Below are 57,054 nucleotides of genomic sequence, written 5' to 3'. Positions count from 1 at the left end.
GCCCGACATGCGCCGAAAGCGTCGCGCGCCGTCCGAAAAGCGCGGCCAACGCGGTCGCGCCGAGCGTGACGATCACCTTCGCGCCGACGTCATGCAGTTCCTGTTCGAGCCAGTACGAACAGGCTTCGACCTCCTGCTGCGCGGGCGTCTTGTGCAGACGGCGCTTGCCGCGCGGCTCCCATTTGAAGTGCTTCACCGCATTGGTCAGATAGACGTGCTCGCGCACGACGCCGGCACGCTGCATCGCGTCCTGAAGCAGCTGCCCGGCCGGTCCGACGAACGGCTCGCCCTTCAGATCCTCCTGATCGCCGGGCTGTTCGCCGAGCAGCATGATGCGCGCATCGGACGGACCGGCGCCGTGCACTGCCTGCGTCGCGTTGCGCCACAGATCGCAGCGGCGGCAAGTATCGAGCGATGTGGGCGCGTCCCGCTCCGGCTGCGCTGCGAGCGCATCGACCTGAACCGCCTTGCCGCCGAGCGCGCCGACGTTTTGCGCCTGCGCGACGCGTCGCGCGCCGCCGCGCGCATCGCTGACGAGCTTCGGGATCAGTGCGCCTTCCGGCAGCCCTTTCCAGAAACGCACCGGCATATGCTGTTCGAGCGCGGATTCGTTCAGTCGCGCCGGATTGAAGATGCTGCGGTAGTAGGTCATCCAGAGCGCTTCGGCGGCATCCGGCAAGACCGCCGCATGATCCGACGCCAGCGCGCGGCCGCGCTCCAGTTGCAGGCGCTCGCCATCGAACATCGCGGCGCCGTCGGGCGTTGCGATGAGCCACGTCGAGCGTCCCATGCGCGCGGCGAAATGCTCCGCGCCCCACGCGAGCACGTCGTGATCCGGCTCGTACCACGCGACGAATTCCGGCGCGCCGAGCGACGCGTCGCGCTGCCGGAAGCGCACATACGCGATCATGTCGTGCTGCGCGCGGCGCACCGCCTTCGCCATCTTGTAGAGGCGCGCGCCGTCTTCATCGGCGGGCGATGCCACCGAGCGGTCGCCCTGCGCCCAGCGCCACAGCACGCGATATAAAAAGCTCCAGCGGCGCGCGTCGCGAAAATGCGCGGCGTCTTTCAGCAGCGATGCGAGTTCGCGCGACACGCGGATAGGCGGCGCATCCGCTGCCTTCGTCGCGTTCGCCGATCGCGCCGACTCGTTGAACAACGCCGGCTCCGCCTGAGCCGTACGCCAGTCGATCGATTCGGGCGGGAGCTTTTGCGCGAGCGCATCGAGCGCGGCGACGCGCCAGGCGTCGAATTCGTCGTCGATGGCGATGACGTGCATCAGATCAGCGAGAGCTGCACCGGGCCGGTCGCGAGCGCGCGCCGCAGACTGTCCGAAGGCGCTTCGTCGAGCGGCGGCCGGTAATCCGCCGTGACGACGAACGGCTTCACCTTGTCCATGCCGCAGCGCAGCCGCACGAGATCGTGATAGCGCACGCGCCGCTCGCGCCGCAACTCCACGATGCGCTTCGCGTTGCGCATGCCGATGCCCGGCACGCGCGCGATCATGCGCGCGGGCGCGGCGTTCAGATCGACGGGAAAGCGCTCGCGATGCGCAAGCGCCCACGCGAGTTTCGGATCGACATCGAGCGGAAGGTTGCCGGCATCGCCGAGCAGTTCGGCGGCGGCGAAACCGTAGCCGCGCATCAGAAAATCCGCCTGATACAGCCGATGCTCGCGCAAGAGCGGCGGCGCTTTCGACGGCACGCCCGAGGGGCTGTCAGGAATCGGGCTGAACGCCGAGTAATACACGCGCTTTAGCTGATAAGAGCCGTACAGCGTTTCGGCGGTGCCGAGGATCGTGCGGTCGTCGGTTTCATCGGCGCCGACGATCATCTGCGTGCTCTGCCCCGCCGGCGCGAACTTCGGCGCGCGCGGCTCCGCTTCCGATTCCTCGCGCGCGACGCGGATGTTGCCCATCGCCAGCTTGATCGTGCGGCCGCTCTTTTCCGGCGCGAGCCGCTCGAGGCTGATTTCCGTCGGCAATTCGATGTTCACGCTCAGACGGTCGGCATAGCGTCCCGCTTGCGCGATGAGTTCTGGATCGGCATCGGGAATCGTCTTCAGATGGATGTAGCCGCGAAATCCGTGCTGCTCACGCAGCAATTTCGCGACGAGAACGAGCTGCTCCATCGTGTAGTTCGACGAACGAATCACTCCGGAACTGAGAAACAACCCGTCGATGTAATTGCGACGGTAGAAATCCAGCGTGAGCGTAACGACTTCTTCCGGCGTGAAGCGCGCACGCGGCACGTTACTGGACCGGCGATTGATGCAGTACCGGCAGTCGTACAGACAAAAGTTCGTCAGCAAAATCTTGAGCAGCGAGACGCAGCGCCCGTCGGGCGTGAAGCTGTGGCAGATGCCGGAGCCGGTGCTCGCGCCGAGGCCATCGATGCCGCGCGACTCGCGTTTGGGCGCGCCGCCGCTCGCACACGACGCGTCATATTTGGCGGCGTCGGCGAGAATTTCGAGCTTTTCGGAGAGATCCATCTTGATTATGGTACTGTATGTTTATACAGTACCTCACGAGAGGCGCGGAGTCAAAGGTAATCACGGCATCGCACGCTTCGCGCCTGCCCTCGCAATCTCTTTCGGAGCCTTTCATGCGATTCGACTACAAGACGTTTCACATCGACTGCACCGCCCATCACGACGAAGACGGCAGCTACTACGCGCACGCACGCATCACGCGTCCGGCGGACGAGCGCACCGCGCATGCGGAAGTATTCGAATCGGGCGAGCTGGATGCGTTCGCGAGCGAGTCGGATGCGGTCCATTGCGCGCGGGCGTGGGCCATCGAGTGGTGTGACGAGGCGACCGCATGACAATTCGATTTCTTCCCGCGGCACGGTGATTGCGCAATGTAATCGGCGACGCCGCAGCTTTGCGCAAGGCGGCGCGCATCGAGATCGTTGATCAACGGGAGGAAACCATGAAGAACGCCAAGAGAAGTTTGATTGTGTCGGCCATGATTCTGGGCTTGTCGGGCGCGGCATTCGCGCAAGGCGCGGGCGGCGGTGCCGGCGGCGGCGGCGCGGGTGGCGCAGGCGCGGGTGGCGGCACGGCGGGCGGCAACGGGGCCGGTCAGGGCGGCACCGGAATGGGCACGCCGAACAGCAACGGTGTAACCGGCTCGACGTCGGGCGCATCGGGCTCGAACACGATGGATTCGTCCAAGGGCAGCAGCAAGATGCACAAGAAGGGCAGCTCGGGATCGAACATGTCGGGCGGCACCTCCGGCAAGTCGGAATAAACGTATTGAGTTTCCACGTTTCGGCGCGCCCGGACTTTCGCAAGTCCGGGCGCGTTTTTCGTGCTTCTTCTTTAAACCCGCACGCCTATCCCCACCAAGGTATCCCTGCCAGATAGGGATTTCTCGCGCCTTCCCATCGCCGTAAGGTAATCCCCGAGCGCCATTCGTCGCGCCCGGTGCGTCGTCATTTGTCGCGTCGGACGAAGCGAGCCCGCGCTCGATCCATTCATCCGTCCATCGGCAAAGCGGCAAGGAGTCCGAGACTCGCGTTCCCGGCTGCTTGTGCATTCGTTTCAAGGAGCTGGAACATGAAGGCAAAGATCAACCCGAAATTTCTCGCGATGATGGCAGCATGCGCGGTCGTGTCAGGAATCGGTGTCGCGCACGCGCAAGGCATGCCCGCCGATGCGCAGCAACTCGTCCAGACGATGCGCCCGATGTACATGTCGCAGGCCATGCCCGATGAATCTCAGACGCAAACCGCCGCGACGCCGCAACAAGCCTCCGGCGGCGACTCCGCGTACGGCGGCATGAAGCCCGCCTCCGCGAGCGGACATCGCGATAGCGACTGCAGCCCGGCGAACTGCAACGTTTTCTTCGGTCAGTAGGCGCGACGCCTTATTCCGTGTGAGTCGTCCAGGCGAATGTCGCGCTGACCGACTCGCCCGGTTCCAGCACCGCGCCGCCCTTCGCGGCGCGGTCGACATCGAGATTGACCCAGTCCGCCACGTTGCTCACCGGTTCAACGCAGAGCAAATCGGGATGCGACTTCGGTGCATACACCACCAGGGCATCGAACGGCGCTTGCGCGCTGAGCGTGACCGCGCGGCGTTCGTCGGGCCACGCGATCGTCGCCGTGCGCGACCAACCGGCGAAGTTGTTGTCGAGATCGAAGGCATCGGCGGACATGCCTTCTTGCGACGCCATCGCATCGACGCACGGATGCGCGCCCGCATGCGTGGGCAGCAGATCGGGCGTGCTGTGCCACATCGACGCGACGCGTGCGTGAACGCGCGTATTGCGCGTGCGCGGATAGTACGGGTGATGTCCCATGCCGAACGGCATCGGCCGATCGGACAGGTTGCGCGCGGAGAGCGTCACGCTTAGCGTGTGGTCATCGAGCGCGATGTCCTGCGTCGCCTCGTATGCGAACGGCCAGTGACGCGCGGCATCGCGCGAGGGTTCGTGCAAAAATTGCAGACGCGCGCGGGCGTCCGACACATCGCCGACACGCCACGGCAAGCGCCACGCGTTGCCGTGCAGCGCGTGCGCAAAGGCGTTGCCGTCGCCGGAAAGATCGATGAGCGCACCGTCGAACACGAAGCGCGCATCGCGGATGCGATTGCAGTACGGCAGGAGCGGAAAGCTCGCCATGCCGAGCGGATCGCGTGCGGCCAGCGCGGCGGGCGTCGCGGGACGCAACCAGTCGATCGTACGTCCGTCGCGCGTTTCGTCGAAGGCCGCGATCGATCCGCCCACGTGCGGCGCAAGCAGCACGCGCCGCGCGCCATGACGCAGTTCGACGAGCGGATCGGACGGCGCGGCGCTCAATATGCAAACTGCCGATAGCTTTCGTCGAAGGTGCGCGCCGTCGTTTCCACCTGAGGATTGAAGCGCAGCAGCCGCCGCGCGCGCGGAGGCAACGCGGCGAAGACGTCGCGCGGCACGTCGATATGCACCTCGGGCCGGAAATACCACGCGCGGCTGTAGCCGATCACGACCATCGGACGCGGCTCGCCGATGAGATTCGGCGTACCGCGATGCAGGCCGCGCACATCGCGAATCATCACGTCGCCGACTTTCATCGGCACGCGCTCGGCGGGGAAGCGCCCTGCTTCGAGACCGGCCAGCGCCTCATCGCGCGACATGCGATGCGTGCCACGCGTCGTTTCGAGCGGACCGTTGCGGTCATCGACATCGACGAGCGGGAAATTCACCGCTAGCTGAAACGAAGGCGTTTCCGGCGCATCGTCGAAGAGCGGCGGCGTATCGCGATGCCAGTCCTGGAACTCGGAGCCGAGCACCGGGGTGTCGGTGGCGAGCTGGCACATCACCGGATCGCGCCCGGCCACGCGTTCGACGATCCCGACGATGTCTTCATCGCAAAAGACCGACGGGTCCGCGAACTCGCCTTCGAACGGCAGCGTGACGTAATAGCGGCCCGGTCCGCGATTGCCGCTCGCCGACGCCTCGCGCGCTGCATCGACGTGCGGTTGCAGAAGCGGCGCGAACGCATCGCGCCATGCGTCGATCGTCGCGCGCGGGAAATGATCGCGCAGCAGGACGAAGCCGTCTCGTTCGAACGCTTCGGCGAGCGCGTCTCGCGCGCTCTCGTCGTACTTGCCCATGCACTTTCTCCTCGTTGCGAGTGCGAAAACAGAATCGCATGCGTGTAATCCGCTCGTCAATATTATTAGTAATAACCAGTGAAAACCCTGAGCAGAAATGACCAATAAAAACGTGCTTTCCGCGTCGTTCATCACTAATATTAGTGGCAAGTTTCTCCGGCCCGCGAGACAGGTTTCGCGCAGAGTTCAGCCGCCCGGCGCGGCACGCACAATGAAAAAATCCACGCAACGCCGCCCGACGATGACCGACATCGCGAAGCTCACCGGAGTCTCGCAATCGACGGTCTCGCTCGTGCTGAACAACGCAAGCGGCGCGAAGTTCTCCGACACCACGCGCGACAAGGTGCTGCGCGCCGCGCAAGATCTCGGCTATCGCATGACGCAGCGCGAACCGGTCGCCGCGCTCGATAGCCAGCGCGAGCGCAATCTGATCGTCTATCTCGCCGACGAAATTTCGACGAGCCCGCATCCGGTCGTGAGCATCGACGGCGCGCGGGACGCGGCCTTCGCCAACGGGCGCATGCTGGCCGTCTATTCGACGCACGGCAATGCGGAGATCGAGGCGCGCGTGCTCGACGCGACGCTCGGCAATCCGAACGTGCTCGGCGTGATCTACGCGACGGTCTATACCCGCCGCGTCACGCTGCCGGCCGTGCTCGCCAAGGTGCCGACCGTGCTGCTCAACTGCTACACGAGCGATGCGAGCGTGTCTTCGGTGGTGCCGGCGGAAGTCGCGGGCGGGCACACCGCGACGGATCATCTGCTGGCCGCGGGGCACAAGCGCATTGGCTATATCAACGGCGAGCCGTGGCAGGACGCGGCGCGCGATCGTCTGAAGGGCTATCGGACCGCGCTCGCCACAGCCGATCTGCCGTTCGCGCCGGAACTGGTGCGCGAAGGCGACTGGAGTCCCGACACCGGCTTCGAACAGACGCTTTCGCTCATGCGCGAGCCGAATCCGCCGACCGCGATCTTTTGCGCGAACGACCTGATGGCGCTCGGCGCGATCGAGGCGTTGAAGCAACTCGGACTGCGCGTGCCCGACGATGTATCCGTGCTCGGCTACGACGATCAGGAAATCGCGCGGCATACGCATCCGCCGCTTTCGACCGTCGTGCTGCCGAACTATGAGCTAGGGCGCTGGGCGGTCGAGACGCTGCTGCAGGAAGAAGAGAACCGGGCCGCGGGCGCGCCCGTTCGGCGTCGCACCGTGAAGCTGGACGGACCGCTGATCGAGCGCGGCTCCGTCGCGGAAAACACCGAGGCGAAACAGTTGGCCATTAATAATATTAGCGATTGATCGTTAATGAAATGCGCTGAAGCAATCGCCGCATTCGCACGGAACGCAGTACGCAGTTTCACTCTCGCAGCAGGCAGACCGGGCAACACCAAGCATCGGCGTCATTAGAAAAAGCCTAACCATTCAATGGAGGAAGACATGCTGTCATTAGATAAGAAATCGCGCCTGGGCCTGCGCCCGCTCGCTGCCGCACTGACCGCCCTGACCGCACTCACGCTCGCGGCCGGCTTCACCGCCGCCCACGCCGCCGACGACGGCCTGCCGAAGATCCCGAACAAGAAGCCGTTGAAGGTCGGCTTTGCGCAGACCGAGAGCAATAATCCGTGGCGTCTCGCGGAGACGAAGAGCTTCAAGGACATCGCGGCGAAATGCGGCTGGCAGATGGTCATGACCGACGCCAACAGTTCCGCGGCGAAGCAGGTCTCGGACATCCAGAGCATGATCGCGCAGCACGTCGATCTGCTCGTCTTCCCGCCGCGCGAGGAAAAGCCGCTCGTGCCGGTCGTGATGCAGGCGAAGAAAGCCGGCATTCCCGTGATTCTGGTCGACCGCAACATCGATCAGTCGATGGCGAAGGCGGGCAAGGACTACATCACGTTCATCGGCTCGGACTTCATCGATCAGGGTCAGCGCGCCGCCGACTGGCTCGTGAAGGCGACCAACGGCAAGGCGACCATCATCGAGCTGGAAGGCTCGACGGGCGCGTCCGCCGCGAACGATCGCAAGAAAGGCTTCGACGATGTCATCGCGAAGAATCCCGGCATGAAGATCGTTGCGTCGCAAAGCGGCGACTTCGCGCGCGACAAGGGCCGTCAGGTGATGGAGACGCTCTTGCAGGCGCATCCCGACGTGACCGCGGTCTACGCGCACAACGACGAAATGGCGCTCGGCGCGATCGCGGCGATCAAGGCGGCGGGCAAGCAGCCGGGCAAGGATATCGTTCTCGTGACGATCGACGGCACCAAGGGCGGCCTCGAAGCGATCAAGGCGGGCGAGCTCGGTGCGAGCGTGCAATCCAGCCCGTTCTTCGGACCGCTCGCATGCGACGTCGCGCAGAAGTACGCGAAGGGCGAAACGGTGCCGCCGTGGGTGAAGGTCTCGGATCGCTTCTACGACAAGAGCAACGTCGACGCAAGCATGCAGTACGGGTACTGAGCGAAGTGTGTGTGTGACTTGCGGGCGTCTGATCGGAGGCGCTCGCTTTTTCATTTCGACGGATATCACGCATGGCTCAGACTCCCCTTCTCGACATGCAGGACATCGATATCGCGTTCGGCGGCGTCGCTGCGTTGAAGCGCGCGCGCCTGACCGTCGCAGCGGGCGAAGTGCACGCGCTCATCGGCCAGAACGGCGCGGGCAAGTCCACGCTCATCAAGATTCTCACGGGCGCGTATCGCAAGAGCGCGGGCACGATTCGCTTCGATGGCCGCGAAGTCGATTTCCGCACGCCGAAGGAAGCGCGCGAAGCGAGCATCAGCACGATCTATCAGGAGATCAATCTCGTGCCTTTCCGCTCCGTCGCGGAAAACATCTTTCTCGGGCGCGAGCCGCGCCGTTTCGGTCTCATCGACTGGAAGATAGTGCAACGGCGTGCGAGCGAATTGCTCGAATCGTTCGGATTGCGTATCGATGTAAAGAAGCCCGTGCGCGACTATTCCACCGCGATTCAGCAGATGGTCGCGCTCGCGCGCGCGGTGTCGTCGGATGCGAAGATGGTCATCATGGATGAATCGACGTCCTCGCTCGACGAGCGCGAAGTCGAGCTGCTCTTCACCGTCGTGCGCCGCTTGCGCGACGACGGGCGCGCGGTCATCTTCGTCTCGCATCGGCTCGATGAACTCTATGCGTTGTGCGATCGCGTCACGGTGATGCGCGACGGCCAGACCGTCGCCGAAAACACGATGCAGCAGATGGACAAGCTGAAGCTCGTCACGACGATGCTCGGCCGCACGCTCGCCGCCGTCGTGCATGAAGACAGCGCGGTGAAGGAAGCGAATCTCGCGAAGCGCGGTCCGGTCGCGCTCGCGGCGCAAGGGCTCGCGGCGGGCGCGAAGGTCACGGACGTATCGCTCGATGTTCACGCGGGCGAAGCGGTCGGCCTCGCGGGCCTGCTCGGCTCGGGCCGCACGGAAACGATGCGCCTGCTCTTCGGCGCGGATCGCCCGGCGAAAGGAACGCTCGATATAAACGGCGAGCCAGCATCGTTCAAATCGCCGAAAGATGCGATCGCGCGCGGCGTCGCGTATCTGACGGAAGATCGCAAGGCCGAAGGCATCGTGCCGGAGCTTTCCGTGCGCGACAACCTCACGCTCGTCTGCCTGCCTGCGCTGACGAAACGCGGCGTCGTCGATGTCGCGAAGCAGCGCGAGATCGTCGATGGCTTCATCGAATCGCTCGGCATCAAGCTACGCTCGCCCGATCAGCCGATACGCGAACTTTCCGGCGGCAATCAGCAGAAGGTGCTGCTCGCGCGCTGGCTCGCGACGCACCCTCGCCTCTTGCTGCTCGACGAGCCCACGCGCGGCATCGACGTGGGCGCGAAAGCCGACGTCGCGAAGATCGTGCGCGAATTGCGCGATGCCGGCATGGCGGTGCTGCTGTCCGCATCGGAACTGGAAGAACTCACGGCAGTGGCGGATCGCGCAGTCGTGATCCGCGACGGCGAAACGGTCGCGCAACTAGACGGCGCGCAGATGAACGAGGCGTCGATCATGGATGCGATCGCGTATGGCGCGGGCGCGGAGTCGACGCTCGCCGAGGCGGTAGAGGAAGCGAAACATGATCGATGATACGCAACGGGCCGCGCCGATCGTGCAGGCATCGGCAAAGAAGAAGCGTGGCGTGGCGATTCAGCGCGAAGTCGCCGTGCTGCTCGCGATGATCGTCTTCAATCTGATCTTCACGCAGCACTTCGTTTCGCTGCAGACGTTCAACGTGAATCTCACGCAAGTGGTGACGATCGTGATCGTCGGCATCGGCATGACGCTCGTCGTCGCGACGGGCGGCATCGACCTGTCCGTGGGCGCGTCGATGGCGATAGCCGGTGCGCTCGCGCCGATGCTCTTCATGAACATCGACGGGCCGCTCGGCATCGTGCTTGCGTTCACGCTGCCGATCGTCGCCGCCGCGTTATGCGGCGTCTTCAACGGCTTTCTCGTGACGCGACTGAACGTGCAGCCGATCGTCGCGACGCTCGTGCTCTTCATCGCGGGCCGCGGCATCGCGCAAGTCGTCACCGATGGGAGCCTTCAGGCGTTCACGAATCCCGCGTTTCAATGGATCGCGCTCGGCAAGATCGCGGGCGTGCCGTTCCAGATTCTCCTGATGCTCGTGCTCGTCGCACTCTTTACGTGGATCGTGCGCAAGACGCTGTTCGGCAAGTTCCTGCTCGTGACGGGCGGCAATGAGGACGCCGCGTATCTCTCGGGCATTCCGACCGCGCGCGTGAAGATGATCGCGTACACCGTATGCGCGGCGCTCGCCGGGCTAGCCGGGCTGATTTCGATCTCGGTGAATTCGTCGTCGGATGCGAATGTCGTCGGTCTCGGCGTGGAGCTCGATGCGATCGCGGCGGTCGCGGTCGGCGGCACCGCGTTGACGGGCGGCAAGGCGTATATCACGGGCACGCTGATCGGCGCGCTCATCATCCAGTTGCTGCGTTATACGCTGCTCGCGCACGGCATTCCGGATGCCGCCGCGCTGGTGCTGAAGGCCGCGATCATCATCGTCGCGGTGTACGTGCAACGCAAGCGAGGTTGAACGTCGACATGAAAAAGAACTTGCCGATTCTCATCGCGCTCGCGGCGCTGCTCGTGCTCGGCGTCATGCGTTACGAACATTTCGCGGACGCGTACAACATCACGTCGTTCTGGCGATACAACTCGATGTTCCTGCTGATCTCGATCGGCATGGCGTTCGTCATCATCACGGGCGGCATCGATCTGTCCGTCGGCGCGGTGGCCGCGCTCGCGAGCGTGGTGTCGGCGCTGGCGAGCCCGCATGGCGGGCTGGCCGCGGTGCTTTCCGGCTCGCTCGCAGGCCTCGCGGTGGGCGTGCTCAACGGGCTCGTCATCACGCATATGCGGATCCTGCCGTTCATCGTCACGCTCGCGACGAGTCTCGGCGCGCATGGGCTTGCGTTGCTGCTCGGGCATAACGACGCGGTCGGCATTTCATCGGATTCGAACTTCGCCGCATTCGGTCAGGGCGATCTGTTCGGCTTGCCGATACCGGGCATCGTGTCGGCGCTGACCGCGTTTGCCGGATGGATCGCGCTGCGCAGTTCGCGCTTCGGGCGGCATGCGCTCGCCATCGGCGGAAGTGAGGAAGCGTCGCGGCTGATGGGCTTGAACGTGGACCGCACGCTCGTCATGGTGTATGCGCTGAGCGGCTTGCTTGCGGGCATCGCCGGTGCGATTCTGGCCGCGCAGTTCGGCGCCGGACAGCCGAATGAAGGCGTCGGATGGGAGCTGTTCGCGATTTCCGCGGTCGTCCTCGGTGGCACGCGACTGACCGGCGGCGATGGGTCCATCGCGATGACCGTCGCGGGCGTCGCGTTGCTCGGGCTCGTGTTCAATCTGCTCAACTTCGAGAACGGGCTCGGGTTCATTTCGCTTTCCGCCTACTGGCAGTCCGTGATTCGCGGTGCGTTTCTACTGCTCGTGATCTTGCTGCAGGCGCGGGTTTTGAGTGGGAACAATAAGGTGAAAGTGGCGCACTGAGGTTTGCTTTCTCTACGGTGGATTTCGCCGGATCCCGTTTTGCTTTCGGCTTATTAGCGTTGCCCCTGTGCTAATAGTCCAACGCGAAAACGGGATCCGGCGAAAAAAACATCAAGCATGCCGATGCTCGGGCAACACGTCATGCGCCATATCGTCCCGCTGCGTCCCGGCACCAGCACCAGTCCCGGCCCCAGGAATCCCCCGCCCGCGCAGCGAACACCCGACCGTCTCGGTAACGAACACCAACGCAACCGCGCCAACCGCACAAGCCCCCATCATGTAATACGCCGGCACCAGCGTGCTACCTGTGCGTCCGATCAGCCAATCGGTGACCATCGGCGCGGTGCCGCCGAAGATCGACGTCGACACGTTATAGGCGATCGCCATCCCCGCATACCGCGCCTGCGTCGGGAACATCGCGGGAAACATCGCGGATATGCTCGCGAGTTGCGGCACATACAGCAGCCCCAGCACCGCAAGCCCGATCAGCGCGCCGGCAATGCCATGGGTCATCAGCGAGAACATCGGCACGGCCGCGACGAAGATGCCGACGAGCGAAAGCCACCACACCTTCTTGCGTCCGATACGATCCGACAGCGCGCCCGCGAACGGCAGCAGCACCATCATCGACAGCATGCCGATGAGCGGCAGCAGCAGCGAGAGGTTGTCGCTCATGCCGAGCTCCTTCTTCATGAACGTCGGCATATAGGCGAGCAGCACGTAGTTCACGACGTTGAGCGCCACGACGAGCCCGCCGAGCTGCAAGAGCGGCTTCCAGTAGCTCGCGAACAGTTCGCCCAACGACACACCCGCCTGATGCTCTCGCTCCGCCGCTTCGGCGCATTCGCGAAACACCGGCGTGTCCTCCATCTTCGAGCGCAGATACAGTCCGATGAGACCGAGCGGCGCCGCGACGAGAAACGGCAGGCGCCATCCCCACGCGTGCATCGCGTCGTTGCCGAGCAGCACCGAGCAGCCGAGCATCAGGAACGCGCCGAGCGAAAAGCCCGCGAGCGTGCCGAATTCGAGAAAGCTGCCGCAAAAGCCGCGCTTGTGATCGGGCGCGTATTCGGCCATGAACGTGGCCGCGCCACCATACTCGCCGCCCGTCGAGAAGCCCTGGATCATGCGCAACGCGACGAGCGCCACGGGCGCCCATATGCCGATGCTTCCATATGAAGGCAGCAAGCCGACGAGCAGCGTCGCCATCGACATGATGACGATGGTCAGCGCGAGCACATGCTTGCGGCCGAGACGATCGCCGAGCGGTCCCCAGAAGAGGCCGCCGAGCGGACGCACGAGAAACGAAATCGCGAACGTGGCGAGGGCGAAGAGCGTGGCTTGCGCGGTGCTGCCGGGAAAGAGCGCGGCCGAAATGTAGGTCAGGCCGTAGCTGTAGATGCCGTAGTCGAACCACTCGGTCGCATTGCCTATTGCCGAGGCGGCCATGGCGCGTCGAATCGGCGCGCGCGAGGGCGTCTCATCGGGCGCCGCGTGTTGACCCTGCCTCGTGGATGGTTGCACGTCACTCATAGTCGTCTTCCGGATGCGTCATGGACCCGGTGCTGCGCTCGAGTTCGCGCGCCATGCACCGCCTTGAGATCAAGATACAGACGCATGCCGCTTGCCTGGCATGTCCTAGGACGATGACGGCGCTGGGGTTTTCCCGAGCGCGCGGGCCATTCTTGCCGATCGTCTGTGGACTCGCCGGGGCTTCTTACCGCGCGGCTCGCAGCCTCGACGCGCTCACGGGGATGAGACGTTCCGCCTGCGTCGAAAGCGCATGTCATAGGACAATGCGCGAGCGCGGATCATGGCTCGGGATTGGCGAGATCCGCGGCGACGATGCGGTGGCCGAGCGCTTCGGCCGCCCGCCGCGCGTCCTCGCTCGATTCGAACGGGCCGATGGTCTCGCAGCCATCGAACGGATAGAGCACGCGCTTGTCGCGCTTTCTCACGACCTTCAACGTGCCGATGTGCAGGCCCGTCGCATTCACCACATACGACGCGTAGATATCGAAGTCTTCGTGCGCGCCTGCGCCTGATGTCGAGGGGGCTTTAGGCATCGGTCTGGACATGGTTTCGCTTGATGTGATGCTGGCGCCTGACGGTCACGCGCACGTTATCGATTTGAGCGACACGTCCAGCAAATCCCGTGCCGCACTGTCCCGAACGCCTTGCAGGACGGGGCTGACGCGCGTGCGGCCATTGCAAGAAAATGGGTTTTCCGTGCGAGAATCCGGTATCGTTCGCACCCGCGTCCGGAAGCGCACATGAACGATTCGAACCCTACGACGGGCAGCGTCCCTGACAAACCTGCATCGCCCCATCGAGAGGCCGGGCGAGGAGATCAAGCGTCGATGAAAGCCGAAAACCTGATCGCGGATACGAGGATGAACGGGCTCGACCCGAGCTTCCTCCTGGGCGGCGGCGAAATGGGCGCGCTCATCCGCGGTTTCGACTGGACGCAGACCGCGCTCGGCTCGCCCGAAAACTGGCCGCAAAGTCTCAAGACGGCCATCCGCATCATGCTGACGTCGCGCCAGCCGATCTGGGTCGGCTGGGGGTCGGACCTGCTTTTCTTCTACAACGACGCGTACAAGTCGATCATCGGCGGCAAGCATCCGCATGCGCTCGGCCAGCCGACCTCGGTCGTGTGGCGCGAAATCTGGAACGATATCGGCCCGCTGCTCGACACGGCGCTCGCGGGCATCGAAGGGACATTCGTCGAACAGAAGCTCCTCATCATGGAGCGCAACGGCTTTCCCGAGGAAACGTATTACACGTTCTCCTATAGCCCGATTCCCGATGACCGCGGCGGCGCGGGCGGCATCATCTGCGCGAACAGCGACGACACGCAGCGCGTCCTCGGCGAACGTCAACTTAACGTGCTGCGCGAGCTGGCCGCATCGGCGGCGGATGCGCGCTCGTGGCGCGAGGCATGCGAACTGTCGATGAACGCGCTCGCAGGCGCATCGCGCGACATGCCCTTCGCGCTGCTCTACATCGCCGAGCCGGGCGGCGACATGGCGACGCTCGCCGGCGCGTGCGGCATCGCGCCGGGCCATGCGGCCGCGCCCGCAACGCTGCATGCGTCGCACGCGGAGCTGTGGCCGTTTCAAAGCGTGCTGCGCGACGGCCAGGCGCGCGTGGTGACGAACCTCGAACGCCTCGTCGATGCGCCGTTGCCGACCGGCGCGTGGAACGTCGCGCCTTCGAGCGCGGTGCTCGCGCCCATCGCGCCTTCGGGCGAGACGGGCCGCGCGGGCGTGCTGATCGCGGCGTTGAACCCCTACCGGCTTTTCGACGACGCCTATCGCGCGTTCATGAATCTGGTCGCGGGCCAGATCGGCGCGGCGATCGGCTATGCGCACGCGTACGAGGAAGAGCGCCGCCGCGCCGAAGCGCTCGCCGAAATCGACCGCGCGAAAACCACGTTCTTCTCCAACATCAGCCACGAGTTCAGGACACCGCTCACGCTGATGCTCGGTCCGCTCGAAGAACTTCTGGCCAGTCCCGGACGCGTAGGCCGCGAGGATTTGCGGCTCGTCGAGATCATGCATCGCAATGGCCTGCGGCTCCTGAAGCTCGTCAACGCGCTGCTGGATTTCTCGCGCATCGAGGCCGGGCGCATCGAGATGCATCGTCAGCCGACCGATATCGCCGTATTCACCGCCGAGCTCGCGTCGCTGTTTCGCTCGGCGATCGAAACGGCCGGCCTGCGCCTCGAGATCGATATCGCGCAGGCGCCGGTGATCGCGGACATCGACCGCGACATGTGGGAAAAGATCGTGATGAACCTGCTGTCGAACGCGTTCAAGTTCACGTTCGATGGCGCCATCCGCATCTCGCTGCACGCGAACGCCGATCGCAGCATCGAAATGAGCGTGCGCGATACCGGCATCGGCATTCCCGAAGACGAGCTCACGCGCGTGTTCGAGCGCTTCCATCGCGTGACGGGCGCGGCGGGCCGCTCGGTGGAAGGCAGCGGCATCGGCCTTGCGATGGTGCACGAGCTCGTCAAGCTGCACGGCGGCATGATCCGCGTGCAAAGCACGCTCGGCGAAGGCGCGTGCTTCACCGTCACGCTGCCCTCGTCGCGCGAATCGGCGTTCGATGCGCAAGCCGCGCCCCATGCCGAAGCGAGCATCCGCGCGCGCTCGTATGTCGATGCCGCCATGCGCTGGATGCCGGACGGAGAGCCGCCGGTCGTCGAAAGCGAGGAAGACGCGCCGCTCGGCGCGGACGCGGCCGACGACCCGGCGCTCGCCAATGCGTTGCCGGGCCGCGTGCTGATCGTCGACGACAACGCCGATCTGCGCGACTACATGCGCCGCATGCTGATCGCGGCGGGCCACGACGTGAACGTCGCCGCCGACGGCGAAGCCGCGCTCGCGATCGCGCGCGACGTGCGACCGGAAGTCATCGTCTCCGACGTGATGATGCCGCGCCTCGACGGCTTCGCGCTCGTGCGCGCGCTGCGCGAAGACGAAGCGCTGCGCGAAACGCCTGTCGTGCTGCTCTCGGCGCGCGCGGGCGAGGAAGCGCGCGTCGACGGCCTCGAAGCGGGCGCGGACGACTATCTGACCAAGCCCTTTTCCGCACGCGAACTGCTCGCGCGCGTGGCGAGCAATCTGCGGCTCGCGCGGCTGCGTCGCGCGACCGAACAGAAGCTGCGCGACGAATCGCGCACGCTGGAGATTCTCAATCGCGTCGGCACGGCGGTCGCGGGCGAACTCGATCTGAGCCGCGCGGTGCAGGTCGTCGTCGATGCCGCGACGGAGCTGACCGGCGCCGCCTTCGGCTCGTTCTTCTACAACGTGCTCGACGACAAGGGCGGCAGCTACACGCTCTACACCCTGTCGGGCGTGCCGAAGGATACGTTCGCCAAATTTCCGATGCCGCGCAACACGGCCGTATTCGGTCCGACGTTCGCGGGCGAAGGCATCGTGCGCTCGGACGACATCACGAAAGATCCGCGCTATGGACACAACGCGCCGCATCACGGCATGCCGAAGGGCCATCTCGCCGTGTGCAGCTATCTCGCCGCGCCGGTCCTCTCGCGCACGGGCGAAGTGCTCGGCGGGCTGTTCTTCGGGCATCCCGAGCCGGGCGTCTTCACGGAGCGCTCGGAGCGCATTCTGACGGGCATCGCGTCGCAAGCGGCGATCGCCATCGACAATGCACGGCTCTTTCAGGCCGCGCAGGACGAGATCGCCCAGCGCACGAAGGCGCAGGACGCGCTGCGCGATCTGAACGAAACGCTGGAACGCCGCGTCGCGGATGCCGTCGCGGATCGCGATCGTTTGTGGGAGTTGAGCGAAGATCTGTTCTTCGTCGCGAGCTTCGAGGGCGCGCTGCTGCGCGTGAGTCCTTCATGGACGACGGTGCTCGGCTTCGACTCGCAGCGCCTGCATTCGCACACGGTGATGGACCTCCTTCATCCCGACGACGCGCCCGCCGCCGCCGAGGAACTCGGCAAGCTGCGCGCGAACGGCTTGCCGGTGCGCTACGAATGCCGGATGAACCGTTCGGACGGCGGCTGGCGCTGGATCGCGTGGACCGTATCGCTCGATCCGGCCACGCGGCGCATTCATGGCGTGGGCCGCGACGTCACATCCGACCGCGAAACCGCCGACGCGCTGCGCCACGCCGAAGAAGCGCTGCGCATGGCGCAAAAGATGGAAGCCATCGGCAAGCTGACGGGCGGCGTCGCGCACGACTTCAACAATCTGCTGCAGGTGATCGGCGGCAATCTGCAATTGCTCGCGAAAGACGTCGCCGGACAGGACAAGCCCGAGCAGCGCGTGCGAAGCGCGCTCGCGGGCGTCGCGCGCGGCGCGAATCTCGCGTCGCAATTGCTCGCGTTCGGCCGACGCCAGCCGCTCGCGCCGAAGGTCGTGAATCTGGGCCGCTTCGTGCGCGGCCTCGACGACATGTTCCGCCGTGCGCTCGGCGATGGCATCGAGATCGAAACCATCGTGTCGGGCGGATTGTGGAATACGCTCGTCGATCCATTCCAGGTCGAGAACGCGCTGCTCAATCTCGCGATCAACGCACGCGACGCGATGAACGGTCACGGCAAGCTCACGATCGAAGCCGGCAATGCATCGCTCGACGAAACCTACGCGATGCGCAACGCCGACGTCGCGCCCGGCCAGTACGTGATGGTCGCCGTGACCGACACCGGTTCGGGCATGTCGCCCGAAGTGCAGGAACGCGCGTTCGAACCGTTCTTCACGACCAAGCGCGAAGGACAAGGCACGGGCCTCGGCCTTTCGATGGTGTACGGCTTCGTCAAGCAGTCCGGCGGCCACGTGAAGGTGTACAGCGAGCAAGGGCACGGTACGACGGTGCGTATCTATCTGCCGCGCGCGCGCGAGGAAGAGGATATCGAAACGACCATCGATGCCGGTCCGGCCAAGGGCGGCAGCGAGACCATTCTCGTCGTCGAGGACGATGAGGAAGTGCGCGCGACCGTCGTCGAGATGCTCGCGGATCTCGGCTATCGCGTATTGCGGGCAAAGGACGCGCAGAGCGCGCTGGCGATCGTCGAAAGCGGCGTGCCCGTCGATCTGCTCTTCACCGATGTCGTGATGCCCGGCCCGCTGCGCAGCAACGAAATGGCGCGCAAGGCGCGTGAACGCGTGCCGGGTATCGCGGTGCTGTTCACGTCGGGCTATACGGACAACGCGATCGTGCATGCGGGGCGGCTCGACGAAGGCATCGATCTGCTGAGCAAGCCTTATACGCATGAGGCTTTGGCGCGCAAGGTGCGGCAGGTTCTGGGACAACGCATGAGGGCATCGGCGGGCGCGCCTGCCAGCGCCGATGTCAGCGTGCCGAGCGTCGCGCAAAACGATGCGCTCTCGCGAATGCGCGTGCTGTTCGTCGAAGACAACGAACTCGTGCGCGATAGCACCGCCGAATTGCTGCGCACCTTCGGGCTGGATCTGACGGAAGCGGGCAGCGTCGATGAAGCGCTGGCGCTCATGCGCGAGCATCGCTTCGAATTGCTGCTGACGGATGTGGATCTTGCCGGGCAGTCCGGCGTGGAACTGGCTATCGCGGCGTGCCGCAAAACGCCGGGACTGGGCGTCGTGTTCGTGACGGGCTACGACCTCGCGCTCAGCGAGGACGAGCGTCGCGCATTGCCGAAGTCGATTCAGTTGAAGAAGCCATTCGATCCGCTGGCGTTGCTCAATGCGCTGAATGCGGCGGTGGCGCGGTAGGGGCTTGTCACATCACGCGATCATCGAACTCCGATGCATCGCCCGTCGTCGCCGTGAATGCGGCGAACGGAAACGCTTCCCTTGCCGCGCCCACGGTTTTTGTCATCACCCCGCGCGGCGTTTTCTCACTGCTTGAGCGAGCAGTTCGAGCACAGGTTCGCTTTGCGTCCAGCCAAGGCATGCATCGGTGATCGATACGCCGTGCTTGAGCGGCACGCCCGGCTTCTGATCCTGACGGCCCTCTTCCAGATGACTCTCGATCATCACGCCGGTAATGCGCCGTTCGCCCGCCTCCAGTTGCCGCGCGATGTCCTGCGCGACATCGACCTGACGCAGATGCGACTTGTTCGAGTTGGCGTGCGAGCAATCGATCATCACCTGTTCGCGCTGGCCGAGCTTGGAGAGCGCGCCGCACGCCGCCGCGACGCTTTCGGCGTCGTAGTTCGGCCCCTTCTTGCCGCCGCGCAGAATGACGTGGCAGTCGTCGTTTCCGCGCGTCTCGAAGATCGCCGCCATGCCCATCTTTGTCATGCCCATGAACGCGTGGCTCGCGCGCGCCGCGACGATTGCGTCGGCGGCAACCTGCACGCCGCCATCGGTGCCGTTCTTGAAGCCGATTGGACAAGAAAGCCCCGACGCAAGCTGACGATGACTCTGGCTCTCCGTCGTGCGCGCGCCGATCGCGCCCCACGCGATGAGATCGGCGATGTATTGCGGGCTGAGCAGATCGAGGAACTCGGTGGCGGTAGGCAGACCGAGGCCGCTGATGTCGAGAAGCAGTTCGCGCGCGCGGCGCAGTCCTTCGTTGATGCGGAAGCTGCCATCGAGACGCGGATCGTTGATATAGCCCTTCCAGCCTACCGTCGTGCGCGGCTTTTCGAAGTACACGCGCATCACGATGAAGAGATCGTTACGCAGTTCGTACGCCACTTTCTTCAGACGCTCTGCGTATTCCATCGCCTGATCGTGATCGTGGATGGAACACGGACCGATGACGACGACGAGCCTGTCATCGCGGCCATGCAGAATATTCGCGATGGCCGCGCGGCTTTCCTCGACGAGGGTCTGCACGCCGGGCGTGACCGGCAGTTCATCGAGCAGCAACGCGGGCGAGATCAGCGGACGCACCGCGCCGATGCGCGTATCGTCGATGCGGGTCGTGTCTTGCGTGGAGTCGGCCACGCCTGCCTCCTGATCGCGGGAGGGATTGTCGATGCGGGTCAAGATAGGCTCCGTGATGCGTAATTGATGCAAAATTCAGGGACTTCATGCGGCGATTCCGCGATATAACCGGCTCGCGGCGCAAACATCCATTATCGCACCTGGAACAGCCTGTTCGCCCGATCGTGCGTATGATGAAGCGATACGACACGCCCGAACTCGATCAAAGGGAGCAGACCATGCGCATCGAAACATCATTTCTATTCGACCTCGACGGCACGCTCGTCGACAGCGTCTATCAACATGTGCTCGCGTGGAAAGAAGCGCTCGACGCCGAGGGCATCGAGTTGTCGGTGTGGCGCATTCACCGCAAGATCGGCATGAGCGGCGGACTCTTCACCAATCAGTTACTGCGCGAGACGCACGGCGAGATCAGCGCGGATCGCGTCGAGCGGCTGCGGCAGTTGCATGCGGAGGCGTACAAGCGGCTGCGCGCGCAGGTGTGTCCGCTGCCCGGCGCGCGCGAATTGCTGCAAGCGTTGACGAACGCCGGCACGCGCTGGGCCATCGCGACGAGCGGGCGCATGGAAACCGCGCAGGTCAATCTCGAGGCATTGGGCGTCGATCCGTCGAAGCAAGTGGTCGTTACGCGCGACATGGTGAAGTACGCAAAGCCCGATCCGGATCTGTTCCTCGCCGCCGCCGAGCGTCTGAACGTGCCGATCGAGCATACGGTCGTCGTCGGCGACAGCATCTGGGACATGCTGGCCGCGCGCCGTTGCCGCTCGCTCGGCGTCGGCTTGCTATCGGGCGGTTATGGCAGCGATGAACTCGAGCGCTCCGGCGCGTTGCGCGTGTATGAAGATCCAGCGGACTTACTGCTGCATCTCGATGAAGTCGCGGCGCGGCCATGAGATGATCTCGCGCATGACGACCTCTTCTTCCATCGACGTTCGCCCCTGGGGCGACGCGAATCTCTACACGTTGCGCAATGCATCGGGCATGTCTGTCGATATCAGCGACCTCGGCGCGACGCTCGTTTCATGGCTCGCGCCCGATCGCGATGGACATCTCGCCAATGTCCTGCTCGGTCACGACATGCCCGACGATTACCGCAACGGCAGCGCGTTCATGGGCGCGATCATCGGGCGCTGGGCGAATCGCATCCGCGATGCGCGCTTCGTGCTCGATGGCATCGCGCATCAGGCGGAGCGCAACGAAGGCGCGAATCTTCTGCATGGCGGCTCGGCGGGTTTTCATCGGCAGATGTGGCGTGTGCAGGCGGCGAACGGCGCGCTCGTCATGACGCTGCAATCGCCTGCGGGCGCTTCTGGCTTTCCCGGCAATGTGGATGTGACCGTGCGCTATGCGCTCGATGACGACGGCACGTTATCGATCGATTACGAAGCTCGCACCGATGCGCCGACGCCCATCAACCTGACCAATCACGCGTACTTCAATTTGAACGACGGCGCGAGCATTCGCGACCACGAGATATCGATTGCATCGGATACGTACTTCGCAATCGATGCGACCTCGATTCCAATCGCGGGCGAAAGCGTCGGGGACAGCGCGTTCGATTTGCGCGCGCCTGCATCGATCGGTACGCGTCTCGATGCGGTTCATCCGCAACTCGCGATCGCGGGCGGCTTCGATCATTGCTACGTGTTGAGCGACCAAGCGAACGAACCGCGCACGGTCGCTGTGCTGTTCGATCCATCGAGCGGACGCGAACTGAGCGTGTCGACCGATGCGCGCGGCTTGCAGTTCTACTCGGGGAATTATCTGGAAGATGTGCCCGCGCGCGGCGGTTCGCGTTATCGCAAGCAGGCGGGCTTGTGTCTCGAAGCGGGCGGCTTTCCCAACGAGATCAACATGCACGACAGCGAGCGCGCTGTCTTGCGGCCCGGCGACGTGTATCGTCAGCGCACGCGCTATACATTGCGCGTGCGCTGAAGCGTCATCAGAAGATGTTGCGCAAGCCGATCGACACGCCGGTCTGATTCGAGCGGCCCGGCAGTTCGACATCCGCCGCGCCCGTCACCTTGTTGAAGTCCACGGTGCCGTAGACTTCCGTGCGCTTCGACAGCGCGTACTCCGCCAGCGCGACGCCCGTATAGCGATTGCCGCTGCCCGTCGCGCCGCCGCCGATGGCCGCGTTCTTCATGTGGTCGTAGTAGAACGCGCCCGTGAGCAACAGCGCCGGCGTGACCTGATAGGTGACGCCCGCGAACGGGCCATCGTCGCGACGGCCCGAGCCTTTCAGAATATCCGTGCCCGATACGAGGCCACGCTGTTGCAGGATGCTGTCGACGAAGCCGGTGTCATCGGTCGAATGCAGATAGCCGACATAGAGCTTCGCCGCGCCGATCGCATAGACCGCGTTCGCGTTCCAGATCTTCTGCTTGTTCGCGGCGTTGTCGCTGTTCTGCTGATAGCCGCCGCCGATGGACAGCGGGCCCATCGCATACGACGCCGTGAAGCCGTACATGTTGCCCGCGCCCATATGACCCGGAACCTGGCCCGAGAAGCCGCCCGCGCCCGTCGACGTATAGTTCGTGCCGAACGAGTACATCGCGCCGATCGTGAGGCCCGCGAACGTGCCGTTGTACTTGACGGCGTTATCCGCATAGAGACCCGCGCCCAACGCAACCGGCAACCATGCGTTCTCGAAGTAATTGCCGACCGTGAGCGGATCGTAGACGTCACCGAGCATGTCGAAGAGCGGCGTCTTCTGACGGCCGAGCGTCAGCGTGCCATATGGATTCGACAGGCCGACGAAAGCCGCGCGATTGAATGCGCGAGCGCTGTCGGAGTATTGGCCGTTTTCCAGTTCCACGCCGCTTTCCAGCTGGAAGATCGCTTTCAGGCCGCCACCGAGATCTTCGACGCCTCTGAAGCCGATGCGGCTATTGGTAATGGCGCCGTTCGTCATGAACAGCTTGCCGTCGTTGTTGGCGTTGGCGTTCGTGAGGTAACGCACGCTGACATCGGCGACGCCGTACAGCGTGACCGAGCTTTGCGCGAATGCGGATTGACACGCGAGCGCGACGACCGACGCGCCGATGCCCGCGATGGCACGCGATGTGAATGTCTTCATGATGTATTGGGAGCGCGTATTCGTTAGCCGTTTTTCATGGCTTCGACGCGTCGCCTTTCAGATAACTGTCTTGGCTGAAGCAGCTTGGCGCGACGCATCGAAAGCTCGCGGTTTTTTAACACATCAAATGACGCGATGCCCATTCGGTGCAATACGTGTGGCGTTTTAGGCAACAAGGCGCGCGTGTTTAGTTGCGCGCGCTACGCTTCAAACTTTCGCCTGCGCAATTTGCGCTGCCTCCGACGGCACCGCTTCGAGAAAGCCTCGTCCCATGTCCTTCTCGAAGCGCGACGGACTGCCCTCCCACACGATGCGCGCATGTTCGAGCACATACACGCGGTCCGCATGGGGCAACGCGAACGTCACGTTCTGTTCGCCCAGCAGCACGGTGATCGGCGTGGTCTTCTGCAGCCGTTCCATCGCCTTCGACAGTTGCTCGAGAATCACCGGCGCGAGGCCGAGCGTCGGCTCATCGAGGATGAGGAGCTTCGGCTGCATCATCAGCGCGCGTGCGATCGCGAGCATCTGCTGCTCGCCGCCCGATAACGTGCGCGCGGTCTGCGCCTGACGCGATTCGAGTATCGGAAAGAGTTCGAAGAGCCACTTGAGCTGATCGGCGCGCATCTTGTCGGAAAGATGATAGCCGCCGAGATCGAGATTCTCGCGCACGGTCATGTCGCCGAACAGCTCGCGCGTCTCCGGGCACTGCACGATGCCGCCACGCGCGATCGCCGCGCCGCTCATGGCTTTCAAATCGCGCGAGCCGTAGCGAATGGTTCCGTGATACGCCACGAGTCCGGAAATCGCATTGAAGAGCGTCGTCTTGCCCGCGCCGTTCAATCCGACGACCGACACGAATTCGCCTTCGCGCACATGCATGTCCACGCTATCGAGCGCGCGCGCCTTGCCGTACAACACGCCGACGCTCTCGACCTGAAGAATCGACGGCTTGTTGCTCACGACTTCCGCGCCACGCTCGCGTGCCTCGATCTTGCCGCCGAGATAGACGCGCCGCACGGTCTCGTTCTGCATCACTTCTTCGGCGGTGCCTTCCGCGACGTACTCGCCGAGATACATCGCAAGCACGCGATCCGCGAGCGCCGCGAGACTCTTCACGTTGTGATCGACGAGCAGCACCGCGCGCCCTTCCGCGCGAAAGCCGCGAATCAGTTCGGAGAACGCTTCCGATTCGGCGGCGGTGAGACCCGCGAAAGGCTCGTCGACGAGCACGACACGCGGATCGCGCGCGATCGCCTTCGCCATCTCCATGCGACGCAGATCGGCGAAGGGCAGCGTCGCCGGATGACGATGCATCACCTTGCCGAGTCCGACGCGCTCCGCGATCTCGCGTGCGCGGCGATTCACATGCGGATCGGCGGCGAGCTTCACGAGCGAATCGGGCAATAGCGCGAGCTTGATGTGTTCGAGCACTGTCTGCCGATGCAGCGGCCGCGAATGCTGGAACACGATGCCCACGCCCGCGCGCGCGATTCGATGCGGCAGCCATCCGGCTATCTCGACGCCATCGACCTTGATCGATCCCGCGTTGGGCCGCTCGATGCCCATGATGAGCTTCATCACCGTCGACTTGCCGGAACCGTTCGGACCGATGAGGCCGAGTATCTCGCCGGGCTCGATATCGAAGCCGATGTCCTTCACCGCGACGAGACCGCCGAAGCGCTTCGTGAGGCCGCGCACCGAAAGCAAAGGTGTATCGCTCATTCGCGCTCCCTCACACGCAGGATGTTGCCGAGCAATCCATCGGGAAAGAACAGGATGACCGCGAGCGCGACAGCCGCGACCACGAACGTATTGATCTGCCCGAGCGGACGCAGGAATTCGCCCGCGACGATGAGAAAGATCGAGCCGAGCACCGCGCCGAGTATCGTGCGCCGGCCGCCGAGCACAGCCGCGATGATGATCTGCACGCCGATGCCGATATCGACCACCGTGCTCACCGACGCCGTGCCCTGATAGAACACGAGCATCGCGCCCGCGACGCCTGAGAACACCGCGCTGATGCAGAACGCCGCGAGCTTGTGCTTCACGACGTTGAAGCCGAGCGCCTGCGCGCCGACGGTATCCTGCCCGCTCGCCTGCAGAATGAGACCGATGGCCGAGCGCGACAAGCCGAACAGAATGATCGCGCAGACGATGAGGAACGCGAGCGCGATCCAGTAGTTGTGGCTCGCATCGACGGACATCACGTCGGGCACCATCATGCCGATCTCGCCGCCGGTGACGCCCGCGAAGATCACGATCGCGTTCTGCAGCAGCAACACCGCGACGAGCGTGACGAGACCGAAGTACGGTCCGCGCAATCGCAATGCGGGCACGGCGAGCAGCAGGCCGCCGACGAGCGCGACGAGGCCGCCGGCCATCACGCATACCGGTATCGGCGCGGCGGCGTGCGCGTTCAGTATCGCGGCGGAATACGCTCCGAGCCCGATCAGGAACGTCGGTCCGAAATTGACTTCGCCCGCGAAGCCGAAGAGCAAGTCCCACGACATCGCGAAGACGCCGAAGTAATACGCGACCGTCAGCACGCCGAGGATATACCCGGTGAGCCACCACGGCAGCGTCGCGGCGACGATCGCGAGCAGGACCGCCGCCCAGATCAAGCGCGAACGAACGATGTCTTTCATGATTAGCGCCGTCCGAGAAAGCCTTGCGGCCGCACATATACGACGAGCACGAGCAGCAGCAGCGCGGGCAATGGCCGCAGCGTCGGCGAGATGAGGTACGCCGTGACGGTCTCCAGATAACCCACGACATACGCGGCCATCAACGAGCCCGACACGCTGCCCAGGCCGCCGAGCACGACGATGGAAAACGCGCTCGCCGTGAGCTGTCCGGTGTTGTTCGTGCTCACGCCAAGGAACGATGCGAGCAGCACGCCCGCGATGCCCGCGAGCACACCGTAGATGGTCCACGCGAGCAGATAGATATTCGACAGCTCGAAGCCGAGCAGCGTGAGACCGCGCGGATTCATCGACGCCGCGAGCAGCGCCTTGCCCGCCTTCGTGCGATTCACGAAGAGCCACAGCAATCCGATCACGACCCAGCACACGACCGCGATCATGATCTCGTTATAGGGCACGCGCACGCCCGCGACGCTCGCGACGCCGGGAATCAGCGGACGCATCGTGATGGGGTTATCGGAGAAGAGATACGCCATGCCCTGCTGGATCATGATGCCCCAGAGCAGCGTGCCCGTGAGCACGAAGATCTCTTTCTCTTCACGCGGGATCGCAGTCGAGCGTTGAATGGGCCGCACCACCATGAAATAGGTGACGTATGCGGCAATCATCCCGCAGACCACGCCGAGCGGCGTGCCGAGATAGGTGCCCAATCCGGCTTCGCCCGCGAGCGCCCAGCCGAGCAGCGCGGATACCAGCATCACGCCGCCATGCGCGAGATTGAGCACGCCGGATACGCCGAATATCAGCGTGAAGCCGATCGCGCCGAGCGCGTAGAGCGAGCTGATCGCGAAGCCATCGATGAGTATTTGCAGTGGCAACATAGCGGCCCTTTATGTCTTCCATGTCGATGCCAACGTGGAACCGGTCCCCGCAACATGCGCCGCAAGGCGCGCGCTATCGGCAGCGCACGCGCGTCGCGACGACGCAAACGCGCTTAGTTCGCGGCTGCCTGCACCTTCACGAAGGCCGGAAACTTGACCTTTGCGTTCGCCACCGACTTCGGCCATATCGCCACTTGCTTGCCGTTCTGCCATTGCAGGTTGATGCCGGTGATATAGCCTTCGCCGTACTTCAACGCGTGCGTGAACTGATCGTTCTTGCCGTAGAACTGCCAGCGTCCGATGGTGCCGACATAGTCGGTCTTTTCGAGCGCATCGACCATCTTGTCGGGATCGGTCGAGCCTTGATTGCGATGAATCGCATCCGCGATGATGTACACGAGGTCATAGCTCGTGAAGCCGTCATACGCGGGCGATACGCCGGCAAAGTGCTTCTGATACGACTCGACGAAGGGCACGGTCTTCGGCGTCAACGCGACGCCCGGCGCCGCCGCCGATGCGGTGATCACACCTTCGGTCGCGCCGTTGGTGTCCTTCCAGAAGCTCGTGGTCGTCGCTTGCGAGCTTTGCCCCGACATCGGAATCGGCACTTGCTGATCGTGCCACTGGACGGTCGGCTGCACGCCGACATGGCTGATGCCCGTCGTGATCGTGTCCGGATGCTTCGCTTCGATCTGGTTGAAGATCGGCGTGAAGTCCGACGTGTCCGGATTGAAGCGGATGTGATCCAGCACCTTGAGGCCCGCTTTCGGCAGGCACTCGAGGTAGCGCTCGTCGAGCGGCTTGGTCCACGCGGCGTCCTCGCTCATCACGACGGTCGTCTTCATCTTGAACTCGCCGACAAGCACGTCATGCGAGAAATCGCAGATCGATTGCGCGATGAACGCCGAGGTCATCCAGCCGTGGAAGGTGTACTTGTAGTGATCGTAGTCGTCATGCACGCGCTTCGAGATTTCGTTGCTCGCCGCGCCCGGCGTGATGAAAGGCATCTTTAGGCGCGCGGACCATGGCTCCATCGCGAGCGCGACTTCGCTGATGTAGCTGCCGATGATCGCGACTACCTTGTCCTGACTCGCGGCGCGCTGAAAGGCACGCACGCCGTCCGATGCCGACGAGTGATCGTCATACGCGATGATCTGGATTTGCCGGCCATCGACACCGCCCTTCGCGTTGATCTCCTCCGCTGCGAGTTGCGCAGCCTTGCTGATCGAAGCGCCCGCCACCGCGGACTCTTCGCTGATGACGCCGATCTTGATCGGCTCCCCTGCCGCGTGCGCCGTGACCGTGAGACTCAAGGCCGCCATCGCCGTACCCGTTGCAATGACGGTACTCATTCCCCGCCACGTCTTGCGCTTTGACATCATCAGTCTCCTCTGTGTATTCGATCGTGGAGCGACGCCAGCCAGACACATGACACATGCAGCAATTAAGGATTTGCCGACAAACAGTAGCACTCGCCTTTCGAGCACTGAATCAGTAATAACGATAAAGACGATCATGCGAAAAGATCATCAATGCCGCGTCATTCTTTCAAACAGCTTGCGCGATGAACTCGCGCAGCCATCGATGCGCAGGATCGCGATGCACGCGTTCATGCCAGTACATCGACATCTCGTAGCCGGGCACGTCGACGGGCGGCGCGACGATGCGCAACTCCGGCCAGCGCTTCGCGAGCCTCGCCGGTTGCATCGAAACCAGATCGGTCGTCGCGAGCACGGAGCGCACGAAGAGGAAGTGCGGCACCGACAGCGCGACGTGCCGCTTCATGCCGAACGTTGCGAGCGTGTCATCCGTCGGGCCGAAGAATCCGCCGCCATCGGGCGACACGATCACATGCTCCAGTGCGCAGAACTGCGCGAGCGTCGGACGCCGCTTCAATCGCGGATGATCCTTGCGTCCCACGAGCACATAGCTTTCCGTGAAGAGCGCTTGCTGATGAAAATTGGCCATCTCGGGCGATGTGATGTGAAACGCGAGATCGATCTCGCCGTTCTCCGCCTGCTTCGCAAGACGCGGCGGCAACATCTCCAGCACGGCGATCCGCGTGTGCGGCGCGGCGGCGCGCAAGCCGCTCAACGCAGGCAGCAGCACGGTCGATTCGCTGTAGTCAGTGGCGGCGATGCGCCATGTGTTGTCGGCGATGGCGGGATCGAACGCGGCTTCCGGCGACACCGCGCGTTCGAGCGATGCCAGCGCTTCGCGCAACGGCTCGCGCAGACTTTCCGCTCGCGCTGTCGGGCGCATGCCACGCGGGCCGGGCAACAGCAGAGGATCGCCGAAGATGTCGCGCAGCTTCGACAGATGCACGCTCACGGAAGGTTGCGAAAAATGAAGGCGCTCGGCTGCACGCGTGACGTTCTGTTCGGCAAGCAAAACGTCGAGCGTGAGAAGCAAGTTCAGATCGAGCCTTCTCAAGGTATTAGTCATGGCAATTCCTGCAATTTCAGATATTCATTTCCAATATACCCGAGAGGCTCTTAAGCTGGTCTCCATTCCAGAAACGAAGTGGAGAAAGCCTCATGAATGTGCTGATCGTGTATGCCCATCCGGAACGCCGCTCGCTGAACGGCGCCATCAATGATTTCACCGTCGAGCGTTTGCGCGCGAACGGCCATAGCGTGCAAGTCTCCGACCTGTATGCAATGAACTGGAAGGCGCCGCTCGATGCGAACGACGTGCGCGACCGCAAGGCCGATACGCCGTTTCACGCGAGCCTCGATTCGAAGCACGCGTTCGAAAACGGCCTGCAAAGCCGCGACATCGAGCTGGAGCAGGACAAGCTGCGCTGGGCCGACGCGCTGATCCTGCAATTTCCGATGTGGTGGTTCTCGATGCCCGCGATCATGAAGGGCTGGGTCGAGCGCGTTTATGCGTACGGCTTCGGCTACGGCGTCGGCGAGCATTCGGACACGCATTGGGGCGACCGCTACGGCGAAGGTCTGATGGCGGGCAAGCGCGCGATGATCGTCGTCACGACGGGCGGTTGGGAATCGCATTACAGTCCGCGCGGCATCAACGGACCCATCGACGATATTCTCTTTCACATCCAGCACGGCATGCTTTTTTATCCAGGCTTCGATGTGCTGCCGCCGTTCGTTCTCTATGAAACGCATCGCATGGATGAAGCGCGCCTGCAAGCCACATACGATGCCCTCGGCCGGCGTCTCGACCGTCTCTGGGACGATGCGCCCATTGCATTCCGCAAGCAGAATCACGGCGACTACGCGATTCCTCAGCTCACGCTGCGCGACGAACTCGCAGCCGGAAAGACCGGTTTCGCGGCGCACATCGACTGAGGCAAAACGCGAAACACAGCTAAGATGGATCCTTCGACAAGTACGGAGGAAGACATCGAATGCTGACGATCTGGGGCCGGGCCAACTCGGTCAATGTGCAGAAAGTGCTGTGGTGCTGCGATGAACTGGGGCTCGCGTACGAGCGCATCGACGCGGGCCTGCAATTCGGGCGCAACAACGAGCCCGACTATCTCGCGATGAACCCGATGGGCCGCGTGCCCACGCTCGTCGACGGCGACTTCGTGCTGTGGGAGTCGAACTCGGTCATTCGCTATCTCGCGATGCAATACGGCGGCGCCAGCCCGCTCTATCCCGCCGAGCCGAAAGTGCGCGCGAGCGCGGACCGCTGGCTCGACTGGACGCTTTCGACCCTGCAGCCCGCCGAACGTCCGGTTTTCTGGGGCTATATCCGCACGAGCGCCGCGGATCGCGATGCGCAGCAACTCGCCGCCGCCGCGAGCGAGGTGGAAAAGCTCTGGCGCGTTATCGATGCGCATCTGAAGGGCCGCGACTATCTCGAAGGCAACACGTTCACGCTCGCCGATCTCGTCGTCGCCGCGTATGCGCGCCGCTGGTTCGGCATCGCGGAGCTGGTTCGCCCCGCGCTTCCCGAACTCGAACGCTGGTATGTGGGCATCACGCAGCGTCCGGGCTTCGCGCGTCACGTCTCGCCTGCATTGACCTGAACGGGACGGATTGCCATGACCATCGAACTGCATACCTGGAACACGCCCAACGGACGCAAGATCAGCGTCGCGCTGGAGGAAATGCAACTGCCGTACACCGTGAAAACGGTGAACATCACGAAGGGCGAGCAGCATACGCCTGAGTTTCTGCGCATCAGCCCGAACAATCGCATTCCGGCGATCGTCGATCCGGACGGACCCGACGGCCAGCCGATCAGCGTGTTCGAGTCCGGCGCGATCCTGCTCTATCTCGGCGAGAAGACGGGCAAGTTTCTGCCCGCGAGTTTGCGCGATCGCGTGCCCGTGCTCGAATGGCTGATGTGGCAGATGGGCGGCTTCGGCCCGATGCCAGGACAGGTGCATCACTTCCGCATGGTCGAAGCGGAAAGCGACCGGCGTTATGGTTTGAAGCGCTATTCCGACGAAACGCGCCGCCTGTACGGCGTGCTCGACAAGCGCCTCGCGCAAGTGGAATGCGTCGCGGGCGATATGTCCGTCGCCGATTTCGCGATTCTCGGCTGGGCGTGGCGGCATGAACGTCATCAGGTTTCGCTCGATGATTACCCTAACGTCAAGCGCTGGTACGAGGCGCTTCTCGCGCGCCCGGGCGTGAAGCGGGGCTTCGAAGTCAAGCTCGACGATCTCGGCTGATCAGGGCAAACCATGAGTCGGAGCGTCAGGCTAACGTAAGTTGCGCGCGTGATAACGATCTTCTAAGAAACGTGAGCGACACTGACGCCATCCGATAAATTCGCGCCCGAGGAGACAATCATGACCGCCAGCATGTACGACGATGGCCTTCCCAAAACTGCCGCCAACTACGCGGCGCTGACGCCACTCATGTTCATCGAGCGCGCGGCGTCCGTGTATCCGACGCTTCCCGCTATCGTGCACGGCGATGTCCGGCGCAACTGGGCCGACACCTACGCGCGCACGCGGCGGCTCGCATCGGCGCTGGCGGCACGCGGCATCGGCCTCGGCGATACCGTCGCCGCGATGCTGACGAACACGCCCGAAATGGTCGAAGCGCACTTCGGCGTGCCGATGACGGGCGCCGTGCTCAACACGCTCAACACGCGGCTCGACGCCGCCACGCTCGCGTTCATGCTCACGCACGGCGAAGCGAAGGCGGTGCTCGTCGATCGCGAGTTCTCGGACGTGATGCGCCGCGCGCTGAAAGACGTGCCGCAGGACGTGCTGGTCATCGATGTCGACGATCCGCGGTACGCGGGCGCGGGCGAGCGCATCGGCGAAATCGAATACGAAGCGCTGCTCGCGAGCGGCGATCCCGCATACGAATGGTCGCCGCCATCCGACGAGTGGAACGCAATCTGTCTGAATTACACGTCGGGCACGACAGGCAATCCGAAGGGCGTCGTGTATCACCATCGCGGCGCGTATACGAATGCGGTGAGCAATATCCTCGAATGGGACATGCCGAAGCATGCCGTGTACTTGTGGACGCTGCCCATGTTCCATTGCAACGGCTGGTGCTTTCCGTGGACCGTCGCCGCGCGCGCGGGCGTGAACGTGTGCCTGCGCCGCGTCGATGCGAAGACCATCTTCGATCTGATTCGCAGCGAGCGCGTCACGCATTATTGCGGCGCGCCGATCGTGCAGAACCTGCTCGTCAACGCGCCCGACGACATGAAGACCGGCTTCGATCAGAAAGTCCATGCGATGGTCGCGGGCGCCGCGCCGCCCGCCGCGATGATCGAAGGCATGGAGCGCATGGGCTTCGAACTGACGCATGTGTACGGGCTCACGGAAGTTTATGGCCCGGCCACGGTCTGCCCGCAGCAGGCCGAATGGAGCGCGCTCGATATCGGCGAGCGCGCGCGATTGAATGCGCGGCAAGGCGTGCGCTATCACTTGCAGGATGCGGTCACGGTGCGCGATCCGATATCGATGGAACTCGTGCCTTCCGATGGCGAGACCATCGGCGAGATCATGTTCCGCGGCAACATCGCGATGAAGGGTTATCTGAAGAACGCGGCCGCGACCGAAGAAGCGTTTCGCGGCGGCTGGTTCCATACCGGCGATCTCGCCGTCGCGTATCCGGACGGCTATGTACGCATCAAGGATCGCAGCAAGGACATCATCATCTCGGGCGGCGAGAACATATCGAGCATCGAAGTGGAGGACGTGCTGTACCGGCATCCGGCGGTGCTTGCCGTCGCGGTCGTCGCGAAGCCCGATACGCGCTGGGGCGAGACGCCCTGCGCTTTCGTCGAATTGAAAAGCGGCGCGCACGCGAGCGCGGAAGAGTTGATCGCGCATTGCAAGAAGCATCTCGCCGGCTTCAAGGTGCCGCGCGCGATCGAGTTCTGCGAACTGCCGAAGACATCGACGGGAAAGATCCAGAAGTTCGAGTTGCGCAAGCGCGCGGGGTCCGTCACCGCGATCGACGTCTGATGGAGACCACGACAATGAGCGAACTCGTTCTGATCGAACGCGATGCGTATGACATCAAGGGTGCCGTCAGGCTCACGCTGAATCGGCCCGATGCGTTCAATGCCTTATCTGAATCGATGCTCGAAGCGCTCGAACGCGCATTGAAGGACATCGCCGAATCAGATGCGCGCGTGGTCGTGCTCGCAGGAGAAGGCCGCGCGTTTTGCGCCGGGCACGATCTCAAAGAGATGCGTGCGGAGCCCGCGCTCGATTATTATCGCGAGCTTTTCGCGCACTGCTCGCGCATCATGCTGACGATCCAGCGCATGCCGCAGCCCGTTATCGCGCGCGTGCAAGGCATCGCGACGGCGGCGGGTTGTCAGCTCGTCGCGATGTGCGATCTCGCGGTCGCATCGAGCGAAGCGCGTTTCGCGGTATCGGGCGTGAATCTCGGGCTCTTTTGCGCGACGCCGAGCGTGGCGCTGTCTCGCAACGTATCGCGCAAGGCCGCGTTCGAAATGCTCGTCACCGGCGAGTTCATCGATGCGGCCACCGCGCGCGAACGCGGCCTCGTGAATCGCGTCGCATCGCCTGGCGAACTCGACGATACCGTGCGCACGCTCGCTGCGACCATCGCCGCCAAGCCGCGCGAAGCGGTCGCGGCGGGCAAGGGCTTGTTCTATCGGCAACTCGAAACCGGCATCGAAGCGGCATACGCGCTCGCATCGGAAACGATGGCCTGCAACATGATGCACGACGCCACGCTCGAAGGCACGCAAGCCTTCATCGAAAAGCGCGCGCCGCGCTGGAAATGACGCTCAGCTCACGTGCTCGACCGGATGCCTGTCGAGCCACGCGTTCTCTTCGTCGCTATACAGACGCGAGCGCGTAAGAAAGCGCAAACCGCTCGGGCGTTCCAGCGAAAACATGCCGCCATTGCCCGGCACGGCATCGATGATGAGCTGCGTATGCTGCCAGTACTCGTACTGCGATTCGGTCATGTAGAACGGCACGCCGCCGATCGCGCCGAGTTTCACGTCCGAGCCGCCGACCATGAATTCGCTGACTGGAAAGCACATCGGCGCGCTGCCGTCGCAGCATCCGCCGGATTGATGAAACAGCACCTCGCCATGCTCGGCCTTGAGCCTTTCGATCAAGTCGATGGCGGCGGGCGTCGCGGTCACGCGCTGCACTTCCTGTTCGCTCATGATGTCCCCGTCGGTTTGATCGGCCGCCGCGGGAAGCAGCGGCGGCCTCACCCGCTTTAGAAGAAGCCGAGCGGCTTGTCGCTATAGCTGACGAGCATGTTCTTCGTCTGCTGATAGTGGTCGAGCATCATCTTGTGATTCTCACGGCCGATGCCCGATTGCTTGTAACCGCCGAACGCCGCGTGCGCCGGATACGCGTGATAACAGTTGGTCCACACGCGTCCCGCCTGAATCGCGCGGCCGAAGCGATACGCCCGCGTGCCGTCGCGCGTCCACACGCCCGCGCCGAGACCGTACAGCGTGTCGTTCGCGATCTCGAGCGCTTCTTCCTCGGTCTTGAACGTCGTCACCGAAAGCACCGGCCCGAAGATTTCCTCCTGGAAGATACGCATCTTGTTGTGGCCTTTGAAGACCGTCGGCTTGACGTAATAGCCGTTCTTCAGTTCGCCGTCGAAGGTGTTGCGCTCGCCGCCGGAGAGGCACTGCGCGCCTTCCTGCTTGCCGAGATCGATGTACGACAGGATCTTCTCCAGTTGCTCCTGCGAAGCCTGCGCGCCGATCATCGTCTTCGTATCGAGCGGATGGCCCTGCGCGATCGCTGCGACGCGCTTGAGCGCACGTTCCATGAAGCGCTCGTAAATCGATTCCTGCACGAGCGCGCGCGACGGGCACGTACACACTTCGCCCTGATTCAGCGCGAACATCGTGAAGCCTTCGAGCGCCTTGTCGAAGAAGCTGTCGTCGGCGTTGAGCACGTCTTCGAAGAAGATGTTCGGGCTCTTGCCGCCCAGTTCCAGCGTCACCGGAATGAGGTTCTGGCTCGCGTACTGCATGATGAGTCGGCCCGTCGTGGTCTCGCCGGTGAAAGCGATCTTCGCGATGCGCTTGTTCGATGCGAGGGGCTTGCCCGCTTCCAGACCGAAGCCGTTGACGACATTGAGCACGCCCGGCGGCAAGATGTCTTCGATGATTTCGAGCAGCACGAGAATCGACGCGGGCGTCTGCTCGGCCGGCTTCAGCACGACGCAGTTGCCGGCCGCGAGCGCGGGCGCGAGCTTCCACACGGCCATCAGGATCGGGAAATTCCACGGAATGATTTGCCCGACGACGCCAAGCGGCTCGTGGAAGTGATACGCGACCGTATCGTGATCGATCTCCGAAATGCCGCCTTCCTGCGAACGCGCGGCGCTCGCGAAATAGCGGAAGTGATCGATCGCGAGCGGAATGTCCGCGGCCATCGTCTCGCGCAGCGGCTTGCCGTTATCGATCGATTCGGCCAGCGCGAGACGCGACAGGTTCTGCTCCATGCGATCGGCGAGCTTCAGCAGCAGATTCGCGCGATCGGTGACGGAGGTTCTGCCCCACGACGTCTTCGCTGCGTGCGCGGCGTCGAGCGCGGCTTCGATGTCGGCTTCGCGCGAACGCGGAATCGACGTGAACGGCTCGCCGGTGATCGGCGAGATGTTGTCGAAATACTCACCGCCCGCCGGCGGCACCCACTTGCCACCGATGAAGTTGCCGTACTGCTTCTTGTACGGATATTCGGTGCTCAGGAACTGCATCTCCGCGTGATTCATTTCTATGTGCTCCTCGCATGTCGACGTGAACGGGCCGGCACTGCCGATGTCCGGCGCCGGTCGCTTCTGTTTGCGAGTTCCATGCCATCGCGCGCGGCACGATGCGACGCCCGCGCGAGCCGCATCGTCATGCGGTTTCGCGGCACATCGTCAGGGTTTGTACGAGGGCGATGGGACCTGTTCACATTCAGAACACCTGCCCCGCTCTGTAGCGATGCGGTACAGCGACATCGACGGACGTCATCGCCTCCGCAATGCGCGCGGAGCGTGGCGCAAACCACAGACACGCTGCGGGCAAACGCTTATGGCACGAGTGTTCATATTGCAAAGGGCATCGCAGTTGTCTATGGTCATGCCCAACCGTGGCAAAGCGTCGCATCTATATGTGGTTCCATCGCATGTGAGCGGCGCGAAATGGCCTTGCGAGCGCGCGATGCGGACCGTATCGCCGAGCGCATGACCACGGCGGGCTGCTGTCCGGCGACCCCGGACGGCACGTCAAAGTAAACGATGTGCGCGCACGTGCATGCATGACGCGCCACGGAGACCACAATGAACAGCACAATCAATCAAGGGGCCGCCCACGGCCCGACAAACTTCTTTTCCAAGGAGGCGACCATCGCCCGGCCCGGATTCTCGCGCTGGATGGTGCCGCCCGCCGCGCTGGCTGTTCATCTGTGCATCGGGCAGGCATATGCGTTCTCGGTGTTCAATGCGCCGCTCACGAAGGTTATCGGTATCACGAAGTCCGCGCCGGATGACTGGTCGCTGACCACGCTCGGCTGGATTTTCTCGCTCGCGATCGTGTTTCTGGGCTTGTCGGCGGCATTCGCGGGCAAGTGGCTGGAAAAAGTCGGCCCGCGCCGCACGATGTTCACCGCGGCCTGCTGCTTCGGCGGCGGCTTTCTCGTCTCGGCGCTCGGCGTCTATCTGCATCAGATCTGGCTGCTGTATCTCGGCTATGGCGTGATCGGCGGCATCGGGCTCGGGCTCGGCTATGTGTCGCCGGTTTCGACGCTGATACGCTGGTTTCCGGACCGTCGCGGCATGGCGACCGGCATGGCGATCATGGGCTTCGGCGGCGGCGCGATGATCGCGGCGCCCGGCTCCGTCGCGCTGATGAACCACTTCAAGAGCGCGACGAGCTCGGGCGTTGCCGAGACGTTCCTCGTGCTCGGCGTGCTCTATTTCATCTCGATGACGATCGGCGCGCTCGCGATCCGCATCCCGCCGGCGGACTGGAAGCCGGCTGGCTGGACGCCGCCCGCGACGTCCAACAAGATGATCACGAAGAACCACGTGCATATCGATCAGGCGCTGAAGACGCCGCAGTTCTATCTGTTGTGGCTCGTGCTGTTCCTGAACGTGACGGCCGGCATCGGCGTGCTCGGCCAGGCGTCGGTGATGATTCAGGAAAGCTTCAAGGCGTCGATCACGGCGGGCGCGGCGGCGGGCTTCGTCGGGCTGCTGTCGCTCTTCAACATGGGCGGGCGATTCGCGTGGGCGTCGGCGTCGGACTGGATCGGCCGCAAGAATACGTACTTCGTGTTCTTCACGCTCGGCGCGGTGCTGTATTTCCTTGTGCCGCAATTCGCGGGCTCCGGCAATATCGCGCTTTTCGTGTTGGCGTACGGCATCATCCTGTCGATGTACGGCGGCGGCTTCGCGACGATTCCCGCGTATCTCGCCGACATGTTCGGCACGGCTTTCGTCGGCGGCATTCACGGCCGGCTTCTCACCGCGTGGGCGGCGGCGGGCGTCGCGGGTCCGGTGCTCGTCAACTACGTGCGCGCGTTCCAGGTTTCGCACGGCGTCGTGGGCGCAGAGGCGTACACGATGACGCTGCATATCATGGCGGCGCTGCTGGTGATCGGCTTCGTCTGCAATCTGCTCGTCTCGCGCGTGCATGAGAAGCATCACATGAACACGTCGGCGCAGACCGCAATCTAGGAATCAACGAGGAGATCCGCGATGAATGACCGCATCGAAACTCAGCAAGTGCATCCGTCGAACAAGGGGTTGCTCCTGGTGTTCTGGGCCTACGTGCTGATTCCGCTCGCATGGGGCGTGACCAATACGCTCTCGCAGGCCGTCAAGCTGTTCCAGTAATTCTGTAGGTGAAGTCCACGCGCGCCGGATGGCCGATGTTTGAATCGGCTCACGGCGCGCGTTTTGTTTCTTGACGTCAATGCTATTCGGCTTCGCCGAGATGAGCGGGCAAATCCATCTGCTGATGGCGCACGCGCACGATCTGAATCGATACGCAACGCTTCACCGAGCGGACTTGCGCTTGCGAGCGATGAAGGCATCGAAATCCAGCGGCTTGGCGGGGCCGGAGCGCTCGCCGGCTTCGAGCGCCGAGCGCAACGCATCGAGCTTTGCTTCCTGTCGCCAGTGACGGGACGTCGTGCACCGATGCTTCCGGGATGCTCAGTGCCCGCGATCCTCCACCTTGTTCAAGCTGCGGCGCGCGAGGACGCTCATGAAAAGCGTGCCGCACACAAGCGCTGCCATATAAACGCCGGCCATCATCCAGTCGAGTTCACTCACGGTTGTTCTCCTTCGAATTGATCCGCGGCCGGGGCGCCGCAGGGGTGATCCACACGATTGCAACTACGTTCTGGCCTGATTTACGGCACGCGCCCGCAAAGGTTTAGCGCGATGCAATGAACGACGTTGGCGGCGCGATGACCGAGGAAACCGACCGCTCGTTCGATTCGCCAACGTGGGCGTATCGTTCGACTAGCGCCCGAGAGCGCGCGACGACATCCCACATACGAACAACCGGTCCACGACAATGAACACGTCCCGCCGCAACTTCATGGTTGTCAGCATCGGCGCGGGCACGGCGCTATGGCTCTCGCGAGCACGCGCCGATGCGCCGCACTTAAGCGAATCCGATCCGGCGGCGGTCGCCGTCGGCTATAAGGAGAACGCCGCGAAAGTGGACAAAGCGAAGTACCCGAACTTCGCGGCCGATCAAACCTGCGCGAACTGCTCGCTGTATCAGGGCAAAGCGAGCGATGCCTGGGGCGGTTGCACGCTCTTCGGCGACAAGCTGGTAGCCGGAAAAGGATGGTGCTCGTCGTGGACGAACATGTGACGCGGCTTCAGCGCACCGAATAGCCGACGAAACGCCAGACCTTGTCCGAGTCGAGAATGAAGGTCACCATTTCTCGCGACGACTGACTCGCCTGGCCGAACTGAGTGTCGAAGAGAATGTTGATGTACGCGCCCGCGGGCATGTTGCCCGTGCCGTCATAACGGTAGTGCTTGACGCCCATCGGCATGCGCAGTCCCGGCGCGCCGAGCGGCGAACGGTCGCGCGCGACCTTCTTCATGAAGTCGTCGCGGGAAATGATCTGCTTTGCGATGGGCGAGGCTTGGTCCCACACGTCGCCCGCCCGGTTTTGATCGATCAACGCGATGATCTGCGACGCAACCTGCGCGATGTCCTGATCCTGTTTGTCGAGCGCGGCCTGCTGCTCCTTCGTGAGCGAACGAGTCGTCGAAGATTGAGTTTCCTGAGCGTGGCACGCAATGCTGCTCGATATCAGCAGGAACGCAGCCAGCGAAAAACGGATGCTTGCTTTCATGATTCGGACGACGTGAGGTTCTTTGGCGCCGATTGTATCGCCGCCCACGCTGCCTACGGCAAGAAATACTTATTTTCAGAATTTGGCAGTTCCGGCGTCCGTTGCCGGGCAAGCACACGCCTTGCTGCCGGAATAGCGAACGTCAACATCCGACGCTACCGTCGAGGTTCAACATGCGACTCGTCGACTGGAACATCCAATGGGGACGCGGCGTGGATGGCCGCGTCGATCTCGCGCGCATCGTCGCCGAGGCGAAAGCCCTGCACGACTTCGACGTCCTCTGTCTGCAGGAAGTGACGCGCGGCTTTCACGAAAGCGAGCAGGCCGGCGGACTCAAAGGCGGCCCCGGCGCCGACCAGTTCGCCGAGCTCGAAGCGCTGATTCCCGGCGCGACGGTCATCGACGGAATCGGCTCCGATCTTCCGCCGGTCGGTGCGGGCATCGCGCGCCGTCAGTTCGGCAACGCGATCGTGAGCCGTCTGCCGGTGCGCCAGGTGTTGCGCCATTCGCTGCCGTGGCCTGCCGATCCCGCGAAGCCGTCGATGCTTCGCGTCGCGCTCGAAGCCGTCATCGAGACCGACGTCGGACCGTTGCGCATCGTCAGCACGCATCTCGAGTTCTATTCGGAGAAGCAACGTCTCGCGCAAGTCGCGCGTCTGCGCGAGCTTCACGCCGAAGCGTGCGCGCACGAGCGTCAGCCCGCGAAGGCCGAGAGTCAGGCGAGCCCGTTCGCCGATACCGCGCGGCCCGTGTCCGCCATCGTCTGCGGCGACTTCAACAGCGCGTTCGATGGATCGGCGTATCGCGCGATGCTCGAACCGATTGCCGATGCGCCCGCGTTCGTCGATGCATGGACTTGCGCGCATCCGAACGAGCCGCGCGCGGCCACCGTCGGCCTGTACGATCGCGACCAGTGGCCCGATGGCCCGTTCGCATGCGACTTCATCTTCGTGAGCGAAGACCTGAAGGCGCGCATCGCCGGATGCGAAGCGGATCAGACGAGCCGTTCATCGGATCATCAGCCGATGTGGCTCGAACTGCATTAAGCGCCCTCTTCGCGCGACAACCCGTATAGCGCCTGCAACACGGCAGCGCGCGCCTGACCCGCGATCATGCCGCGCCAGATATCGTCGTCGATGTAGAAGGCCGCGCGAATCTGGCGGCGAATGCCGGCTTTCAATGCGTCGGGCGCATCGGGATGATGACGCACCCAGACGTCCGCGCGCAGCATGTCGAGCATGTCGGTGAGCGGCACCGTTCCGTACTCGATCGCGATCGATGCGATCGCCGCATGGGCGCACGTCTGCCGCAACGTATCGAGCAACGGACCGGCTACATCGGCCGCGATCGACGTACCATCCGACGGACTCGTCACGTCCGCGCCCCACCAGCGCCGCGCACGCGCGACATCGCCGACGCATATCTTCGCGCCGAAGCCGCTCGGCCCGAGTCCCGTATGAAAATCGATCCAGCCGATCGCCGTGCACGTCTCGCCGTATTCCGCGAGCAGATTGCGCATGGTGCGCGTGCTCCACGCCGTTTCCGCGCCGCCATAGAACATGCCTTGCGCATGCGTGTACTGACCGGTTGTGACCGCTTGCTGATAAGCCCATTGTCCATGCCTGCCGATATACGCGCGAATCGCCGCGATATTCGCTTCGTCGGGCGGCCAGCTCGTGGGGATCAGCAAGTCGTGCAGTTCCGCGTAGCCGGGATTCTGCGGCAACGGCGCATCGAAATTCACGCTGTTGCGATTCAGATCGACATTGCCCTCCGTCGTGCGGCTCAGATAGGAAAAGCCATACGGATTGATCGCATGAACGAGCAGCATTGCGACGTCGAGCTTGTCCATCAACGCCGGGAATACTTCGTCGCGCATCAACGCGATCTGCGCGCCCGAGCCGCAAAAGCCTTCGACGCCGTGCGTGCCGGACGTGAGCACGAACAGGCGCTTTGCATCTTTGGGACCGATGCGAACGACATCGGTTGCGAGCGTCTCGCCTTCCAGACCATCGAAGCCTTCGAGCACGCGCGTATCGACAGCGAGTTTTCGCGCGGCGGCGGTATCGAGAAATCTCTGGCGCGCTTCGCGATACGTCGATGAAAACATGTCGCCTCCTCAGACGCGTGCGAGAAACTTCTCGACGAGCCGCACCCAATACGTCGAGCCTAGCGTGAGTACATCGTCGTTGAAATCGTAGCTGCTGTTATGCAGCATGCAGGGTCCGATTCCGTGACCGTGATCGCGATGCGCGCCCAGTCCATTGCCGATATACGCATAGCAACCGGGACGCTCCATCAGCATGTACGAGAAGTCCTCCGCGCCCATCGTCGGATCGACGTTCGTGTTCACTTTGTCCGCGCCGGCGACATCGCGCATCACGCCGAGTGCGAAGTCCGTTTCCGCTTGCGTGTTCACCGTCGGCGGATAGTTGCGTACGAAACTGACTTCGGCCTTGCAGCGATACGCGGCCGCCGTCGCCGCGACGATCTCCTTCATGCGCGTCTCGATGAGATCGAGCACGTCGACGGAAAACGTGCGAACGGTCCCCGCGAGCGTCGCGGTCGTCGGGATCGCGTTGACCGCGTGGCCTGCCTGCATGCGCGTGATCGAGAGCACGGCGGCGTCGATCGGCCGCTTGTTGCGCGTCACGATGCTCTGCAGGCCCGTGCCGATCTGCAGCGCGGTGAACACGGGATCGACGCCATCGTGCGGAATCGCCGCATGCGCGCCCACGCCTTCGATACGAATCTCGAACTCGTTGCTCGATGCCTGCGTCGCGCCGACGCGCGCACCGAATCCGCCCGCCGGCATGCCCGGCCAGTTGTGCAGCGCGAACACGGCATCGACCGGAAAGCGCTCGAACAAGCCATCTTCGATCATCGCTTTCGCGCCGCCGCCGCCTTCTTCGGCAGGCTGAAAGATGAAGACGACGGTGCCGTCGAACTCGCGATGCTTCGCGAGATATTGCGCCGCGCCGAGCAGCATCGCGGTGTGTCCGTCGTGACCGCACGCATGCATCTTGTTCTCGTGGCGCGATGCGTGCGCGAACGTGTTCAGCTCGGGAATGGGCAACGCGTCCATGTCGGCGCGCAGGCCGATCGCACGTTTGCTCGCGCCTTTCCTCAACACGCCGACGACGCCCGTCTTGCCGAGTCCGCACGTCACTTCGATATCCCAGCTTTCGAGCTTCCGAGCGACGAGCTCCGCCGTGCGCGCTTCTTCATAGCAGAGTTCGGGATGCGCGTGGATATCGCGGCGAATGGCCTGAATCTCGTCGCGCGACTGCGCGATCTCGGGAATGATCGACATGCTTTCCTCTTGCGTTGTTGAGTGACCGAAGCATTGTCGATGGCCGCAATTCACAGGGAAAGCTGATATTCCTTGTCCGTGACTTAAGGAAAGCTTTAGCTTTCACTCGGCTCGATCGCGCCGTGCGAACGCATCCGTATGCGTTCCTGCACGATGCTCATCACCGCGTGACGATCGTGGATCTTGCGCTCCAGCATGCCGACGACACGGCGCGGCGTGTTCTTCGCAAGCGATATCACGCGCAATGCGGGATCGCTCGCCCACGAGCCGTATTCGAGCAACGGCACGACCGAGACGCCCGCATCCTGCCGCACGAGCTCGACGATCACTTCGAGGGAATTGAGTTCGAGGAACTCGTTCACCGCGAGGCGGTTGTGCTTCAACGCGCGATCGATCAGCGCGCCGGTGCGCTGCGCGCGATCGAAGCGCAGAAACGGACGGCTCGCCAGCATCTCGGCGGCATTCGCGGCCACGGCGCCCGGCGAACCGATCGCGACGAGCGGTTCCGAATAGAGCGGCGTCCAGTTGAGGCTCGCCGGCGTCTTGCCCGCCATCTCGACGATCACCGCCGCATCGATCTCGCCCGCCTCGACTTGCGGCGCGAGCGCGAGCGCCTTGCCGGTGAAGAGCCGCACATCGAGCCGTGGATACTGACCTTTCAATTCGGTGACGACGGATGCGAGCGCGCCCATCGCCGAATCGACCGCGCCGATGGAAACCGATCCGGCGATTTCATCATCGAGACCGGTGAGACGCATGCTGTCGTACAGCGCGACGATGCGCTCCGCTTGCGGCAACACCTGCTTGCCGATGCTCGTCAGCCGGTTCGTGCGCCCGACGCGATCGAACAGCGGCCGCTTCAGATCGTCTTCGAGCGACTGCATCTGCATGCTGACGGCGGCCTGCGTGAGCGCGACTTTTTCCGCGGCGGCGGCGAAAGAACCGTAACGCGCGACAGCGATAAACGTGCGCAAAAAGCGGATATTGCTCATCGTGCGTGAGGGTTATCCCGGATCGTTCGATCAGGTTTGCTTGTGTGTCAGTTCAGAAATTCTATATTTTCTTATTTCAACTCGGCGTAATGTTTGCGTGTTGCAGCGGCTCGCTCCGTTCGAAGCGAGTCATCCGAGAAGCGGATGTCGTCAACGAGAAAACCTCATGGAGTACATTCGATGAGCACCGTACTACCTGCAGCGCACGCGGCCGAACAAAACGCCGCATCGAATCTTTCCGGCCGACGAGCGATCGTCGTATCGACCATCGGCAACGCGCTCGAATGGTTCGACTTCATGGTTTACGGCTTCTTCGCCGTCATCATCGCCAAGCTGTACTTTCCCGCAACGAATCCCACTATTTCACTGCTCGCGACTTGGGCGACTTTCGGCGTCGGCTTTCTGACGCGTCCGCTCGGCGGCATCGTCTTGGGCGCGGTCGCGGATCGCGTCGGACGCAAATCAGCGCTCACGCTCACGATTTCGCTGATGGCGGTCGGTATCGCGATCATCGCGTTCGCGCCGACATATGCGGCAATCGGCATCGCCGCGCCCTTGCTGATGCTGCTCGGCCGCCTGATTCAGGGCTTCTCCGCAGGCGGCGAAGTCGGCTGCGCGACGGCGTTTCTCGTCGAATACGCGCCCGCCAACAAGCGCGGTTATTTCGGCAGCTTCCAGATGGTCGCGCAGGCCGCCGCGAGTCTCGCCGGCTCGTTTTTCGGCGCCGTGCTCACGCGCACGCTGAGTCCCGAACATCTGAATAGCTGGGGCTGGCGCATTCCGTTCGTGATCGGTCTTCTGATCGTGCCCGTCGGCCTGTATCTGCGCTCGAAGCTCGATGAATCGCCGGTCTTCGTCGAGAAGGCGCAAAAGAACGAACTGAGCACACGCCCGATCCGCGATACCGCCACGAAACACTGGATGTCCGTGCTCGCTGGCTTCGGCCTGACGGTGTTCGGCACCATCGGCACGTACATCTTCCTGCTGTATCTGCCGACGCACGCCACGCGCGTGCTGCACATGGCGCTCACCGACGGCCTCATCAGCTCGACGATCGGCGCGCTTGTCTATCTCGTCTGCTGTCCGATATTCGGCCGGCTCTCCGACCGTATCGGCCGCAAGAAGCTGATGGCGACCGCGCTCACGCTGTCGCTCGTCACCGCATATCCGATCTTCGCCGTGCTCACCGCGCATCCGAGCCTGCCGATGCTGATCGTGTGTCAGGCGCTTTTGATGACTTATCTCGGCATCTTTCAGGGCTGCTATCCCGCGTTCATCTCCGAGTTGCTTCCTTCGAGCGTGCGTTCGACCGGCATCTCGGTGAGCTACAACGTCGCGGTGATGATCTTCGGCGGCTTCGCGCCCGCGATCGTGCAATGGCTCACGATGACCACGGGCGATCCGCTGTCGATCTGCTACTACGTGATCTTCGGCAGCGCGGTCGCGCTCGTGACGATCTTCCCGCTGCGCGACCGATACAGCGAGGCGCTGCGGTAAGTTCGCTGCATCCCGTTCCCAAAGGAAGGAGAATGGACGGCCCGCATGGAAGAAGCGCACGCTTAAGTCTGATTTAAGGAAGCGCGCTTAATCTGAAGTCTGACCGACCCACCCTCCTTCCGGCCGCGCAAGCGGCCATTTTTTTTGGAGCGACGCGATGCAGATGATTCTCCGCATGATCGTGATCCTCGTCGTGCTCGTTCTCTTCACGACGGTCGGCGTGTCCATCCTTTCCGTTTTCGCGCGCGGCCTGATTTCGCACTGAAGGCTTTCATCGGCTGCGGGCATGCTTCGTGCCCCTTCAGAATCTCGCGGCCCGCGCGGGCTTTCGACCGAGAAAGTTTCGCGGCGGATGCCTATACTGGCTGAGTGTCGTCTTTCGCCGCATTGCCGGCGCACGAAAGTCCTGCGCCGCCGCGCAGACCCTTTTCGCCGCCGTTCCTCCGCGCCACCGGCGCGCGACACGCTTCGCCGCATCTTCGCCTCTCTCACGTTCCGCCGCTTCATCGCCGCATTCGTGCAGCAGCTTGCTGCGCAATTCCAGGAGATTGCCCGATGCCACAACGTCCCATCCCCCAATCGAAAACCACGCACGCCGATACACCGAACAAGACGCTTCAAGCCGCACCCGCAGGCGACTCGACCGTCAGCTTCACCATGACCGTCAACGGCCGCAGCGAAACGCTTTCCCTCGACCCCCGCACCACGCTTTTAGATGCATTGCGCGAGCATCTTCATTTGACCGGCACGAAGAAAGGCTGCGATCACGGCCAATGCGGCGCATGCACCGTTCATGTGAACGGACGCCGCGTGAACTCGTGTCTGTGCTTCGCCGCCGCGTGCGAGGGCGACACCGTCACGACCATCGAAGGCATCGGCGAAATCGAGGCACTGCATCCGTTGCAGGCCGCGTTCGTCGAATGCGACGGCTATCAGTGCGGCTACTGCACGGCCGGCCAGTTGATGTCGGCGGTCGCGCTGCTCGATGAACCGATCGGCCCGAGCGACGACGACGTGCGCGAAGCGATGAGCGGCAACCTGTGCCGCTGCGGCGCGTATCAGAACATCGTCAGCGCGATCCAGTCGGTGCGCGCGAACAAGCCGTCGTCGAAATAAGGAGAGCGACATGGATATGTTCCAGCTCTCTCGCGCGCGCGACATGCGCGACGCGATCAATGCGGGCGCGCTCGCGCATACCGCGCAGCAAGGCGCCGAAGTGCGCTTTCTCGCGGGCGGCACGACGCTGCTCGATCTCATGAAGCTCAACGTCGAGCGGCCGATGCGCGTCGTCGATATCAGCCGTTTGCCGCTCGACAAGATCGAGGAAACGAAGGACGGCGGCGTGCGTATCGGCGCGACTTCGCGCAACTCCGATCTCGCGCATCATCCGCTGATCCGCGATCGTTATGCGGTGCTGTCGCAAGCGGTGCTCGCGGGCGCGTCGGTGCAGTTGCGCAACATGGCGACGACGGGCGGCAACATCCTGCAGCGCACGCGTTGCGTGTACTTCCGCGATACGACCTCGCCGTGCAACAAGCGCGAGCCCGGCAGCGGCTGCTCCGCGATTCAGGGCTTCAATCGCATGATGGCGATCATGGGCACGAGCGAATCGTGCATCGCGAGCAATCCGTCGGACATGTGCGTCGCGTTGCAGGCGCTCGAAGCGACGATCCACGTCGAAGGCACGGGCGGCAAGCGCGCGATCCCCATCGACGAGTTCTTCCTGTTGCCGGGCACGACGCCCGATCGCGAGAACGTGCTCGATGCCGGCGATCTCGTCACGCATGTCACGTTGCCGCCGCCGGTCGACGGCGCGCGCTCGGCTTATCTGAAGCTGCGCGATCGCGCATCGTACGAGTTCGCGCTGGCGTCGGCGGGTGTCGTGATCGGCGTGAAGGACGGGCGCATCGAGCATGCGCGCGTCGCGCTCGGCGGCGTCGGCACGAAGCCGTGGCGCTCGCGTGAAGCGGAGAAGGAGCTGATGAACGCGACGCCCGATGAAGCCACGTTCAAACGCGCTGCCGATGCTGCGCTCGCCGATGCGAAGCCGCAAAGCGAGAACGGCTTCAAGGTCGAGTTGTCCAAGCGCTGCATCGTTCATACGCTCAAGCTCGTTACCACGCAAACTTCCTGAGGATCGCGACATGTCCACGGCGCCCGATATCAAACCGTCCGCATTCATCGGACGGCCTCAGTCGCGCATCGACGGACCGCTGAAGGTTTGCGGCCGCGCGACCTATACGACCGACGTCGATCTGCCCGGCATGCTCCATGCCGTGCCGGTCGGCAGCACCATCGCGAGCGGCAGGATCACGTCGCTCGAATTCGCCGCCGCGCAAGCGATGCCCGGCGTGAAGCTGATTCTTCATCGCGGCAATATCGGCCGCTTCTATCGCATCGCCGGCAACTCGATCGATACCGGCTACGTCGATGAAAACCGTCCGCCTTTCGAAGACGACATCATTCGCTATTACGGGCAGTATGTCGCGCTCGTCGTTGCGGAGACGTTCGAAGCGGCAAGCGCCGCGGCTGCCGCGGTCAAGGTCAGTTACGACAAGACGCCGCACGATGTAAGCGCAAAGCTCGATGCCGGCGACAAGCTCGACACACACAGCGAACGCGGCGATCCCGACAAGGCGTTCGACGATGCGCCCGTGAAGATCGATGAAACGTACGTGACGCCCGTCGAAACGCATAATCCGATCGAGCTGCACGCGACCATCGCGCACTGGAACGGCGAGAGCTACACGTTCTACGAAACGAGCCAGGCGGTCGCGAATCATCAGGGCACGCTGATGCAGATGATGGGCCTGCCGAAAGAGAAAGTGCGCGTGATTTCGCGCTATCTCGGCTCGGGCTTCGGCGGCAAGCTGTGGATGTGGCCGCATTCGCTGCTCGCCGCGGCCGCGACGCGCCAACTGGAGCGCCCGGTCAAGCTCGTGCTCTCGCGCAAGATGATGTTCCAGAACGTCGGGCACAGGCCGACCACGCAGCAGCGCGTGCGGCTCGCGGCGACGCAGGACGGCAAGCTCGTGTCGCTACGGCATGACTTCGTGAATCACGCGGCCATCGCCGACGATTACACGGAAGATTGCGGCGAAGCGACGCCTTCGATGTACAGCACGCCCAATCTGCGCGTGACGGGCGGCACGGTGAAACGCAATGTCGGCTCGCCGACGTCGATGCGCGGACCCGGCGCGGTGCCCGGCCTCTTCGCGCTCGAATCGGCGATGGACGAGCTGGCCATTGCGTTGAAGATGGATCCGGTCGAACTGCGCCTGCGCAACGAGCCCGAAGTGGATGAAAGCAGCGGCTTGCCGTTTTCGTCGCGGCATTTCGTCGAATGCCTGAAGACCGGTGCGGAGAAATTCGGCTGGTCGAAGCGCACGCCGGACGTAGGCTCGATGAAGCGCGACGGCCTCACGCTCGGCTGGGGCGTGGGCGCGTGCAGTTGGCCGGGGCTGCGCTTCTCGGCGGACGCGACGGTCGATCTTCGTGCGGACGGCACCGCGCGCGTCGCGTGCGGCACGCAGGATATCGGCACGGGCACGTACACGATCCTCGCGCAGATCGTCGCGGAACATACGGGCATCCCGCTCGACAAGATCGAAGTCGGCCTCGGCGATACGGCGCTGCCGCTCGGTCCTGTTTCGGGCGGATCGGCGGCGACGGCATCGGTGATTCCGGCGGTATCGGATGCGGTGCGCGAGGCGATCAAGACGCTGCTGGCGCGCGCCGCGAAGATCGAGGGATCGCCATTCGCGGGCGCGAAGGCCGACGAGCTTGCGATGAGCAACGGACATGTGCATCGCAAGAACGAAGCGCCGGAAAGCGGCGTGCCGTTCGCGCGCATTCTCGACGCGGCGAAACTGCATGCGGCATCGGGCAGCGGCAGCGCGAAAGGCGGCTTCGACGATCCGCTCAAGAAGGACTGGTCGATCCATTCGTATGGCGCGCATTTCGCCGAGGTGACGTGGGAGCCGGCGACCGCGCGTCTGCGCGTGAGCCGCGTCGTGACCGTGATCGATGCGGGCAAGATCCTGAATCCGCGCGCGGGGCGTAATCAGATCGAAGGCGCGGTCGTGATGGGCGTCGGCATGGCGCTTTTCGAGCACACGGTATACGACGAGCGAAGCGGCGCGCCGGTGAACAGCAGCCTCGCGGATTACGTCGTCGCGACCAATGCGGATACGCCGAAGATGGACGTCACGTTTCTCGATTATCCCGATACGGTCTTCAACGAGCTGGGCGCGCGCGGCATCGCGGAGATCGGGCTGGCGGGCATCGCGGCGGCGATTACGGGTGCCGTGTATCACGCGACGGGCGTGCGTGTGCGAAAGCTGCCGGTGATGATCGAGGATTTGTTGAAGGCGTAGCGTCGGTCTCGTCGCGCTGTTCGAGCGGCCCGGTTTTTCGCGCGGTTTGTTTGCGCGGACGCCGGGCCGATGCACTGAGAACGCTGTCCGTCGACGGCTACCCCGCCCTCACGGGACGCTAAACGGGCGGCCCGTCCAGGCACGCGCATTGCACCTCCCCCACGCTTCGCCCCTCCCCCAAGACGCGCTACCATAGGCACCAGCCCATTCCCCAAACCCCTGTGTAGCAGCCATCTCAGCCGGAGTGCCCATGAACGACATGATCAAACAACACGGCCTGCAGGTCGACGCGAATCTCGCGAAGTTCGTCGACGAAGAAGCCATCCCCGGCACGGGCGTCGATAGCGCGTCCTTCTGGAAGGGATTCGATGCCATCGTTCACGATCTCGCGCCGAAGAACCGCGCACTGCTCGCCGAACGCGACCGCCTCCAGACCGAGCTCGACAACTGGCATCGCAGCAACCCCGGCCCCGTGCGCGATCTACGCGCCTATCGCAAGTTTCTCGAAGAGATCGGCTATATCGTGCCCGCGCCCGCGCATGTGAAGGCCAGCACCGCCAATGTCGATCGCGAAATCGCCGAGCAGGCCGGCCCGCAACTCGTCGTGCCGCTCTCGAATCTGCGCTATGCGCTCAACGCGGCCAACGCGCGTTGGGGCAGCCTCTACGATGCGCTCTACGGCACCGATGCCATCGACGAAAACGACGGCGCCGAGCGCGCGGCGCAGTTCAATCCGAAGCGCGGCGCGAAAGTGATCGCCTATGCGCGCGCGTTCCTCGACGACAACGCCCCGCTCGATCACGGCTCGCACGCCGACGCGACCAAATACAGCGTCGAGCAAGGCAAGCTCGTCGTCACGCTGAAGGACGGCGGCAAGACCGGCCTTGCGAACGCCGAGCAGTTCGCGGGCTTTCAGGGCGACGCGAAAGAGCCGTCCGCGATTCTGCTCAAGCACAACGACCTGCACTTCGAGATTCAGATCGACGCGGACAACTTCATCGGCAAGACCGATGCGGCGCACGTGAAGGATGTGCTGATGGAAGCGGCCGTGAGCACGATCATCGATTGCGAAGATTCGGTCGCGGCCGTCGATGCCGCCGACAAGACGCAGCTCTATCGCAACTGGCTCGGCCTGATGCAAGGCAATCTCGCCGAGCAGGTCACGAAGAACGGCAAGACCTTCACGCGCGCGATGAACCCGGACCGCGAGTACGCCGCGCCGAACGGCGGAACCGTCAAGCTGCACGGACGTTCGCTGCTGTTCGTGCGCAACGTCGGCCATCTGATGACGAATCCCGCGGTGCTCGACCGAGATGGCAACGAGATTCCCGAAGGCATCCTCGATGCGGTGATGACCGTGCTCGGCTCGATGCACGATCTCAAGAACAAGATGAACTCGCGCACGGGGTCGATCTATATCGTGAAGCCGAAGATGCACGGCCCCGCCGAAGTGGCGTTCGCGGACGAGCTCTTCACGCGCGTCGAAGACCTGCTCGGCCTGCCGCGTCACACGATCAAGATGGGCATCATGGACGAGGAGCGACGCACGAGCGTGAACCTCAAGGCGTGTATCGCGGCGGCGGGCGCGCGCGTCGCATTCATCAATACGGGCTTCCTCGACCGCACCGGCGACGAAATGCATTCGTCGATGGAAGCCGGCCCGATGATGCGCAAGGGCGACATGAAGTCCTCTAAGTGGATTGCCGCGTACGAACGCAGCAATGTGCTCGTCGGCCTGAACACTGGCTTGCGCGGTCGCGCGCAGATCGGCAAGGGCATGTGGGCGATGCCCGATCTGATGCACGCGATGCTCGAACAGAAGATCGCGCATCCGAAGGCAGGCGCCAACACCGCATGGGTGCCCTCGCCCACCGCGGCCACGCTGCACGCGCTGCACTATCACATGGTCGACGTGCAACAGGTTCAGCAGGAACTCGAAAGCGTCGACTACGAAAGTCAGAAGAACGAGTTGCTCGATGGCTTGCTGACGATTCCCGTCGTCGACAAGCCGTCATGGTCGGAAGACGACATCAGGAACGAAATCGAAAACAACGCGCAGGGCATTCTGGGTTATGTGGTGCGCTGGGTCGATCAGGGCGTCGGTTGCTCGAAGGTGCCGGACATTCACGATGTCGGCCTGATGGAAGACCGCGCGACGCTGCGCATTTCGAGCCAGCATATCGCGAACTGGCTGCGTCACGGCATCGTCACGGAAGAGCAGGTTCGCGCGACGCTCGAACGCATGGCCGCCGTCGTCGACAAGCAGAATGAAGCCGATCCGTACTATCGCCCGATGTCGCCCGCGTTCGACAGTTCGTTCGCATTCAAGGCCGCGTGCGCGCTCGTCTTCGAAGGACGCACGCAACCGAGCGGCTATACGGAACCGCTGCTGCACAAGTTCCGTCTCGCCGCGAAGGAATCGATGTAACGGTCAAAGCGCGCGCACGAATCGGCGTGCGCGCGCTGTCTTTCACTGCTCCGACCAGAGTTTGCCCGCGGTCGCCCAGTTCTCGCGTTTCACGTCCGTCAGAATGATGTCCACCGAGCCCGGCTCGCAGCCGAGCGTTTCGCACGTCGTGCGCGTGATCGCTTCGACGAACTTGCGCTTCTCTTCCACCGTGCGGCCTTCGAACAGTTGAATGTTGAATGTCGGCATTGCGTTGATCTCCTTTTGAAAGCGGTATTAGTCGCGATACGACGCGTCGATGCGATCGAGCTTGCGCAATAGCGCCGGCCATTCGAGCGCGCCTTCGACGGCGTCATCGTCATGCAGTTGCGCCGCGGTGCGCGTGACGACTTCCGGCGTCGGCACGATCATCTTGCCCACGCCCGCAAGCGCGCGAAGCTGAATATCGCATGCCTTGACGAGCATATCCATCAGCACATAAGCCTCGGCGATCGTGCGCCCGAGCGTGACCGGTCCATGATTGCGCAGCAACATCGCACGATGCGCGCCGAGACTTTTTACGAGCCGCTCGCCTTCCGCGGGCGAGAACGCGAGCCCTTCGTAATCGTGATACGCGAGATGCCCATGAAAGCGCATCGCGTGTTGCGATGCGGGCAGCAGGCCGTGCGGTTGCGTCGATACCGCGATCGCCTCGCGCACGTGAAGATGCATCACGCACACGGCGTCCTCCCGCGCGGCATGGACGGCGCCGTGCAGCGCGAAGCCCGTCGCGTTCACCGGATGCGCGCTCTCGCCGATCACGTTGCCGTCGATATCGATCTTCACGAGATTGCTCGCCGTGACTTCATCGAACGAAAGCCCGAACGGATTGATGAGAAAGCGCCCCGGCTCGCCCGGCACGCTCGCGGAAATGTGCGTGTAGACGACATCGTCCCAGCCGTTGAGCGCGACCAGCCGATACGCGGCCGCGAGATCGACGCGCGTGGCCTGTTCGGCTGCCGATCGCGGCCCGCTTTCCGCGATTCTGCGCTCAGGCGTGTGGGTGAACGACATGCGAGTCTCCTTGTTTGGATGATCCGGACAGACGCCGCTCGAGCAGAATCACCGCCCAGGACGCAAGCACGAACGGCGCGGTCAACGCAGCGATGCCGATGCAATCGATCACGCGCTCGATCAGCACCGCCGCGACGATCGCGACGAGCGCATAACGCGTGCCGAGCTTCGCCGCCGCGAGTGCCGCAAGCGCCGCATTGAAGCCGCACGCGCCCGAGAGCACGACGGCATCGCTTGCACCGCCGAGTGCGTGCAACATGGCGCCGAGCGCACTGCCCGCGAGCGCCCAGCCCGCCTGCGCGGGCCGCGACGCGAACAATCCCGCCGCGATCAGCGCGCCGGCGAGCGCGCCGGTCGCGAAGGTGATCGGCGCGAGACCCGCGAACGCGGCCTGAAGCATTGGAATGAAACCGGCGGCGACTTGGGGAATCGCGCCCGTGTCGCCGCGCTCGCTCAAAAGCGGCAGCCAGCACCACGTCACGATGATGGCGGGGCTGGAGAAGATCGGCAACCGGTAGCGCGAGAGCACGCGCGAAAGCACGTTGGCGAGGAAAGTGGCGAACATCGCCGCGACGATCGCGACGGCCGCGGCGCGCGATGCATCGTCGAGAAACGTGAATGCGGCGAGCGCCGCGAGCGCGCCGTTGAAACCGTAGAGATCGTCGCGGAACGCGGGTGCGTCGTCGTTTTCGACGATCACGCTGATGACATTGCCCGTCAGCGTGCCGATCAGAAGCCCGCACGCGAGGCGCGGACTCGCGCTCAGCACCGCGAGGAACAGCAGCGCGCCGGTCGCGGCGTTGCGCTGAAGGACGATCTGTCCCATCGCGCGAGCGAAGCTGCGGAGTTGATCGCCGAAGGCGGCGTTCGATTGGAGAGCGGTGGACATGCTGGACGGCGACGGCATGGAAAGCCGCCAGCATAAAGCAGCCGGCGCGCGCCGTGCGGCGGCGGGCCGAATAACCTGTATGTGGCTTGACGCAGAAGGCGCGACGAGTGTCGCGCCGGGTAAAACCGAAACTTAGTTGAACGCCATCGGGACGAGCGGCGTCGAATCGCCGACACCCGGGTTCGCCAAAGACAGATCGGCGCTGATCTTCACGATCTCCGTGACGTTTTCGCGGAAATTCGGATGTTTTTCCCAGGTGATGTAGCTGGCGTCCATGACAGCGGAAAGTGTAAGCAAGGCGAAAGCGATTTTTTCGAGCACTTCGTAGCGGCGGCGCATGATTTGTTCCTCAAACTTTGCGACATTGTAACAGACTTAAGGGTTTTCCCCTATCTCACTGTTGCAATGCCGCAAATCACGCGCCGTTACTGTCGTTGCGCTCCGGCCCTTTTCACATCGACGTTTCGAGCATCGCCTCGTAATCCGCGCTCGACGCCTCGCGCGGATTCGTCTTATGACTGTGATCCTTGAGCGCGCCCGCGATGATGCGCGGAAACATCTCGCGCGTCACGCCGAGTTCAGCGAGGCCACGTGGCAGGCCGAGCGTCGCGGTCATCGAGCGCAGCGCACCGCCGACCTCATCGCCGGACCTCAGGCCCATTGCCTGCGCGATGCGGTCGAGCTTGCCTTCTTCGCGCATCGTCGGCGCGCTGCTGTTGAACGCGATCACCGCCGGCAAAAAGATTGCGTTGAGCGTGCCGTGATGCAGTTTCGGATTGATGCCGCCGAGCGAGTGGCTCAGGCTATGCACGCAACCGAGGCCCTTCTGGAACGCGAGCGCGCCCTGCATCGATGCGCTCATCATGTTCCAGCGCGCGGTGCGATCGGAGCCGTCCCGCGTCGCGCGCTCGATGTGCCGCCACGCGCGCCACAATCCGTCGAGCGCGATGCCATCGGCGGGTGCGTTGAACGCGGGCGCCATGAACGTTTCGAGGCAATGCGCGATGGCATCCATGCCGGTCGCGGCGGTAAGCATCGGCGGCAGGCCGAGCGTCAGTTCCGGATCGCAGATCGCGACCTTCGGCACGACGTGCGGCGAGATCACGCCGACCTTGCGGCCATCGTCGAGAATCAGGATCGCGCCGCGGCCCACTTCGCTGCCGGTGCCCGCGGTCGTCGGAATGGCGATGACGGGCGCGGTCTTCGCCGTGATGCGCGCGAGGCCGCCTTCGATGACCGCGAAGCCTTGTAGCGGACCGTCGTGCGTCGCACACACGGCCACGCCCTTCGCGAGATCGATCGATGACCCGCCGCCCGCCGCGATCACGCCGTCGCATTGATTCTCCTTGTACATCGCGACGGCTTCGCGCACGGCGGCTTCGTTCGGATTGGGCGGCGTCGAATCGAACACGGGCACGGCCGACGATGAACCGAGCGCGTCGAGCACCTTGTCGAGCAGGCCGGCCGCGCGGATGCCGGCATCGGTCACGATCAGCGGACGATGAATGCCGATGCGTTCGCACTCGCCCGCAAGCAGGCGCACCGCGCCGAAATCGAATTGAATCTGCGTGATGTAGTTGATGAGGGGCATGGGTGTCTGAGGGAAAGTTAGGGTCGGAGGCAGCGCGGTGACGTCAGTATAAGAGCGCGCTGTTACCGGTACAACTTTCCCTCGACGCCGGTCAAAAGCGAAAATCGTCGAAGAACTTTTCGCGTTCCATCACGGTGAGCGCGGCGCGCTTGTGCGGAAAGTCGAATTCCTTCAGCGTATAAAAGCCCATGCGATGCATGTAAGCGATATGCCGCACATGATCGACGCGCGGTTCACCAACGAGGCGTTCCGTGCGCGGATCGTCGATGAACATGTAGTGCAGCACGCCGCTCCACCATGCCTTGAGCTTGCCTGCGCTCTGGAACTGCGCATCGCCGATCAGCAGATGCAGTCCGCGATCGAAGTCGCCTGCATCATAGAACGGGCCCAGGCGATCTTCTTTCGCCCAATAGAACTCGAAGTAGCCGAAGGGCTTGTCGTCGAAATAGCCGATCATCGGATGCATGTGCGGATCTTCGCGGCGTTCCGCGAGATGAGCGGCGTGTTCGGCGCGCGTGCCGCGCTGATCCCAGAAGTATGCGACGCGATCGAGATTCATCCATTCGCTGAAGACTTCGGAATCGGCGTCGGGGTCAGCTGTGCGCAGGCTGAAGGTCATGTCGATCTGCGGGAAGTGACGTTCGTAGATCGTGCCTTCGGCGTTCGTTGGTCTTTGCGGATGTGTGACGCCGTTGGTTTGCGTATAGCGCAGCAGCGTGTCGCTCGATGCGGGCGCCTTGAGCCATGGGCGCGCGATTTGCCAGAACGTTTTGCGTGATGTCGTCAGGAGAAGGTGATCTTCGTGCTGCTGTGCGATGTCGATCAGGTTCTCGTTTCGCGCTTGCGCGATGAAGGTTCTTGTGCGGTGGGCTTCGTTGGAAACGTGTGGAAGTGCGATCGTTGCCGTGCGGCGCTCAGGGTCGTTGCAGTAGATTTCGCATAGGGCCGTCAGTAACGCGTCGGTGTGACACGCTGTCAGCGTGCGGTCAGGCGATTGTTCGACAGTCGCCGCTACTTCGGGATCGAAACGTATGTTCATCGGTGAGTCTCCGGATTTGCTTCAAGTATTCGGCTTTCGCTTCTGGTTTCGCTTCTGGCTTCGCTTCTGCTTTCGTGGAATCCTGTAATCGCGTCGGTCTATTAGCACTGCCCCTGTGCGGGGCGGCAGTCACTTTCTTTGCTGCTGCAAAGAAAGTAACCAAAGAAAGCAGCTTCCGATACGCCCGCGGTCACACGCAATTTGGGTAGTCCTCTCGTCCATCGTGGGCTGCCTAACGAGTGCCCTCATAGGCCCAACCGGGCTTGGCTCGCGCACGGTCCGTCTCATCGCACCACACAACAAACTGGTTCAGCACCAAATAGCTCCAGCCCGCTTCGCGGCCGACCGGTCAATCGGGACCGCGTGTGCTTCCCTACTAACGCCTCGATCTCGCCGCCTTCGCCGCCCGTTGGTTTCCCTTGCATACCCGGCGGCAGCGCGTAGCGCTGTGCCGAAGCTCTTTCGTGCTGAACCAGTGTCCTCA

50 protein-coding genes and 1 pseudogene (1 of these 51 only partly in view) are annotated in these 57,054 nt (G+C 63.5%); 25 read left to right on the top strand and 26 right to left on the bottom strand.

Annotated features, from left to right (window positions below; genetic code table 11):
- Positions 1-1,279, bottom strand: partial view of a UdgX family uracil-DNA binding protein gene (locus tag NCS00_RS20870; RefSeq protein ID WP_250440878.1) — the 5' portion only. Its footprint begins 143 nt before the window's first position; only the first 1,279 of its 1,422 coding nucleotides appear in the window; its start codon is at positions 1,277-1,279; its stop codon lies beyond the left edge, outside the window.
- A complete protein-coding gene (locus tag NCS00_RS20865; RefSeq protein ID WP_250440877.1) occupies positions 1,279-2,490 on the bottom strand; it encodes a putative DNA modification/repair radical SAM protein in 1,212 nt (403 codons plus the stop codon). Before NCS00_RS20865 ends, NCS00_RS20870 begins: the two co-directional genes overlap by 1 nt.
- A gap of 113 nt (positions 2,491-2,603) precedes the next feature.
- On the opposite strand from NCS00_RS20865, the gene NCS00_RS20860 reads away from it, so the two are divergent.
- The 3 genes from NCS00_RS20860 (at position 2,604) to NCS00_RS20850 (ending at position 3,861) form a co-directional block, all read left to right on the top strand.
- A complete protein-coding gene (locus tag NCS00_RS20860) occupies positions 2,604-2,825 on the top strand; it encodes a hypothetical protein (RefSeq protein ID WP_008347744.1) in 222 nt (73 codons plus the stop codon).
- A 107-nt stretch (positions 2,826-2,932) separates the two neighbouring features.
- Complete coding sequence (locus NCS00_RS20855; protein WP_250436385.1) at positions 2,933-3,253, top strand: hypothetical protein; 321 nt, start codon at positions 2,933-2,935, stop codon at positions 3,251-3,253.
- A 308-nt stretch (positions 3,254-3,561) separates the two neighbouring features.
- Positions 3,562-3,861: a hypothetical protein gene (locus NCS00_RS20850; RefSeq protein WP_008347741.1), complete on the top strand. Its 300-nt coding sequence runs from the start codon at positions 3,562-3,564 to the stop codon at positions 3,859-3,861.
- 10 nt (positions 3,862-3,871) lie between these two features.
- Here the strand turns inward: NCS00_RS20850 and NCS00_RS20845 are convergent, their stop codons facing one another.
- Together NCS00_RS20845 and NCS00_RS20840 are read right to left on the bottom strand one after the other, a co-directional pair.
- Positions 3,872-4,804, bottom strand: a complete 933-nt coding sequence (locus NCS00_RS20845) for an aldose 1-epimerase (protein WP_250440876.1) — start codon at positions 4,802-4,804, stop codon at positions 3,872-3,874.
- Positions 4,801-5,601, bottom strand: a complete 801-nt coding sequence (locus tag NCS00_RS20840) for a phytanoyl-CoA dioxygenase family protein (RefSeq protein ID WP_008347737.1) — start codon at positions 5,599-5,601, stop codon at positions 4,801-4,803. The genes NCS00_RS20845 and NCS00_RS20840 overlap by 4 nt, the downstream gene beginning before the upstream one ends.
- A 211-nt stretch (positions 5,602-5,812) precedes the next feature.
- Here NCS00_RS20840 and NCS00_RS20835 point away from each other — a divergent pair, with 211 nt between their 5' ends.
- The 5 genes from NCS00_RS20835 to NCS00_RS20815 all read left to right on the top strand — a co-directional run bounded on the left by NCS00_RS20835 (position 5,813) and on the right by NCS00_RS20815 (position 11,622).
- Positions 5,813-6,901: a LacI family DNA-binding transcriptional regulator gene (locus NCS00_RS20835; protein ID WP_008347735.1), complete on the top strand. Its 1,089-nt coding sequence runs from the start codon at positions 5,813-5,815 to the stop codon at positions 6,899-6,901.
- Positions 6,902-7,039: 138 nt separating this feature from the next.
- The gene (locus tag NCS00_RS20830; RefSeq protein WP_008347733.1) at positions 7,040-8,056 is read left to right on the top strand and encodes an ABC transporter substrate-binding protein; all 1,017 of its coding nucleotides are present in this window, start codon (positions 7,040-7,042) and stop codon (positions 8,054-8,056) included.
- A 71-nt stretch (positions 8,057-8,127) separates the two neighbouring features.
- Positions 8,128-9,690 carry a sugar ABC transporter ATP-binding protein gene (locus NCS00_RS20825; RefSeq protein WP_250440875.1) on the top strand — a complete coding sequence of 521 codons (1,563 nt, stop codon included), beginning with the start codon at positions 8,128-8,130 and terminating at the stop codon, positions 9,688-9,690.
- Complete coding sequence (locus NCS00_RS20820; RefSeq protein ID WP_008347730.1) at positions 9,680-10,660, top strand: ABC transporter permease; 981 nt, start codon at positions 9,680-9,682, stop codon at positions 10,658-10,660. The genes NCS00_RS20825 and NCS00_RS20820 overlap by 11 nt, the downstream gene beginning before the upstream one ends.
- 8 nt (positions 10,661-10,668) lie before the next feature.
- Positions 10,669-11,622 (top strand): ABC transporter permease, encoded by a 954-nt coding sequence (locus NCS00_RS20815; protein WP_033536250.1) that lies wholly within the window; start codon positions 10,669-10,671, stop codon positions 11,620-11,622.
- A 111-nt stretch (positions 11,623-11,733) separates the two neighbouring features.
- On the opposite strand, the gene NCS00_RS20810 is transcribed toward NCS00_RS20815, so the two are convergent.
- Together NCS00_RS20810 and NCS00_RS20805 are read right to left on the bottom strand one after the other, a co-directional pair.
- Entirely contained in the window at positions 11,734-13,155 is a 1,422-nt protein-coding gene (locus NCS00_RS20810) for an MFS transporter (RefSeq protein WP_250440874.1), read from the bottom strand.
- Positions 13,156-13,433: 278 nt separating this feature from the next.
- On the bottom strand, positions 13,434-13,688 hold the full coding sequence (locus NCS00_RS20805) for a DUF6723 family protein (protein WP_008347724.1): 255 nt from the start codon (positions 13,686-13,688) through the stop codon (positions 13,434-13,436).
- A 294-nt stretch (positions 13,689-13,982) separates the two neighbouring features.
- Here NCS00_RS20805 and NCS00_RS20800 point away from each other — a divergent pair, with 294 nt between their 5' ends.
- Positions 13,983-18,854, top strand: a complete 4,872-nt coding sequence (locus NCS00_RS20800) for a response regulator (RefSeq protein ID WP_250440873.1) — start codon at positions 13,983-13,985, stop codon at positions 18,852-18,854.
- 105 nt (positions 18,855-18,959) lie between these two features.
- Here the strand turns inward: NCS00_RS20800 and NCS00_RS20795 are convergent, their stop codons facing one another.
- Positions 18,960-20,078: a 3-deoxy-7-phosphoheptulonate synthase gene (locus tag NCS00_RS20795; protein ID WP_008347720.1), complete on the bottom strand. Its 1,119-nt coding sequence runs from the start codon at positions 20,076-20,078 to the stop codon at positions 18,960-18,962.
- A gap of 176 nt (positions 20,079-20,254) precedes the next feature.
- Between NCS00_RS20795 and NCS00_RS20790 the strand changes: the two genes are divergently transcribed.
- Positions 20,255-20,929, top strand: coding sequence for an HAD family hydrolase (locus NCS00_RS20790; protein ID WP_008347718.1), 675 nt, complete (start codon positions 20,255-20,257; stop codon positions 20,927-20,929).
- 13 nt (positions 20,930-20,942) lie between these two features.
- On the top strand, positions 20,943-21,971 hold the full coding sequence (locus tag NCS00_RS20785; RefSeq protein ID WP_250440872.1) for an aldose epimerase family protein: 1,029 nt from the start codon (positions 20,943-20,945) through the stop codon (positions 21,969-21,971).
- Positions 21,972-21,978: 7 nt separating this feature from the next.
- On the opposite strand, the gene NCS00_RS20780 is transcribed toward NCS00_RS20785, so the two are convergent.
- From NCS00_RS20780 to NCS00_RS20755, 6 genes are all read right to left on the bottom strand, one after another.
- Positions 21,979-23,115 (bottom strand): porin, encoded by a 1,137-nt coding sequence (locus NCS00_RS20780; RefSeq protein ID WP_250440871.1) that lies wholly within the window; start codon positions 23,113-23,115, stop codon positions 21,979-21,981.
- 207 nt (positions 23,116-23,322) lie between these two features.
- Positions 23,323-24,837 carry an ATP-binding cassette domain-containing protein gene (locus tag NCS00_RS20775; protein WP_250440870.1) on the bottom strand — a complete coding sequence of 505 codons (1,515 nt, stop codon included), beginning with the start codon at positions 24,835-24,837 and terminating at the stop codon, positions 23,323-23,325.
- Complete coding sequence (locus tag NCS00_RS20770; protein ID WP_175980602.1) at positions 24,834-25,760, bottom strand: branched-chain amino acid ABC transporter permease; 927 nt, start codon at positions 25,758-25,760, stop codon at positions 24,834-24,836. The genes NCS00_RS20775 and NCS00_RS20770 overlap by 4 nt, the downstream gene beginning before the upstream one ends.
- A 2-nt stretch (positions 25,761-25,762) precedes the next feature.
- Positions 25,763-26,638, bottom strand: a complete 876-nt coding sequence (locus NCS00_RS20765; RefSeq protein WP_008347709.1) for a branched-chain amino acid ABC transporter permease — start codon at positions 26,636-26,638, stop codon at positions 25,763-25,765.
- 113 nt (positions 26,639-26,751) lie between these two features.
- Positions 26,752-27,990 (bottom strand): ABC transporter substrate-binding protein, encoded by a 1,239-nt coding sequence (locus NCS00_RS20760; protein WP_372492505.1) that lies wholly within the window; start codon positions 27,988-27,990, stop codon positions 26,752-26,754.
- A 196-nt stretch (positions 27,991-28,186) separates the two neighbouring features.
- Positions 28,187-29,083 (bottom strand): LysR family transcriptional regulator, encoded by an 897-nt coding sequence (locus NCS00_RS20755; protein ID WP_008347704.1) that lies wholly within the window; start codon positions 29,081-29,083, stop codon positions 28,187-28,189.
- Between the two features lie 92 nt (positions 29,084-29,175).
- On the opposite strand from NCS00_RS20755, the gene NCS00_RS20750 reads away from it, so the two are divergent.
- From NCS00_RS20750 to NCS00_RS20730, 5 genes are all read left to right on the top strand, one after another.
- Positions 29,176-29,952, top strand: coding sequence for an NAD(P)H-dependent oxidoreductase (locus NCS00_RS20750; RefSeq protein ID WP_008347703.1), 777 nt, complete (start codon positions 29,176-29,178; stop codon positions 29,950-29,952).
- Between the two features lie 59 nt (positions 29,953-30,011).
- Positions 30,012-30,638, top strand: coding sequence for a glutathione S-transferase family protein (locus NCS00_RS20745; RefSeq protein ID WP_175980595.1), 627 nt, complete (start codon positions 30,012-30,014; stop codon positions 30,636-30,638).
- A 15-nt stretch (positions 30,639-30,653) separates the two neighbouring features.
- Positions 30,654-31,289: a glutathione S-transferase family protein gene (locus NCS00_RS20740; RefSeq protein WP_250440869.1), complete on the top strand. Its 636-nt coding sequence runs from the start codon at positions 30,654-30,656 to the stop codon at positions 31,287-31,289.
- Between the two features lie 120 nt (positions 31,290-31,409).
- Positions 31,410-33,053 (top strand): acyl-CoA synthetase, encoded by a 1,644-nt coding sequence (locus tag NCS00_RS20735; RefSeq protein WP_250440868.1) that lies wholly within the window; start codon positions 31,410-31,412, stop codon positions 33,051-33,053.
- Positions 33,054-33,067: 14 nt separating this feature from the next.
- Complete coding sequence (locus NCS00_RS20730; RefSeq protein ID WP_008347695.1) at positions 33,068-33,847, top strand: enoyl-CoA hydratase; 780 nt, start codon at positions 33,068-33,070, stop codon at positions 33,845-33,847.
- A gap of 3 nt (positions 33,848-33,850) precedes the next feature.
- Here the strand turns inward: NCS00_RS20730 and NCS00_RS20725 are convergent, their stop codons facing one another.
- Entirely contained in the window at positions 33,851-34,240 is a 390-nt protein-coding gene (locus NCS00_RS20725; RefSeq protein WP_033536247.1) for a DUF779 domain-containing protein, read from the bottom strand.
- Positions 34,241-34,296: 56 nt separating this feature from the next.
- Positions 34,297-35,817, bottom strand: a complete 1,521-nt coding sequence (gene adh / locus NCS00_RS20720; RefSeq protein WP_008347691.1) for an aldehyde dehydrogenase — start codon at positions 35,815-35,817, stop codon at positions 34,297-34,299.
- Positions 35,818-36,369: 552 nt separating this feature from the next.
- Here adh and NCS00_RS20715 point away from each other — a divergent pair.
- The gene (locus tag NCS00_RS20715) at positions 36,370-37,767 is read left to right on the top strand and encodes an L-lactate MFS transporter (protein WP_008347689.1); all 1,398 of its coding nucleotides are present in this window, start codon (positions 36,370-36,372) and stop codon (positions 37,765-37,767) included.
- Between the two features lie 21 nt (positions 37,768-37,788).
- Positions 37,789-37,926 (top strand): MFS transporter small subunit, encoded by a 138-nt coding sequence (locus NCS00_RS20710; protein ID WP_008347687.1) that lies wholly within the window; start codon positions 37,789-37,791, stop codon positions 37,924-37,926.
- Between the two features lie 162 nt (positions 37,927-38,088).
- Here NCS00_RS20710 and NCS00_RS20705 read toward each other — a convergent pair.
- Positions 38,089-38,196, bottom strand: a pseudogene (locus NCS00_RS20705) (type II toxin-antitoxin system ParD family antitoxin); the annotation flags it as partial.
- Positions 38,197-38,614: 418 nt separating this feature from the next.
- On the opposite strand from NCS00_RS20705, the gene NCS00_RS20700 reads away from it, so the two are divergent.
- On the top strand, positions 38,615-38,920 hold the full coding sequence (locus NCS00_RS20700; protein WP_034471001.1) for a high-potential iron-sulfur protein: 306 nt from the start codon (positions 38,615-38,617) through the stop codon (positions 38,918-38,920).
- A gap of 7 nt (positions 38,921-38,927) precedes the next feature.
- Here the strand turns inward: NCS00_RS20700 and NCS00_RS20695 are convergent, their stop codons facing one another.
- Positions 38,928-39,413: a DUF4019 domain-containing protein gene (locus tag NCS00_RS20695; RefSeq protein ID WP_175980585.1), complete on the bottom strand. Its 486-nt coding sequence runs from the start codon at positions 39,411-39,413 to the stop codon at positions 38,928-38,930.
- A gap of 173 nt (positions 39,414-39,586) precedes the next feature.
- Between NCS00_RS20695 and NCS00_RS20690 the strand changes: the two genes are divergently transcribed.
- Positions 39,587-40,459, top strand: a complete 873-nt coding sequence (locus NCS00_RS20690; RefSeq protein ID WP_250440866.1) for an endonuclease/exonuclease/phosphatase family protein — start codon at positions 39,587-39,589, stop codon at positions 40,457-40,459.
- On the opposite strand, the gene NCS00_RS20685 is transcribed toward NCS00_RS20690, so the two are convergent.
- The 3 genes from NCS00_RS20685 to NCS00_RS20675 form a co-directional block, all read right to left on the bottom strand.
- On the bottom strand, positions 40,456-41,523 hold the full coding sequence (locus NCS00_RS20685) for a M14 family metallopeptidase (protein WP_250440865.1): 1,068 nt from the start codon (positions 41,521-41,523) through the stop codon (positions 40,456-40,458). The genes NCS00_RS20690 and NCS00_RS20685 overlap by 4 nt on opposite strands.
- A gap of 9 nt (positions 41,524-41,532) precedes the next feature.
- Positions 41,533-42,726 (bottom strand): M20 aminoacylase family protein, encoded by a 1,194-nt coding sequence (locus NCS00_RS20680; RefSeq protein ID WP_250440864.1) that lies wholly within the window; start codon positions 42,724-42,726, stop codon positions 41,533-41,535.
- Positions 42,727-42,821: 95 nt separating this feature from the next.
- Complete coding sequence (locus NCS00_RS20675) at positions 42,822-43,718, bottom strand: LysR substrate-binding domain-containing protein (protein WP_008347672.1); 897 nt, start codon at positions 43,716-43,718, stop codon at positions 42,822-42,824.
- 180 nt (positions 43,719-43,898) lie between these two features.
- On the opposite strand from NCS00_RS20675, the gene NCS00_RS20670 reads away from it, so the two are divergent.
- The 5 genes from NCS00_RS20670 to NCS00_RS20650 all read left to right on the top strand — a co-directional run bounded on the left by NCS00_RS20670 (position 43,899) and on the right by NCS00_RS20650 (position 52,019).
- Positions 43,899-45,215 carry an MFS transporter gene (locus NCS00_RS20670; RefSeq protein ID WP_008347670.1) on the top strand — a complete coding sequence of 439 codons (1,317 nt, stop codon included), beginning with the start codon at positions 43,899-43,901 and terminating at the stop codon, positions 45,213-45,215.
- A 657-nt stretch (positions 45,216-45,872) separates the two neighbouring features.
- A complete protein-coding gene (locus NCS00_RS20665) occupies positions 45,873-46,331 on the top strand; it encodes a (2Fe-2S)-binding protein (RefSeq protein WP_008347667.1) in 459 nt (152 codons plus the stop codon).
- 10 nt (positions 46,332-46,341) lie between these two features.
- Positions 46,342-47,349 (top strand): FAD binding domain-containing protein, encoded by a 1,008-nt coding sequence (locus NCS00_RS20660; protein WP_008347665.1) that lies wholly within the window; start codon positions 46,342-46,344, stop codon positions 47,347-47,349.
- A 10-nt stretch (positions 47,350-47,359) separates the two neighbouring features.
- On the top strand, positions 47,360-49,591 hold the full coding sequence (locus tag NCS00_RS20655; protein ID WP_008347664.1) for a xanthine dehydrogenase family protein molybdopterin-binding subunit: 2,232 nt from the start codon (positions 47,360-47,362) through the stop codon (positions 49,589-49,591).
- 250 nt (positions 49,592-49,841) lie between these two features.
- Positions 49,842-52,019, top strand: coding sequence for a malate synthase G (locus tag NCS00_RS20650; RefSeq protein WP_250440863.1), 2,178 nt, complete (start codon positions 49,842-49,844; stop codon positions 52,017-52,019).
- 42 nt (positions 52,020-52,061) lie between these two features.
- Here NCS00_RS20650 and NCS00_RS20645 read toward each other — a convergent pair whose 3' ends face one another.
- From NCS00_RS20645 to NCS00_RS20620, 6 genes are all read right to left on the bottom strand, one after another.
- Positions 52,062-52,247 carry a 4-oxalocrotonate tautomerase gene (locus tag NCS00_RS20645; RefSeq protein ID WP_008347661.1) on the bottom strand — a complete coding sequence of 62 codons (186 nt, stop codon included), beginning with the start codon at positions 52,245-52,247 and terminating at the stop codon, positions 52,062-52,064.
- Between the two features lie 27 nt (positions 52,248-52,274).
- Positions 52,275-53,051 (bottom strand): class II aldolase/adducin family protein, encoded by a 777-nt coding sequence (locus NCS00_RS20640; protein ID WP_250440862.1) that lies wholly within the window; start codon positions 53,049-53,051, stop codon positions 52,275-52,277.
- Entirely contained in the window at positions 53,029-53,940 is a 912-nt protein-coding gene (locus NCS00_RS20635; protein ID WP_250440861.1) for an urea transporter, read from the bottom strand. Before NCS00_RS20635 ends, NCS00_RS20640 begins: the two co-directional genes overlap by 23 nt.
- Before the next feature lie 132 nt (positions 53,941-54,072).
- On the bottom strand, positions 54,073-54,279 hold the full coding sequence (locus NCS00_RS20630; RefSeq protein WP_008347655.1) for a hypothetical protein: 207 nt from the start codon (positions 54,277-54,279) through the stop codon (positions 54,073-54,075).
- A 112-nt stretch (positions 54,280-54,391) separates the two neighbouring features.
- Positions 54,392-55,531: a 4-hydroxybutyrate dehydrogenase gene (gene gbd / locus NCS00_RS20625; RefSeq protein ID WP_175980569.1), complete on the bottom strand. Its 1,140-nt coding sequence runs from the start codon at positions 55,529-55,531 to the stop codon at positions 54,392-54,394.
- 91 nt (positions 55,532-55,622) lie between these two features.
- Positions 55,623-56,570 (bottom strand): GNAT family N-acetyltransferase, encoded by a 948-nt coding sequence (locus NCS00_RS20620; protein WP_250440860.1) that lies wholly within the window; start codon positions 56,568-56,570, stop codon positions 55,623-55,625.
- Between the last annotated feature and the right edge of the window lie 484 nt (positions 56,571-57,054).

Source organism: Caballeronia sp. AZ1_KS37, from assembly GCF_023631165.1.
In the GTDB taxonomy this organism is placed as follows: domain Bacteria; phylum Pseudomonadota; class Gammaproteobacteria; order Burkholderiales; family Burkholderiaceae; genus Caballeronia; species Caballeronia zhejiangensis.
The sequence above is the reverse complement of the archived record's forward strand: the minus strand, read 5'-3'. Positions and strand labels throughout refer to the sequence as shown.

Excerpts from the sequence above, each read along its gene's own strand:
- NCS00_RS20665 (WP_008347667.1), top strand. The coding sequence starts at position 45,873 with ATGACCGTCAACGGCCGCAGCGAAACGCTTTCCCTCGACCCCCGCACC.
- NCS00_RS20620 (WP_250440860.1), bottom strand. The coding sequence starts at position 56,570 with ATGAACATACGTTTCGATCCCGAAGTAGCGGCGACTGTCGAACAATCG.
- NCS00_RS20650 (WP_250440863.1), top strand. The coding sequence starts at position 49,842 with ATGAACGACATGATCAAACAACACGGCCTGCAGGTCGACGCGAATCTC.
- NCS00_RS20740 (WP_250440869.1), top strand. The coding sequence starts at position 30,654 with ATGACCATCGAACTGCATACCTGGAACACGCCCAACGGACGCAAGATC.
- NCS00_RS20640 (WP_250440862.1), bottom strand. The coding sequence starts at position 53,051 with ATGTCGTTCACCCACACGCCTGAGCGCAGAATCGCGGAAAGCGGGCCG.
- gbd (WP_175980569.1), bottom strand. The coding sequence starts at position 55,531 with ATGCCCCTCATCAACTACATCACGCAGATTCAATTCGATTTCGGCGCG.
- NCS00_RS20685 (WP_250440865.1), bottom strand. The coding sequence starts at position 41,523 with ATGTTTTCATCGACGTATCGCGAAGCGCGCCAGAGATTTCTCGATACC.
- NCS00_RS20760 (WP_372492505.1), bottom strand. The coding sequence starts at position 27,990 with ATGAGTACCGTCATTGCAACGGGTACGGCGATGGCGGCCTTGAGTCTC.
- NCS00_RS20635 (WP_250440861.1), bottom strand. The coding sequence starts at position 53,940 with ATGTCCACCGCTCTCCAATCGAACGCCGCCTTCGGCGATCAACTCCGC.
- NCS00_RS20725 (WP_033536247.1), bottom strand. The coding sequence starts at position 34,240 with ATGAGCGAACAGGAAGTGCAGCGCGTGACCGCGACGCCCGCCGCCATC.
- NCS00_RS20770 (WP_175980602.1), bottom strand. The coding sequence starts at position 25,760 with ATGAAAGACATCGTTCGTTCGCGCTTGATCTGGGCGGCGGTCCTGCTC.
- NCS00_RS20805 (WP_008347724.1), bottom strand. The coding sequence starts at position 13,688 with ATGCCTAAAGCCCCCTCGACATCAGGCGCAGGCGCGCACGAAGACTTC.
- NCS00_RS20735 (WP_250440868.1), top strand. The coding sequence starts at position 31,410 with ATGACCGCCAGCATGTACGACGATGGCCTTCCCAAAACTGCCGCCAAC.
- NCS00_RS20765 (WP_008347709.1), bottom strand. The coding sequence starts at position 26,638 with ATGTTGCCACTGCAAATACTCATCGATGGCTTCGCGATCAGCTCGCTC.
- adh (WP_008347691.1), bottom strand. The coding sequence starts at position 35,817 with ATGAATCACGCGGAGATGCAGTTCCTGAGCACCGAATATCCGTACAAG.
- NCS00_RS20815 (WP_033536250.1), top strand. The coding sequence starts at position 10,669 with ATGAAAAAGAACTTGCCGATTCTCATCGCGCTCGCGGCGCTGCTCGTG.
- NCS00_RS20655 (WP_008347664.1), top strand. The coding sequence starts at position 47,360 with ATGTCCACGGCGCCCGATATCAAACCGTCCGCATTCATCGGACGGCCT.
- NCS00_RS20775 (WP_250440870.1), bottom strand. The coding sequence starts at position 24,837 with ATGAGCGATACACCTTTGCTTTCGGTGCGCGGCCTCACGAAGCGCTTC.
- NCS00_RS20680 (WP_250440864.1), bottom strand. The coding sequence starts at position 42,726 with ATGTCGATCATTCCCGAGATCGCGCAGTCGCGCGACGAGATTCAGGCC.
- NCS00_RS20830 (WP_008347733.1), top strand. The coding sequence starts at position 7,040 with ATGCTGTCATTAGATAAGAAATCGCGCCTGGGCCTGCGCCCGCTCGCT.
- NCS00_RS20730 (WP_008347695.1), top strand. The coding sequence starts at position 33,068 with ATGAGCGAACTCGTTCTGATCGAACGCGATGCGTATGACATCAAGGGT.
- NCS00_RS20670 (WP_008347670.1), top strand. The coding sequence starts at position 43,899 with ATGAGCACCGTACTACCTGCAGCGCACGCGGCCGAACAAAACGCCGCA.
- NCS00_RS20780 (WP_250440871.1), bottom strand. The coding sequence starts at position 23,115 with ATGAAGACATTCACATCGCGTGCCATCGCGGGCATCGGCGCGTCGGTC.
- NCS00_RS20820 (WP_008347730.1), top strand. The coding sequence starts at position 9,680 with ATGATCGATGATACGCAACGGGCCGCGCCGATCGTGCAGGCATCGGCA.
- NCS00_RS20810 (WP_250440874.1), bottom strand. The coding sequence starts at position 13,155 with ATGAGTGACGTGCAACCATCCACGAGGCAGGGTCAACACGCGGCGCCC.
- NCS00_RS20840 (WP_008347737.1), bottom strand. The coding sequence starts at position 5,601 with ATGGGCAAGTACGACGAGAGCGCGCGAGACGCGCTCGCCGAAGCGTTC.
- NCS00_RS20835 (WP_008347735.1), top strand. The coding sequence starts at position 5,813 with ATGAAAAAATCCACGCAACGCCGCCCGACGATGACCGACATCGCGAAG.
- NCS00_RS20700 (WP_034471001.1), top strand. The coding sequence starts at position 38,615 with ATGAACACGTCCCGCCGCAACTTCATGGTTGTCAGCATCGGCGCGGGC.
- NCS00_RS20745 (WP_175980595.1), top strand. The coding sequence starts at position 30,012 with ATGCTGACGATCTGGGGCCGGGCCAACTCGGTCAATGTGCAGAAAGTG.
- NCS00_RS20710 (WP_008347687.1), top strand. The coding sequence starts at position 37,789 with ATGAATGACCGCATCGAAACTCAGCAAGTGCATCCGTCGAACAAGGGG.
- NCS00_RS20790 (WP_008347718.1), top strand. The coding sequence starts at position 20,255 with ATGCGCATCGAAACATCATTTCTATTCGACCTCGACGGCACGCTCGTC.
- NCS00_RS20860 (WP_008347744.1), top strand. The coding sequence starts at position 2,604 with ATGCGATTCGACTACAAGACGTTTCACATCGACTGCACCGCCCATCAC.
- NCS00_RS20755 (WP_008347704.1), bottom strand. The coding sequence starts at position 29,083 with ATGACTAATACCTTGAGAAGGCTCGATCTGAACTTGCTTCTCACGCTC.
- NCS00_RS20675 (WP_008347672.1), bottom strand. The coding sequence starts at position 43,718 with ATGAGCAATATCCGCTTTTTGCGCACGTTTATCGCTGTCGCGCGTTAC.
- NCS00_RS20750 (WP_008347703.1), top strand. The coding sequence starts at position 29,176 with ATGAATGTGCTGATCGTGTATGCCCATCCGGAACGCCGCTCGCTGAAC.
- NCS00_RS20660 (WP_008347665.1), top strand. The coding sequence starts at position 46,342 with ATGGATATGTTCCAGCTCTCTCGCGCGCGCGACATGCGCGACGCGATC.
- NCS00_RS20690 (WP_250440866.1), top strand. The coding sequence starts at position 39,587 with ATGCGACTCGTCGACTGGAACATCCAATGGGGACGCGGCGTGGATGGC.
- NCS00_RS20715 (WP_008347689.1), top strand. The coding sequence starts at position 36,370 with ATGAACAGCACAATCAATCAAGGGGCCGCCCACGGCCCGACAAACTTC.
- NCS00_RS20645 (WP_008347661.1), bottom strand. The coding sequence starts at position 52,247 with ATGCCGACATTCAACATTCAACTGTTCGAAGGCCGCACGGTGGAAGAG.
- NCS00_RS20855 (WP_250436385.1), top strand. The coding sequence starts at position 2,933 with ATGAAGAACGCCAAGAGAAGTTTGATTGTGTCGGCCATGATTCTGGGC.
- NCS00_RS20865 (WP_250440877.1), bottom strand. The coding sequence starts at position 2,490 with ATGGATCTCTCCGAAAAGCTCGAAATTCTCGCCGACGCCGCCAAATAT.
- NCS00_RS20825 (WP_250440875.1), top strand. The coding sequence starts at position 8,128 with ATGGCTCAGACTCCCCTTCTCGACATGCAGGACATCGATATCGCGTTC.
- NCS00_RS20695 (WP_175980585.1), bottom strand. The coding sequence starts at position 39,413 with ATGAAAGCAAGCATCCGTTTTTCGCTGGCTGCGTTCCTGCTGATATCG.
- NCS00_RS20800 (WP_250440873.1), top strand. The coding sequence starts at position 13,983 with ATGAAAGCCGAAAACCTGATCGCGGATACGAGGATGAACGGGCTCGAC.
- NCS00_RS20850 (WP_008347741.1), top strand. The coding sequence starts at position 3,562 with ATGAAGGCAAAGATCAACCCGAAATTTCTCGCGATGATGGCAGCATGC.
- NCS00_RS20785 (WP_250440872.1), top strand. The coding sequence starts at position 20,943 with ATGACGACCTCTTCTTCCATCGACGTTCGCCCCTGGGGCGACGCGAAT.
- NCS00_RS20630 (WP_008347655.1), bottom strand. The coding sequence starts at position 54,279 with ATGCGCCGCCGCTACGAAGTGCTCGAAAAAATCGCTTTCGCCTTGCTT.